We start from the raw sequence: 57,671 nt of genomic DNA, 5'->3' as shown, positions 1-57,671 counted from the left end.
GCACCCGGTGGGTCATCAGCGCGCCCCCGAAGCTCCAGGAGTCGCTGCGCCAGAAGGTCGGCGGCACGTTCGAGGACCTCAACGACCACGACGCCCAGAACTGACGCCCAGAACTAGGGTCTCGCCCTCCGGATCTCGTAGCCGCTGATGACGTACGACTCCTCGTCGTCGACCGCGTCCTTCTCCGGGTCCAGGGTGATGCGTACGGGGTGTCCGTCGGGCGCGTACTCCGCCTCGGCCGTGTCCGCGCCCTCGTCGTGCGCCCGGCCCAGCTGGTCCAGCAGGCCCTTGATGGTGGGCACCTCCTCGGGGGCGCGTTCCACCGCGCCCCGCGCGCTGTCGTCGAGCCCGACCGCCTTGGCCACCTTGCCGTCCTTGACCGTCACCCGGAACGTGCCGATCAGGCTGCGCTCCCCCTCGCTCGACGTCAACGTGTAGACGTACGAGGCGGGTTCCTTCCAGGACTCCGCGAACGACGAGAACGACGAGGAGGGGGTCGGGGAGGACGTGGACGAGCCCTGCCCCGGTTCGGAGGACCCGGAGTCCCCACAGCCGACGGCCGCGCACATCAGCCCCCCGACCAGCACGACGGACGACAGCAATCGGACCGAAGCCATGGTGATCCCCCTGAACAAGTGAACGAGTACCGACTACTGCCAGGGCGTGTCCGTCGGACACGCCCAACCGGTACGACGCGGCTCCGCCGGAAAACGTTCACTCGAGAGCCGGAAGGTCCAGCAACCCCCGAAGCTCTCAGGCCGCGCGGCCCGGGTCGTCGGCGGCCGGGGTCGCCGCCACCACCCCGGCGATTTGCTCGAGGAACGCGTCCACGAGGTCGTACGCCCGCTGCCGTGACTCCTCGAGCCGGGTGCGGGTCTCCGCGAGCAGCCGGTCCGGGTCCTCGCCGTGGGCCCTCGCCTCGCGCCTGCCGCCGGAGTCCAGCCACTGGAGCAGCGTCTTCTCGTCGAGCTCGGGGTGGAACTGGACCCCGAGCGCCCGCCCGGCCCGGAACGCCTGCGGGCCGACCGCGCTGCGGGCGAGCTCGACGGCGCCCGGCGGGACCACGAACCGGTCGAAGTGCCACTGGAACCAGGGCCCGGCTCCGATCAGTTCCGGCACGTCCGACTCGACGGCGCTCCAGCCGATCTCGTGCCGGGGCGCCGCCTCCACGCTCCCCCCGAGAGCGGTGGCGAGGGCCTGCGCCCCGAAGCAGATGCCGAGCACGGGCAGTTCGGCGGCGTGCGCGGTGCGCAGCAGTTCCAGTTCGCCGTCTATCCAGGGCCCGACCGAGGCCCGGTCGTAGACCGACCAGGGCGCGCCGAGCAGCACGATCAGGTCGTAGCCGGCGCCGACCGGGTCGGGGAAGTCGAACTCCACCCCCGGGCGGTCGTACCGCTCGGCCGGTACGACCGTCAACTCGTCGATTTCATAGCCGAGTTGGGCGATCCGGTCGCCGACGGGACCGGACAGCGAGAGATGGTCGTGACGTATGACGAGGGCGCGCACGTGGTTCTCCACTTCTCCGACGAGGCTGGGGTCAGCTTTTGGGGCGGCGGCCGCTGCGGCGCGGGGCGGGGGCGGCGCCGTCAAGGAGTTCCAGCCGGCGGTCCTCCCCATGGGTCTCCACCTGGACGACGATCCTGCGCAGCGCGTCCGCCGTGGCCCGGCACTCCTCGGCGCTCAGCGGCGCGGCGACGAACGCCTCCTCGGCGTTGAAGTCGGGGAACAGCGTCCGCATCAGCGTCTCGCCCTCGTCCGTGAGGCCGAGCAGCACCCGCCGTCCGTCCGAGGGGTGCTCGCTGCGCCGGACCAGACCGCGTGACTCCAGCGTCCGGGCCACCCCGGTGAGCGTCCCCTTGGAGATCCCGGCCTCCTCGGCCACGAGGCGGGTCTCGGTCTCCCCCGAGATCCACACGACCCACAGCACGACGAACCCGGTCCAGGTCAGATCCGCGCCGCGCAGCACGGAGTTCTCCACGTGCTGGCGCACGGCGGAGGCGGCCCGGTGGATGTTCGCGACGACGGCCATCTGGTCGTGCCGGATCGAGATGTCCCCGAGCTTGGCCTTGACCAACTGCTCGGTCTCGGCAATCGGTCGCTGCGTCACCGGTGGTTCTCCCTCCACATGCCTGGTGTCGTTCGGCACCGAATTGTACGGAGGGTGCGGCAGGTACCCCTTCACCCTTCGGAGGCGCGGGGCCCCGTCAGGTCAGGCGGACACCCGCCGCATGACGTCCCGGCAGAACCCGCCGACGCCCGCCGGGTCGTCGATGAACTGGGAGGGTTTCACGCAGAACGTCGTGAACCCCGCCTCCATCTGCTCCGGGATCGTGGCCAGCGCCGCCCCGAGGTCGGCGCAGGACCGGTCGTCGGGGAACACCGCCCGCGTTCCGCCGATCATCTCCAGTTCGGAGAGGTCCCGGCCCGCCTCCTTCATCGCCTCGCCGAGCACCCGCATCTCCTCGGCGGTCGGCCGCCCCAGCGGATTGAAGGCATGCCCGTACCGCACCAGCCGTCGCACCATCGCGGGATGCATTCCGGCCCCGCCGAAACACAGGCGGGGGCCGTCCGCCCGGTACGCCTTGGGCTCGAAGTACACGTCCTCGAACCGGTAGTGCTCGCCCTCGTGGGACACCGGCGACGGCCCCCACAACTTGGCCCAGACCTCGAGGTGTTCGTCCAGCAGCCGGCCGCGTCGGGTGAAGGGCACCCCGAGCGCGTCGTACTCGTCCCGGCTCCAGCTGACGTTGGGCAGGACCATCAGCCGCCCCTCGCTGAGCAGGTCGAGCGTGCCCAACTCCCTTGCCAGCAGCAGGGGATGACGCAGCGGAGCGATCACCGCCGAGGCGGCCAGCCGGACCCGCTCGGTCACCGAGGCGATCGCGGCGAGCAGGATCAGGGAGTTGGGCCAGGGCATGTACGGGTCCTGGTTGCCCGGCAGGGCCCAGTCGCGCGGGTTGCCCATGACGCCGTTCACGCCCGCGTCGGGGCCGAGCACGATGTGCTCGCTGAGCATCACCGAGTCGAATCCGGCGTCCTCGGCCTCCCGGGCCCAGCGCACCAGCAGCGGCAGGTCCACGCGCCCGCCGGTCATGGTCCAGTTCTCACTGAGGACCAGTTGCATACGAGGAGTCGCGGTCATGGTCGTACGCACTCCGTTCTTTTTGTTTGACACCAAACGATAAACGGATCGACGGCGAACGACAAGGGGTCCCGCCGGCACCGGCCGACCCGTCGAACGACTCCGACCTCAACTCCCCCACGCGCACTGTTGGTTGAGTTTTCATCACAGTGACACCCGCCGACGATCGAACCGTCGGGCCGCGGGGCAACGTTGATCCGAGCACGCCAAACCGGACCGTCGCCTTCCGCACGCCCTCATCTCTCCACCCCCCACGCGCACTTCCCCCTTCACCTCACCCCCATGGTCAACAGGAGCCGCAGTGAAGATCACCTCGCGTGTCCGCAGAGCCTCCCTGGTTCTCGGCAGCGCCGTCGCGCTGGTCGTCGCCGTTCCCGGCAGCGCCTTCGCCGCCCCGCCGACCGCGCTGCCCGCCAACGCGGACGACCTCGAGAAGACCTGGCAGCCGGCCTACGACTACGACACCGACGGCTGCTACCCCACTCCGGCCATCGGCCCCGACGGGACCGTCAACGGCGGTCTCAACCCGTCCGGTTCGCTCAGCGGGGAGTGCCACGACACCTCGGACCTCGACAACACCAACGGCTACTCGCGCGAGAAGTGCAACAACGGCTGGTGCGCGATCATGTACGGCCTCTACTTCGAGAAGGACCAGGCCGTCGCGGGCAGCAGCATCGGCGGCCACCGGCACGACTGGGAGCATGTCGTGGTGTGGGTGCAGAACGGCCAGGCGAAGTACGTGTCGACGTCCAACCACGGCGAGTTCACCGTCCACGCGGCCGCCGACGTCCGCTGGGACGGCAACCACCCCAAGATCGTCTACCACAAGGACGGCGTGGCCACGCACGACTTCCGCCTCGCGAACGCGAACGACGAGCCGCCGGAGAACGCCTACGGCACCTGGCGGTACCCGGCTCTGGTCGGCTGGAACGGCTACCCGGCGGGGCTGCGCGACAAGTTGAGCGCGTACGACTTCGGCAGCGCCAACTTCGGCCTCAAGGACGCCAACTTCGCCGCCCACCTCACCAAGGCGCTGCCGTCGGGCATCACGTTCGACCCGAACGCCTGACCGCCCGGGCGGACGCGTGCGGTGACCGTCCCGGGTCCGAGCAGCCAAGGCTCGCAAGGTCTCGCGGGCGGTGACCGTCCCGGGCCCCGGCAGCCGACGCGCTCCGCGTCACGTCCGGGCCCGCGCCACAGCCGACGCCGACGGAACACGTCCTGGCGAGCAGACGCCAACGCCCAGCGCGCCACATCCCGGGCCCGACACAGCCAACGCCCGCAAGGTCGGGTCACATCCGGACCACCGCCCAAGCCCCCCAAGTCACCTCCGGGTCCCCGCCGCCGGCCGCCCAGGCCCGCAAGATCACCTCCGGGTGCCGCCAACGCCCACAAGACCGCCTCACACCCCCGCCACCACCCAGACCCGCAAAGCCACCCCCAGGCCCCAGCCACCAGCCCACAAGGCCGGCTCACACCCCGGCCACCACCCAAACCCGCAAAGCCACCCCCAGGCCCCAGCCGCCGACGCCCGGACGGTCGGGTCACATCCGGGTCGGGCAGCCGCACGACGCCCGGATCACCAGGCGGGACGGGAAGCGCCGGGTGCGGTTCCCGTCCGGCGCCGGTCCGCCCGGGGCGGCCCCGCCGGGTTGCCCGTCGAGCGCGAGGTCGACGGCCGTACGGGCCATGGCCTCGCGGTCGGAGGCGACCGTCGTCAGCGGCGGGTCGGTCATCGCCGCCTCCTTGACGTCGTCGAAGCCCGCCACCGCGAGTTCGCCCGGTACGTCGACGCCCAGTTCACGGGCTGCCCGCAGCAGTCCGATGGCCTGGTCGTCGGTCGAGCAGAAGACGGCGGCGGGACGGTCGGGGGCGGCGAGCATGCGCAGGGCAGCCTCGTAGGAGTCGTAGCGGTTGTACGGGGCGTGGAAGAGGAGCCCCTCGGTCGAGCGGCCGGCGTCCGCCATCGCCTTGCGCCAGCCCTCGACGTGGTCGGCGACGGGATCGCCGGCCAGGAGAGCCGACTCCGGTCCGCCGACACAGGCCACGGCGGTGTGGCCGTGCTGGAGGAGATGCCGGGTGGCGAGCCACGCGCCCTCGATGTCGTCCGTGACCACGGCGAACTTCCGTGGGGAAGCTGACCGTTCGTGCATCAGCACCACCCGGGTGTCCGTGGCGTCGAGTTCGGCGGCGATCCGGTCGCCGAGCCCCAGACTGACCAGGATCAGCGCCGATACCCGCATCCCCAAAAAGGCGTGCAGGTAATGGATTTCGCGCTCCTCCTGGTAATCGGAGTTGCCGACGAGCACCATTTTTCCGCGGTCGGCGGCGGCACGTTCCAACGCGTGGGTGATTTCCCCGAAGAACGGCTGCCGGGCGTCCGGAACGATCAGCCCCAGCAGATCCGTACGGCGGCCGGCCATGGCCTGGGCCACCCGGTCGGGCCGGTATCCGAGTTCGCTGACGGCTTCGAGAACGCGCCTGCGTTTCTCCGCGGAAACAGGCCGGGGGCCGTTGTTGACGACGTAACTGACAACCGCGCTGGAAGTTCCGGCACGCCTGGCGACGTCGTCCCGTGTCACCTTTGTCACCGGGGGAGTCTACGGGCGTCAACTCGCCCTCCGGGAAGGGATGTTGGCTTTCGGCCAGGCCGGACGTCCGTGTCCTGTACGCCGGCGCCGTTCCGGGGACCGCGACCGCGTTCGGCCCGTCGTCGCTCGTTCCGTCCGGCGGACGTGTTACGCGTCGGAAACCTTGACGATCTCTATGGCGGCTGCAACGATTCCGGCGCCGCGATGTTTACGTAAACATCGCCCCCCTCGGACCCCGTCCGGCATGCGAAAGGGCAAGTTGATGCGCAACGTCCTCGGCGGCACCCGCCCCTCCTCCCGGCTGCGCGCCGCCCTCGTGGCGCTCGCGATCGCCGCGACCAGCGGTACGGCGGTCGCCGCCAGCCCCGCCTCCGCCTCCACCCCCGCCCCGGCCCTCGCCCCCACCGCCCACAGCGGGCTGGCAAAGGACACGACCCAGTTCAAGGGGGTCAACTGGGCGGACCCGCGCGACAACTTCGCCGACGACCTGCTTCAGCTGTCGGGTCTGTCGACCTCCGACAACTACCGGCAGACCTACGCCAAGGCGAGCCGGATCATCTCGGCGTTCCGCGCGAACCTCGGCGCCAACACCGTACGGCTGCCGATCAACCCGTACACGGTCAACGGCGCCTACTGGAAGTCGTACCGCGGGGTCATCGACGCGGCGTCCGACAAGGGCTTCAAGGTGATCGTCTCCTACTGGGAGGGCACCGGCGCCCAGAAGGACGGCTTCATCGACGACCAGGCCACCTACTGGCCCATGTGGGACAGGGTCGTCAAGGCCTACAAGAACGACCGGCACGTCTACTTCGAGCCGATGAACGAGCCGCACGGCTACACCGACACCGAGTGGGCCGACATCGCGGCGAAGTGGCTCGCGACGTACAAGTCCGTGGCGCGGGGCCAGGTGTTCGTCAGCGGCGCCGGCTACAACGACCACGTCACGTCCGTCTGCGCCGACCCGCGGCTGAAGGGCACCTACCTGTCGCTGCACCACTACGGCTTCTGGAAGGACTACGCGACCTACGACCAGTGGGTGGCCGACCTGAAGGTGCGCATCGGCGACTGCGCGAGCCGGACCGTCGCGGACGAGTTCGGAGCGTTCATGACCACGGGCCTCGACTACAACAAGAAGACGCCCGACAACAACTTCATCAACTTCATGCAGGCCGTCACCGACACCTTCCGCGAGCTGAAGATGGGCTCCGTGTACTGGCCCGGGCTGCGCACCGACGACATGTACTCGATCCAGAAGCTGACGGGCACCCCCGACCGCCCCTGGCTGGCCACCACCAACCAGTCCGGCGCCGACCGTCTCGCCTGGGGCTGGGGCCGCGGCAAGCCCGTCAAGGGCTGAGCCACCGCCGGCTCGCGTAGGTTCATGACCATGACGAACCTACGGATCGGTGTGATGTATGACCGCGACTGGGCCCCGGAAGGGCTGCCCGGATTCGCACGGCAGGCCGAGGCCCTCGGCGTCGACGACCTGTGGGTGGTCGAGGACCTCGGCTGGAACGGCGGTGTGTCGGCGGCGGCCGTGGCGCTGGGCGCGACGGAACGGCTGCGGGTGGGCATCGGGATCGCCCCGGCTCCCCTGCGCAGCCCGGCACTGCTGGCGATGGAACTGGCCACGCTGGCCCGGGTGTTCCCGGGCCGGCTCGTGGCCGGGATCGGGCACGGGGTGCGCGACTGGATGGTCTCGGTCGGTGTCGCGCCCCGTTCCCCGCTTGCCCTCCTCGAGGAGACGATCACCTCCGTACGCGCCCTGCTGCGTGGGGAGCGGGTCGACCTCGAGGGGCGCGAAGTACGCCTGGACGGCGTCCAGTTGGTGCATCCGCCCACAGAAGTGCCGCCGGTGGTCGCCGGTGTGGTGCGCGCCCGCTCGCTGGAGCTGTCCGGCCGGGTCGCGGACGGCACCCTGATCGCCGAGGGACACGGTCCGCGCGACCTGGAGAACACCCGGGTGCTGACCGCGAAGGGCGGCGCGGGACCCGAACACACCCTGACGGTGTTCGCCTTCGCCTGCGTGGGCGACGACGCCGGCGAGGTCGCACGGACCCTGCACCCGCACACCGAGGGGCACGGCGAGTGGCTGGGCCGCCCGCAGGAGGACGTGTTCACCGTGTCCGGCAGTGCCCCGGAGGCCGCCGAGGACATCGGCGCCCTGTCGGCGGCCGGCGCGGACACGGTCGTACTCCGGATCGTGGGCGCCGAGCCGCTGCGTCAACTCGAGGCCGTGATGGGGGCCTTGGGGCGTCGCTGATCGGTGGGTCAGTGTGCGGCGAACTGGACGCGGGTGGGCTGTGCGACGTCCGGCCGTACCGCGATCCCGTCGATGGTCAGCTGCTCCCCGTAGATGTCGCTGATCCGGATCGCGCCGCCGCACCCGCTGCCCTGCTCGGAGAGGAAGTAGTTGTAGCTGGTGCGTGCCAGGCGGACCCAGCCGCTGTCCGTACGGACTTCCAGGCGGGCCAGCGGGTTGCGGTGGCCGATCACCTGGATTCCGCACCAGTAGCGGGTGGACCCGGTCTTGTAGCGGATCGAGATCGGGTCCGCCGAGGCGGGGCTCAGCAGGCTCCAGGTGATCGGGATGCGACCGGTCACCGGGGCGGCGAGTTTGGCGAACGCCTGGGGACTGAGGTCGAGTTGGCCGGGGAGGCAGTCCCCCGGGCATTCGTTGGTGATCCGGACCGTGACGGTGGCCCCGCTCGCCGCGCGGACGAGGATGTACGCCCCGCACGCCATGGACGTCTCGTAGTCGGCGGTGTTCATCGCGGCGGTCATGACGTCGGAGGTCGGTCCGTACAGACAGGCGCCGTCGCCGTTTCCGGTGTCGTAGAAGGTGGCGACGCCCTGGTAGGTGGTGCCGGGCCGGATCCGCCCCGCCAAGGGCGCCGTGCCGGAGGCGGGCCGGGCGGCGGTGCCACTCCCGCCGCTGCTCCCGCCATTCCCGCCGCCCTCGCCGCCGCTCGCGGCCGTGGGCGTGGACTTGGGCGTCGGTCCGGTTGGCGGTTGCGTGGGCTTGCCCTTCGGCGCCGCCGCGACGGTCGGGGTGGCCGTCGGGGTCGGGGACGGGCTTGCCGAGGGCTTCGCCGGGGAAGGCGTCGGCTCCGGTGAAGTGCTCGGGGCTGTCGTCCGGGCACCGGCGGCGGACGTGGCCACTTCCTGCCCGTCGCCGGTCCGGTGGTCGGGCCGCAGGGCCATGACCAGGGATATGACGAGGGCGACGGCCGCCACGGAGGCAGCCACGAGAACGCCCCGCCGCTGACGGAGCGGGCGGCGGGGAGAACGACGCGGGGAACGGCGCGGGGAACGGGACGCCACGACAGAGGTCCTTACCTGGTCCGAAAACCATGTGCTCGACTGCTCGATACGAAACTCCGGTTGAGGCAGCTTCCGGCCCATAGTCTCCACGGCGCCCCGGAAGGTTGCCGGGGTTTCGCGGATTCCCCGGTTCAGGGCACCGGCCGGGCGGCCCGCGCATCCCGCGTTCATCCCATCGGCATGGCGTTTCCGCAGGTCAAAGGCTTCTTTCCGTCCCGGTATCCCAATTCGCGGCGAGGGGATCTCCCGCTGGACGCCCGCTGCCGGCATGGCCACCGGCCGGGGATCCCCGGTCACTCACCTGTGGCACATGAGGGGGAACACCGGATGGGACGAAGGACGCTTCTGCGGGGTCTGGCCCTCGCCGTGGCAGCGGCCCTGCCCATGTCGGGCCGGCGGCGGTGCGGTCGGCGCAGGCCGCGGTCACCGCGGTCGCGGTCTGCGGGCACACGAGCGCACAGCCCACACTGCAGCGGGGATCGACGGGTGACCCGGCGGTCGTCGAGGCGCAGTGCGAGCTCGATCTGGCGACGAAGCCGAGCCGGTACACGCCGATCGGGGCGAACGGTTCGTTCGGGCCGGCGACGGAGACGCGGGTCGCGGTGTGCCGGGCTGGGCGTCGACGGGGTGCTCGGCCCGCAGACCTGGGCCGCGCTGAACACCTGGGCCGCGGATCCGCACACCTGCGCGAACCAGGGCACGTCGAGCACGGCACAGTCGACCGTGTGCGGGCACACCGACACGCGCCCGACGCTGAAGAAGGGCGCGAAGGGCGCCGAGGTCAAGGAGGTCCAGTGCAGGCTGAACCTGGCCATGGAGCCGTTCCACTACCCGCCGTTGACGATCGACGGCGACTTCGGGGGCGGTACCGAGTCCCGGGTCATCGAGCTCCAGCACTGTGCCAACCTGAGCGCCGACGGCACGGTGGGCCCGAACACCTGGGCGAAGCTGGTGGACTGGTCCAGCCGTAACACGTACTGCACACCACCGCGCCCCGCCGGCTACCCGATCGACGGGCTCGACACGGCCAAGTACCAGCACCCGGGCGGCGCGCCGTGCTGCGCGGCTCGCTCGCCGCCGGCGCCGGTGTCGCGTTCGGTCAGCTGCTGTTCTCCGGTGTCGCACAGGCCTACTCGTGGCCACGCACCATGAACCAGGGTGACAGCGGCGCCGACGTGACCGAGCTGCAGATCAGGGTCGCGGGCTGGGCGGCCGACAGCGCCTCCCACAGCCGGGTGAGCATCGACGGCGACTTCGGACCCGGCACCGCCGCGGCCGTGCGGCGGTTCCAGGCGGCGTACGGTCTCACCGCCGACGGCAGCGCCGGGCCCAACACGCAGGCGAAACTCAACGCGCTGGAGCAGTCGGACGGTTCCACGCTCCACTTCAACTGGAGCGAGTTCGTGGACCAGTCGACCGGCAACTTCAACGGCGGCAAGCTGAGCGCGGCGGCCGTGAAGGAGAACGCCCGCCGCTGCATGTACAAGCTGGAGGCGCTGCGCAAGAAGCTGGGCGACAAGCCGATCACGGTCAACTCCGGGTTCCGCAGCATCGCCCACAACGCCGAGATCGGCGGAGCCACCGACAGCCAGCACCTGTACGGCACCGCGGCCGACCTCGACGTGCCCGGCGTGGCCACCAAGACCGTCTACCAGAAGGCGGAGACCTGCGGCTTCTCCGGGCTGGAGAAGTACACCGTCGACCACCAGCACGTCGACAGCAGGGCCGACCTCGGCAAGGACTGGTGGTGGGAGAGTGGCACGATCTGACGCCGCCACGTGGGAACCGAAGCCCGAGTCCCGGACTCGGGCTTTTCGGCTCCACGGAGAGGGCGGGGCCGGATGTCCCGAATCCGCAAGCGTCCAGGTCCGCCACAGGAAAGACGGCACCGGCGTCCACGGGGTTGACTCCGGGCATCCGCGACGCGACGAGAGAGGCCCCCGCATGCCCGACATGCCCGCCGGAGAGTTCTGGAAGGACCTCAGGCCGATCGAGAACTCCTTCCGACCCGACGCCCTCCCCGAGGTCTACCTCTCCAAGGTCGCCACGGACGACGACCGCTACTACGTGCCGTTCACCGAGACCGTCGGCTCGCGCCCGCTGTGGATCAACGTCAAGGACAACAGCTGGGCCGACATCCTGCGGGCCAAGGAGGCCGGGCTGGTCAACCGGCACTATCACCCGCACGAGGTGTTCGCGTACACGATCTCCGGCAAGTGGGGCTATCTGGAACGTCCTTGGACGGCGACCGCCGGCGACTTCGTCTACGAGGCCCCGGGCGAGGGCCACACGCTGGTCGCCTACGACAGCGACGAGCCGATGAAGGCGTTCTTCATCGTCAAGGGCCCGCTCGTCTGGCTGGACGAGAACGGCGAACCCGACGGCTTCTTCGACGTGCACGACTACATCAAGATGTGCCGCGAGCACTACGAGAAGGTCGGGCTCGGCGCCGACCACGTCAACTCCCTGTTCCGCTGAGGAGGAGCCGTATGAGGGCAGCGGTCTGGTACGGGGCGAAGGACCTGCGCGTCGAGGAGGTGCCGGCGGTGCCGCCCGGGCTCGGCGAGGTGACGATCGAGGTCGCCTACTGCGGGATCTGCGGCAGTGACCTGCACGAGTACGCCGACGGGCCGCACGCCATCCCGGTGGGCGCCCCGCACCCGGAGTCGGGCGTGGCCGCCCCGCTCGTCCTGGGGCACGAGTTCTGCGGCACCGTCACCGAGGTCGGGGGCGGGGTGGACGGTGTCGTGCCGGGTGACCGGGTGGCGGTGGAGCCGCACTACCGGTGCGGCAGCTGCCCGCGATGCCTCGCCGGGGAGTACAACATCTGCCGGCATTTCGGCTTCGCCGGGCTCATGGGACACGGCGGGCTGGCCGAGCGCGCCACCGTGCCCGCGTACATGCTGCACCGGCTGCCCGAGCGGGTCTCCCTGGAACAGGCGGCGGTGTTCGAACCGGCCGCGGTCGCCCTGCACGCCGTACGGCGGGCCCGGATCCGGGCCGGCGAGACCGTCGCCGTCCTCGGCCTGGGCCCGATCGGGCTGCTCGTGACCCAGCTCGCGGCCCGGTACGGCGCGGGCCGCGTCGTGGCCGCCGACCGTTCGGGGGCCCGCCGCGAGCTGGCGCTGCGGCTGGGCGCGGCCGACGCCGGCGCGGATCTCGCCGACGTGGTCGGCGGCGAGGGAGCGGACGTCGTGTTCGAGGCGGTCGGCTCGGAGGACACCCTGCGCGCCTGCCTGGCCGCCACCCGACGCGGCGGGCGTGTGATGTTCCTCGGCCTCACCGGCACGGTCCGCGTGGACGCCTTCGCCCTGGTGAACAACGAGCAGACGATCATGACCAGCGTGGGATACCGCGACGCCTATCCCGAGCTGATCCGCCTGGTGGCGGAGGAGGGCGTGGACCTGACGCGGATCGTCACGTCCACCATTGCCCTGGACGACGTCGTACGCGACGGGTTCGAGGCGCTGCTGCGGCGCGACGAGGAGCAGATCAAGGTGCTGGTACGCCCGGGAGCGGCACCCGGGACCGGCGAACAGGCGGGGGTGGACGGAGGCTGTCGAGCCGTACGACCCGTCACCTAAGCTGAGCGCCCCTGACGTGCGCGAACCCGGGAGGCCATGTGTCCGCCCCCTCCGTGATCTCCCGGGCCACCACCGAGCACATCGCACCCGCCGAGCGCATCCACTACTGGGAGGACTACAACCGCAGGGCGCTGGTGGGCCTGTCCTGCACGTCCTACTCCGAGCAGGGCCTGCTGGCCAGGCAGACCAACATCGAACTGGGTGAACTGCGCCTCGCCGACATCTCCGGCAACGCCCACGCCATCGAGCGCAGCCCGCAGACGGTCAGGTCGGCGCCCAAGGACTCGGTGTTCGCGACTCTTCTGCTCAAGGGCGAAGCGGTGTTCCTGCACGAGAACGGCTGCCTCTCGGCCACCGCGGGCGAGCTGTGCGTCTACGACACGCGACGGCCGTATCTCTTCGGGTTCTCCTCCTCGATGCGCCAGATCCTGGTGGACATGCCGCGCGACCTGTTCACCCAGGCGTGTGTGGGAGGCGAGCTGCCCGGGCCGATGCTGTTCGGACGGGGCACGGCGCGGGAGGGCGCGCTCGTGGCCGCGCTGGGTTCCCGGCTCACGGGGCTGACCGCCCCGCGCGGCGGGCCGCACGACCCGGGCGACGCCGAGGGAGCCGTGCTCGACCTGCTCAGGCAGCTCGCCGAGGAACGTACGGGAGGGAGGCCTGGGCCCGACGCCTACCGGTCGCAGCTCATCGTGGCCGAGGACTACATCGACCGTCACCTGCACGATCCGTGGCTCTCGGCCGCGCAGGTGGCCGGGGTGATGGGCATCTCCGTACGGCACCTCGGCCGGATCTTCGAATCGACCGGCAGGTCCCCGGTCCGGCACATCACGGAGCGGCGCCTGGTCGGGGCGCACCGGGAACTCACCGCTCCAGGGGCGCGGGAGACCAGGATCGCCGATGTCGCGCACCGGTGGGGGTTCTCGAGCCAGGCCCACTTCGCCCGTCTCTTCCGCACGAGGTTCGGCGTCACGCCGAGCGAGGCCCGCGCGGAGGGTTCCTGAAAATTGCCTGTCCGCACGACCGCATGCAATCTTCTCTCTGTGGACGCGATCGATCTGGCAATCATTGCCGAGCTTGAGCAGGACGGACGGCTGACCAACGTCGAACTGGCGCAGCGGGTCGGGCTGACGACCGGGCCGTGTCTGCGGCGCGTTCAGCGACTGGAGGCCGACGGGGTCATCCGCGGTTACCGGGCCGTCATCGACCCCGCCTCCGTGGGCCGTTCCTTCGAGGTGCTCATCGATCTCGGTCTCGAGGCGCAGGACGCGGACACCGTCGAGCTTTTCGAGCAGACCCTCGCGCAGGCCGAGGAGGTCGTCGAACTGCGGCGGATGTTCGGGAACCCGGACTACTTCGTGCGGGTGGCCGTCGCCGACCTGGCCGCCTACGAGGCCTTCCTCAGCCGGCGGGTCATGACCATCCCGCGGATCAAGAACGTGACCTCCCACTTCACGATGAAGACCGTGAAACCGGCGTGAACGCCCGCCGTCATGTCCCCCTCCCCCTGCGCGGCAGCATCCCCGCGAACCGTGCCGAGGGTTCCAGGCCCAGTTCCTCGTTGATCAGCATCCGGAACGTCTCGTAGCGCCGGACGACCTCGACCATGTTGTTCTCGGCCAGATGGACGGCGGCCACCGCGCGATGCGCGCTCTCGCGCAGCGGCTCCACGGTGACGCACATCAGCGCCGCCTCCAGGGCGAGCGCGTACCGCCCGTGCTCGGTCAGGAGGGCGCTCAGCGACTCCAGCGCGTGCAGACGGAGCTGACGCAGTCGCTCCCGCTCGAACAGGACCCATTCCTCGTCCCATCCGCACAGCAGTTCCCCGCCGTCGAGGACGACGGGCAGCGGCAGATCGTCGCCGGGAGCGTGATCGGAGTTCGCGAGGCCCAGGGCGGCCCGGTTGAAGGCGTCGACGTCGACGATCACCCCGTCCGCCAGACAGAGGGTGTCCCCGTGGGTCCCGACGATCGGCTGCCTCCCCCGGCGGAGCCGCCACAGTGCCGTACGCAGGCTGCCGTGCGCGTGTTCCTCCGTGACGTCGGGCCACAGGGCGCCCGCGACGACGGTTCGGGGGGCGCGCTTGTGCAGGCCGAGGAAGGCCAGCAGCCGCTGTGCGTTCGCCGGGACGGTGACGGTTCCGTCAGCGCCCTCCAACTGGAAGGTGCCGAGCAGACGTAACCGGGAATGGGCGCGCCCCGGCCCCGTCCCCGCTCCGGTCCCCGCCCCTGTCCTCGTTGCGCCGTTCGTCCGGGCAGCCGTGGTCGCCTCGTGCTGAGCCATCGTCGTGCACCATTCCCCCCGTGCGACGACCGCCCTGGACGGCGGTCCCCCTGCGCCGGACGCTCGGACCTGGCCGGCGGACAGCCAGAGTGGAGCCGGTGGGAGCCGCCTGTCACGTGCCGTTCCGCTCAGCGGACCGGGATGCCTCCACGGCAGCCCTACGACAGAAGGGCTCCCGCGAGTCATGCCCTCGCGGGAGCCCTCGGTGGTCGGGTCAGGGAGCCAGCAGCAGGCTGTCGCCGCGCTCCTTGGCGGCGGCGTAACGCCGGGCCACGTCCTGCCAGTTGACGACGGCCCACATGGCGTCGATGAAGTCGACCTTCTGGTTCTTGTACTGGAGGTAGAAGGCGTGCTCCCAGGCGTCGAAGACCAGGATCGGGGTCGAGCCCTGACCGACGTTGCCCTGATGGTCGTAGACCTGTTCGACGATCAGCCGCCCGCTGAGCGGCTCGTAGGCGAGGACGCCCCAGCCCGAACCCTGCGTCGTCGCGGACGCCTTGGTCAGCTGCGCCTTGAAGCCGGCGAACGAGCCGAACGACTCGGCGATCGCGTCCGCGAGCTCACCGACACCGTCCTTCTCCAGGGGCTCGCCGCCGCCGTCGCCGGTCATGTTGTGCCAGTAGATGGAGTGCAGGATGTGGCCGGAGAGGTGAAAGGCAAGGTTCTTCTCCAGGCCGTTGATGGAGCCCCACTGCTCCTTGTCGCGTGCCTCCGCGAGCTGCTCCAGGGTGTCGTTGGCGCCCTTGACGTACGCCGCGTGGTGCTTGTCGTGGTGCAGCTCGACGATCTGCGGGTTGATGACCGGTTCGAGCGCCGCGTAGTCGTACGGAAGTTCCGGGAGCGTGTAAACCGCCATGTCCAACGTCCTCCGTTGTTATTGCAAGCAGTGTTATTGCAAGCAGTATGCAGTTGCACGCTAGCAGCAAGAGAAACCTCCTCACACAGCCGGAGGGGTGTTGAGGCGGTGGGTATGCTCGCCGCCGTGTCCCGCCGACCTGGCGGCGGCCCGCACTTCCGACCAGAAGGAGCACGGTGTTCGAGTACGAGAAGGACGGCGCGGCCATCTACCGCCAGTCCTTTGCCACCATCCGCGCCGAGGCCGATCTCGCGGGTCTGCCCGCCGACGTCAGCCAGGTCGCGGTGCGGATGATCCACGCCTGCGGGATGGTCGACCTCGTACGGGACCTGGCCTACACGCCCGCCGTGGTGTCCCGCGCCCGCGAGGCGCTGCGCGCGGGAGCGCCGATCCTCACCGACGTGAGCATGGTCGCCAGCGGTGTGACCCGGAAGCGGCTGCCCGCCGGCAACGACGTGCTCTGCACGCTCTCCGACCCGTCCGTCCCGGACCTGGCGGCGAAGCTGGGCACCACGCGCAGCGCCGCCGCGCTGGAGCTGTGGCGGGACCGTCTCGAGGGCGCGGTGGTGGCGGTCGGCAACGCGCCCACGGCCCTCTTCCGCCTCCTGGAGATGATCGAGGAGGGGGCACCCCGCCCGGCGGCCGTCATCGGCGTCCCGGTCGGCTTCGTAGGCGCCGCGGAGTCCAAGGAGGCCTTGGCCGCACACCCCTCCGGGCTCGAGTACCTGGTCGTACACGGCCGCCGCGGGGGCAGCGCCATCGCCGCCGCCGCGGTCAACGCGATCGCGAGCGAGGTGGAGTAGTAGAGGAGGGGTAGCGGGCGGTCGCCTGCCGAGGAGGACTGTGCGTGGGCTGTCCTAGTCGGCGCCCTGCTCGGCGGGGACGGGACGGGCGAGGCCCGCTGTCCATTTCTCCTCGATTCGGCCGAACCTCCACACCAGCAGGGCAACGGCCCAGGTGGCGAAGAACAGGCCGACGATGACATAGCCGATGATGTTGAGGTCGAGGCCCGAGACCCAGTCCCAGAACGCGCCGTGCAGGTCCGCCTTCTCCGCGACCAGGCCCAGTAGTTCGACCGTACCGATGATGAGCGCGACGGCGACGGACAGGCCCGTGATGGTGAGGTTGTAGTAGACCTTGCGCACCGGCTTGGAGAACGCCCAGCCGTAGGCGAAGTTCATGAACGAACCGTCGATGGTGTCCAGCAGCGACATGCCGGCGGCGAACAGGACCGGCAGGCACAGGATCGCGTACCAGGGCAGCCCGGAGGCCGCGCCCGAGCCGGCCAGGACGAGGAGCGCGACCTCCGTGGCCGTGTCGAACCCGAGGCCGAACAGGACGCCCAGCGGATACATCTGCCACGGCTTGGTGATCGACTTCATCAGGCGGCCGAGGAGGCGGTTCATGAAGCCCCGTTTGTCGAGCTGTTCCTCCAGGGCGGCCTCGTCGAAGTGGCCCGAGCGCATCTGCCGGAAGACCTTCCAGATCCCGGCCAGGATCACGAGGTTGATGCCGGCGATGAGATAGAGGAACGTCCCGGAGACGGTCGTACCGACCCAGCCGGTGATGCTGTGCAGGGTCGAGTCGTCGTTCTGGACCGGGCCCGCCAGCGCCTTGACGCCCAGGGAGAGCAGGAAGGTGAGCCCGAAGACTACGGAGGAGTGGCCGAGGGAGAACCAGAAGCCGACGGACAGGGGCCGCTGGTCCTCGTTCATCAGCTTGCGGGTCGTGTTGTCGATGGCGGCTATGTGGTCGGCATCGAAGGCGTGCCGCATGCCCAGGGTGTAGGCGGTGACGCCGATGCCGATACCGAAGGTCTTGGTGCCCAGGCTGTAGTGCTCGGGCTCGACGATCGCGACGAGGACGAACCAGCCGATGACGTGCAGCACCAGGATGAACGCGGCCATCCCGCCGAGGCTCGCCCACTCATTGCGGGTCATCGACGTACGGATGCGGTGCCATCTCGAATGATTGTTCTCAGCCACCCGCCCAGCTTGCTGCACATTATTTGCAGGTAGTAGCCAGACGCAGCAAAACTGGGGTCAGGATTCAGCCAGCGTCAGGAAAAGTGGGCAGGTGGGGGCGCCGGACCTGCTCCTCGATCCAGTCGGCGGCCTCATCGGGCCCCGCCGCCACCGGTACCCCCTCGGGCACCGGCGGTCGGCGCACCACTACCACGGGCAGCCCGGCCTCGCGGGCCGCGGTCAGTTTCGGGGCGGTGGCCGCTCCTCCGCTGTCCTTCGTCACGACGACGTCGACACGGTGGCGCAGCAGCAGCTCCCGCTCCCCTTCGAGCGTGAAGGGCCCACGGTCGAGCAGGACCTCCATGCGGGCCGGAGCCGGTCCCTCCGCCGCGTCCACGGCCCGTACGAGGAACCACAGGTCGTCGAGGGCGGCGAAGGCCTCCAGGCCCGTCCGGCCGGTGGTGAGGAACACCCGGCGGCCGAGCGAGGGCAGCAGCTCGGCGGCCTCCGCGAGCGAACCGGCGTCGTGCCAGAGGTCCCCCTCGACCGGGGCCCAGCCCGGCCGCCGCAGCGCGAGCAGGGGCACGTGGGCGGTGGTCGCGGCCCGCGCCGCGTGGAAACTGATCGTCGCGGCGAAGGGGTGGGTGGCGTCGACGAGCACGTCCACGGCGTGCTCGCGCAGCCAGGCGGCCAGCCCCTCGGCGCCGCCGAAACCGCCGACGCGTACGGCGCCCAGGGGCAGCCGGGGACTGGCCACCCGCCCGGCCAGGGAGCTCGTCACTCGCAGGCCGGAGGTACCGTGCAGCAGTTCGGCCAGGCGCCGGGCTTCCGTCGTTCCGCCCAGTATCAGTACGTGCATCGCTTGGAGATCCGATCCGTTCATGAGCAGCGAAACGCAGGGCACCCCAGAGGCCGGGGCCGAGGGCGGTCGCGGCGCCCAACTCAAGCACACCGGCCTGCGGCCCGGCTGGACCACCGGCGCCTGCGCGACCGCGGCCACCACCGCCGCGTACACCGCCCTGCTGTCCGGGGAGTTCCCCGACCCGGTGACCATCACGCTGCCCAAGGGACAGACGCCGTCCTTCGCGCTCGCGGCCGAGGAGCTGACCGGCGCATACGCGATGACGGGGATCGTGAAGGACGCCGGCGACGACCCGGACGTCACGCACGGCGCGCTGGTACGGGCCACGGTACGGAGGCTGCCCGCCGGATCCGGGGTGGTCTTCAGGGCGGGGCCCGGTGTCGGCACGGTCACCCGCCCCGGCCTGCCCCTGCCGGTCGGTGAACCGGCCGTCAATCCCGTCCCCCGCCGGATGATGCGCGAGCACGTGGCCCGGGTCGCCGAGCTGCACGGCGGCACCGGTGACGTCGAGATCACCCTCTCCGTCGACCACGGCGAGGAGATCGCCCGCTCGACCTGGAACCCCCGGCTCGGCATCCTCGGCGGGCTGTCCATCCTGGGCACGACGGGGATCGTCGTGCCGTACTCGTGCTCGGCGTGGATCGACTCGATCCGGCGGGGGGTGGACGTGGCCCGGGCGGCGGGTCGTACACATGTCGCCGGGTGCACCGGATCGACGTCGGAGAACACCGTCGTCGCCGAGTACGGGCTTCCGCTGGACGCCCTGCTCGACATGGGCGACTTCGCGGGCGCGGTCCTGAAATACGTCCGCCGCCACCCAGTCGACCGGCTGACGATCTGCGGCGGCTTCGCCAAGCTCTCCAAGCTCGCCGTCGGCCATCTCGACCTGCACTCGGCCCGCTCCCAGGTGGACAAGGGGTTCCTCGCCGAACTGGCCCGGCGCGGCGGCGCGGACGAGACACTGGCGGCCGGTGTCGCCGCCGCCAACACCGGTCTGGCCGCGCTCCAGCTCTGCGAGGCCGCCGGAGTACCCCTCGGCGACCTGGTCGCGACAGCCGCCCGCGACGAGGCACTGACCGTGCTGCGGGGCGCACCGGTCGCCGTCGACGTCATCTGCATCGACCGGGCGGGCCGGGTCGTGGGCCGCAGCGAGGTCCGGTAGGCCCCCGCCGCCCCACCCCTCACGCGGCCACGGCCTCCCGCGCCTCTGTCGGCCCCGCCCTCTCGGGCGCCTCGGCCTCGTCGAGGAGGGCGGCAGTGACGTGGCCACCTGGGCGCAGAGCGACCGGCCCACCGACGCCACGGCCGTCTTCCCGGCCGACCAGGTGCCCTCGTCCAACACGGGCAGCGGAAACCTGGCCTCCGGCGACTACAGCCGTGCCACCGTGCACTACCTCGACGTCAACGGGCGCGAGGTCGACACGGCGGTGCCGGGCGGGCACATCACGACCAGCGAGTACGACACCTCGGGCAACACCGTGCGGGAACTCACCGCGGGCAACCGCGAACTGGCACTGGCCGCGAGCTCCAACAGCGAGCTCAACGCGCTGGGCCTGGCCTCGGCGACCACCGCGCAGCGGGCGACCCAGCTGTCCACCCTGCACGTCTACGACAGCACCGGCCAGCAGGAGAAGGACACCTACGGGCCGCTGCACCAGGTCACGCTGGAGCACGCCCTGGCAGCCTCCGGCACGTCGGCCGCCCTGCCCGCCGGTTCGGTGGTCGCCGCACGGACCCACACCCACAACACCTTCGACGAGAACCGGCCCACGGACGGCTCCGCGAAGGTCTCGGACCAGATCACGACGTCGGTGATCGGAGCGGCCGTCACCGGGTACGCGGCCGACGCGGACACCCGTACCAGCAAGACCTATTACGACTGGACCCTCGGAAAGCCGACCAGGACGGTCACCGACCCCTCAGGTCTGGCCGTCACCACCCTCACCGGCTACAACACGGCCGGCCAGGTCACCAGCAGTTCCCAGCCCGCGTCGAACGGCTCGGACGCGGCCACCACCATCACCACCTACTACACCGCCGGCGGCTCGGCGCCCTGCGGCGGCCACCCCGAGTGGGCCGACATGGTCTGCCGGACCGCCCCCGCGGCCGACATCACCGGCGGCGGCGCCAACCCGGCGCAGCGGGTCACCTCCACGACCACCTACACGGCCTCGGGGCTGCCCCGCCAGGTCACGGACACGGCCAACGGCGTCACCCGCACCACCACGACGACGTACGACAGCGCCGACCGTACGACCCAGACGGCGGTCTCCGGCGGCAGTGGCCAGGCGGTCCAGACCACCACCGTCTCCTACTCGTCCGGCACCGGTCTCGCGGCCGGGGCGTCCACTCCCGACGGGAAGGCCGTCGCCCAGACCTACGACCAGCTCGGCCGTCAGATGTCCTACACCGACGCCGACGGCAACACGGCCACCACCCAGTACGACAGCCTCAACCGGCCCGTCAGGATCAGCGACTCGGCGCCGTCGACGCTGACGTACACCTATGACACCGCGAAGGACCCGCGAGGTGTGGTGACCTCCGAGACCGACTCCAACGCGGGAACGTTCGGCGCCACCTACGACGCGAACGGCACCCTGGCCACCGAGTCGCTGCCCGGCTCGGTCACCCTGACCGCGACCACGGACGAGGCCGGCCAGAGCACCTCACGCACCTACACCGGCGCCTCCGGCAACGTCCTGCTCTCCGACCAGGCGGGCCACTCCGCCGCCGGTCAGGAAGCCGGCCGGGCCCTGTCGACCTCCGGTGGTCTCGGCGTCGACGACACCTACACGTACGACAACGACAGCAGGCTCACCCACACCAACGAAACCGTCATCCAGGGGCAGGCGCAGAGCTGCACCGCCCGTACGTACGCCTTCGACCAGGACACCAACCGCAAGAGCCTGACCACGTCCACCGGCGCCACCACCACCGACGGCACCACCCCCAGCTGCCCGACGAGTGGAGGCACCACCACCAGCCACACCTACGACAGCGCGGACCGTCTGGTCGACAGCGGGTACACCTACGACGCCTTCGGCCGCCTCACCGGTGAGCCCGGCGGCGTCACCACCGCGTACTACGTCGACGACCTCGCCCGTCAGCAGACGAGCGGAAGTCAGCGCACCACCTGGCAGCTGGACCCCGCCGGACGTTTCCACTCCTCCACCACCGAGTCGGACTCCTCCGGCACCTGGACCCAGACCGCCTCCAGGACCAGCCACTTCGACGGACCGTCGGACCGTCCCGCGTGGACGGTCGAGAACACCTCCACCGGCGCCTACACGAGGAATGTGCCCGAGCTCGGCGGGGCACTGGGGGCGACGTACAGCTCGACCAACGGCGATGTCATCCTGCAGCTCACAGACCTGCACGGAGACGTCACGATGACCCTGCCCACCAACGACGCGAACACCGCCGTCGTCGTCACGGCCACGGACGAGTACGGCAATTCCGTGGCCGGCGCCGGCAGTGCCCGCTACCGCTGGCTCGGCGCCAAGGAACGCTCCGGCGAGACACCCACCGGCGACATCATGATGGGCGTCCGCCTGTACAACCCCGTCAACGGCCGCTTCCTCAGCACCGACCCGGTTCCCGGCGGAAGCGCGAACGCCTACGACTACGCCGCCCAGGACCCGGTCAACAAGTTCGACCTCGACGGCAACATGATCGTCTGCGGCGACAACCGCACGGGAAGTCAGTGCAGCAACGCCACCACGCCCTGGTACTACGAGGGCCGCTACACCCACATCACCGGCTGGAAGCCCTCTTTCTACAGCTCGATGCCCGCGCACGTCCGCGCCATCTTCCAGACTCTGGAGGCGTCATTCATGGCGGGCGTCTACGTCGAGGGAGCCTACTGGCGGTACGACTATCACTACAGTTCCTACTGGCGGTACTACCACGGCCGGGTTCAGCACAAGACGGCCCACTGGGAGCTGTATGCCGATCAGCCCCGGTTGAAGGTCTGGATCAATTTCTTCGGTGACTACACCATCACCGGCTACTGGAACGACCACGAGTACGACTGATTCCACCTGGCGGAGGGGAGCGGGCTCATTTCGCCCGCTCCCCTCCGCCCCAAATGTTTTCAAGACAGGGATTCCCATTGACTTACCTGCAGATCACGCTGGCGCTGGCGGAAATACTTTCCGCGGGCGCGGTCGTGTGGCAGCTCCGAGGAACGCGCGATCCCCTGTGGATTCCGTTTCTGATAATCCTGGTCGGGGCGGGAGTACTGGTTCCCATGAACTATCCGATGGGCCACGCCACCGTGGTGTCCCTCGGCCTCCAGGCCGTCGCGGCGGCCGCACTCCTCTGGATCGCCCGGGCGGGCTTCCGGCGGGACTCCGGCGGTTGACGCGGACCGACACCGACATCGTGATCGTTTCCCGGGTGGGCCTAGGCTGTTGTCAGGGCCCGAGAACAGGGGAAACGAAGGATCATGGTGATGGGGGAAAAGCCCATGTCCAGGCCGCCCCGGCCGTCAATGGCGGACGTCGCCCGGCACGCCGGTGTCGCTCCGCAGACGGTGTCGCGCGTGTCGAACGGGCACACCAATGTCGACCCGGCGACCAGGCAGCGGGTCGTCGAGTCGATGCAGGCGCTGGGCTACCGGCCGAACGGAGCGGCACGCGCGCTCAAGAGCGGCCGGTTCAACACCATCGGTGTCATCACCTTCACGCTGAAGACGTTCGGAAACACACGCACACTCGACGCCATCGCCGGGGAGGCCGCCCGCGCCAAGTACGCCGTCACCCTCATCCCCGTGCCCGACCCGACCATGGGCAGGATCTCCGGCGCCTACGACCGGCTCAGTGAGGCCGCCGTCGACGGGGTGATCCTGGTCTTCGAGGCCCATCTCCTGGACGACGCGGAGTTCAGCCTCCCGCCCGGGGTCCCGATGGTGGTCGTCGACTCGGACACCGGCCCCGGCTACACGGTGGTGGACACCGATCAGGCGTTGGGCGCCCGCCAGGCGACGGAACATCTGCTGGAACTCGGCCACCGGCAGGTCTGGCACATCGCCGGCCCCTCGACCTCGTACTCCGCGGCCCACCGGGTGGAGTCCTGGCAGCGCACTCTGCGGGAGGCCGGCATCGTCCCGCCCCCGGTGCTCTACGGCGACTGGACCACGCGGTCCGGGTACCGGCACGGGCTGGCCCTGGGGCGAAGGCCGGAGGTCACGGCGATCTTCGCCGCGAACGACCACATGGCGCTCGGGGTCATGCGCGCCCTGCACGAGCTGGGCCGCCGCATCCCGGAGGACGTCAGCGTGGTGGGGTTCGACGACATGGAGGAGGCCCACGCCTTCTGGCCGCCGCTGACGACCGTACGACAGGACTTCGCGGCGGTCGGCCGGCTCAGCCTGCAGAAGCTGCTGAGCAAGATCGGCCGGACCGGACCCGACCTGATCGACAAGACCCTGGTCCCGACCCGGCTCATTGTGCGCGCCAGCACCGGAACGCCGCCGCCCTCGCCGGAGGGCGAGGAGCGGCGGCGCTGACCCGTACGGTCGGATCAAGGATCAGGGATCAGGAGCAACAGGTGCTGGTGTCAGCTCCGGGTCCACTGCTGGTTGGTGCTGCCGTTGCAGAGCCAGACGTCGACCGACGTGCCGTTGCCGGTGCCGGCTCCGGCCGCGTCCAGGCAGAGCGCCGGGTTCGCGACGCTGGTCACGGAGAGGTCCGCGTTGACGTTCCACTGCTGTGCCGTCGCGCCGGTGCAGTCGGCGATGACCACGGGGTCGCCCGCCGTCGAGCCGGTGCCTCCCACCGTCATGCACTTGTTGCCGTAGACGGTGAGCTGCTCGTCCGCGTCGTAGTTCCAGATCTGGTTGCCGCCGGAGTTGCAGTCCCAGAGGTCGAGCTGGGTTCCGCTCTTCGTGCTGAAGCCGGGCACGTCGACACAGCGGCCCGAGCCCACGCCGCGCAGGACCTCACCGGGAGGCGCCGGCGGCAGGTTGTTGACCGGCGGGGTCTTGCCGAAGCCGTAGCCCCAGCGCAGCAGGGCGACGCCGGTCTCGCTGTTGTCCACGAGGTTGCCGTCGGCGTCCAGCGACTCGATCGAGTAGGCGTCGTCGAACCGCAGGCCCGGCCAGTAGACGAGCCCCATCCCCTTGCTGCGGGCGGTGTTGGCCACGGCGGCGAGGTAGGAGGTGTAGATGTTGCCGTTCCACGCGCCGTAGTTGAGGCCGATGGTCATCGGGGAGCCGGCCTCGTCGATGATGGTCCGGTCCGTGTACTTGCCGAGGCGCGCCTCGAGGTCGGCGGTCCACTCGGCTTGCGTGGTGTAGCTGTTCCAGAAGCCGTAGAAGTGCAGCGACAGCAGCGTGCCGCGCAGTTCGCGGGCCGCGCCGACGCCGGTGACGTTGTCGTTGTAGCCGGTGCCGCTGATCACGACACGGCCGCGCGGAACGTCCTTGTGGCTCGACAGCCAGCCGCTGGTGACGGACACCCACTGGTCGAGGGTGTAGCCGTGCGGCTCGTTCATCGGCTCGAAGTAGACCCGCGGGTTGTGCTTGTACTCCCGCACCACGGTGTTCCACATCTTCTTCCAGGCGGCCGTGTCGTCGACCAGCCCGTCCTTGCTGGTGTTGGCCTCCCAGTAGCTGACGATGACCTTGTCACCGGAGGCCGTGGCCGCGTCGATCGTCGCGCGGTACGACTTCCACCAGGTGGTGCCCACGCTCGCCGGGTTGATCGGCAGGCGCAGCGTGTTGGCGCCCAGGTTCTTCTTGAACCCGCTCACCATCTTCTGCGTGGTGCGGTACACGCTGCGGTAGCTGTCGGTCACCGACAGCCCGCTCGGCACCACGGCGTCAGTGGCGTAGTTGTCCCGCGGGTCTGCCCAGTTGACCCCGCGGAAGTCACTGGTGCCGCCCTTCGCGGGCTTGCCCTGCGCGTACGAGGCGGCCGACGCGTCGCCGGTCGACTGGGTGAGGGCGGGGGCGGGGGCGGCGCCCAGGAACATGAGCGTGGCGCCGAAGCCGGCCATGAGCACACTGGCCAGTCTTCTCGACCTCGTCGGGGTCTTGGTCATCTCGTCTCCAGTGACGGGAGGGCGGAGTGCGGGTTCGTGCGGGTTCGTTCGTCACCTGAGCCGAGGCAATGATGAACCAGAGTCCGAAATAAGCCACTCGGACCCGTTTGAAACCAGCCATGGTTACGCAACCATGGCCGGACACTTGCACGACGCCCGCCCTGATGACAAGACCTCGTGACGTTTCCGAAACACGCCGGACCCTTTCACCGGCCTGTGCCGTCCGGGTGCTCAGGTCCCGGTCGACGGCAGCGCGGCCGGGCCGGCGATCCGCTGGTGCTCCTGATCAGCCATTTCGCACAGGGCGAGAGCACCGCACGCGACAGACAGGGCCTTCGCCCGTTCCACCTGGGCGACCGCTTCGACCCGGCGACCGGAGGCCGCCAGCGCGGTGGCGGCTGTCAGCCGGGCCATGGCCTCGTTGAGGGGCATCCGGGCCGTACGGAACTCGGCGGCGGCCCGGCACGCGGTCGAACCCGCTGCCGGTTCCTGCCGGGCGAGTTGCACCTCGGCGCGGGCCAGCAGCGCGAACCCGCGCCGCCCGGGCGGCCCGTCAGAAGCCGCGGCGGCGGCCGCGCGGTCGGCCCAGCTCTCGGCGGCTGTCACGTCGCCCAGGGCCAGGTTCGCGACCGTCAGCAAGTGGAACCACGTCGGGCGGACCGGTGCTTCGAACCCGAGCAGGTGCGGGCCGCCGCCCGCTTCGAGCACCTTGCTGACACAGCCCTCCGGATCACCGTTGAGCAGCAGCGTATGGCCGAGCATCCCGACGATCGCCGACCGGCGCGCGCCCGGCGCGGGGCCGACCAGGGCGAGGGACTCCTCACAGATCTTCAGTGCCCCGGCGAAGTCTCCCCGCCACATCAGGACCGCCGCGCTCACCACCTCGGCCAACGAGCGTGGCTCGCTGCTGCCGACGAGTGATGCCGCCTCCAGGGCGTCGTCGGCATACGTGGCCGCCTCGTCCAGACGCCCGAGCCACATGAGGGCGTAGGCGGAGGCGGCGAACAGATCGGCGAGCACAAGGCTCTGGCCGGTGCGACGGGACAGCTCCAGGCCGCGGCCGAGATGGCGCAGTGCGCGGTCGTAGCGCTCGTGGAGCAACTCCGTCCAGCCCATCATGACGATGATGTCCAACCGCCCGGCCAGTTGCTCGTCATCGGTGTCGTCGAACGCTTCCACCACCAGGTCCAGATAGTCGGTCGACCGGGCGTCGCCGGCGGAGGTGTGTGCCAGAGCCAGGAGCGCGCGGACCGCGGTGGTCCGCAGCGGGGCGCCGAGACGTTCCACCGAGTGCAACGCGCGTTCGCCCCAGTGGACGGCCGTGGAGAAGTCGTTCCTACGAAGTGCCACCACCGCGACGCCCCACTCCAGGTCGGCGGTCTCGGGACCGGATCGGCCGTCGTGGTCCGCCAACTCCCGGAGCAGCAGCGCCGTGGCCTCTTCGTACCGGCCGAGCGCCCACTCCATGGTGGCTCGGAGGGCGGTCAGCCGGGCCCGCTGGTCCCGTGCCCCGGCGGGCAGCAGGGAGGAGGCCGTCCGCAGGATGTCGCGGCTCTCCAGCAGTCGTCCGGCCATACCCAGCGCGTTGGCCTGCTGGAGCCACAGTTCGGGCCGCTGTCGGCTCCGCTCGCCGAGCAACCGCAGGGCTTCCCGCGTCCAGTGCGCGGCGGTGGCCGGTGCGATCGTCAACACCTGCCGGGCGGCCCCTACCAGTACGTCGACGGCGTGTTCGTCCCCCACGCGCGCCGAACGCTGAACGTGCGAGGCCTGGGCGGTCAGCGGGGCGCCGTGCAGGGCGAGGCCCTCCGCGGCCCGGGTGTGCGCCTCGATCCGCCAGCCGGCGCCCGCCCCCTGGTACACCGCCGCCCGCACCAGCGGATGCCGGAACCGGAACTGGCGGGTGGAGCCGGTCTGGCGGACGAGGTCCCGCTCCGCGATCTCGTCCAGGGCGGCAAGGGCCTGTGCTTCACCGGTCCCGGCGACGACTGCCACCATGTCGGCTTCGAAGGAGTCGCCGAGCACCGCGGCCGCCTGCGTACAGACCCTCACGGTGGCCGACAGACTTCCCAACTCCTCCAGCAGCGCGGCGCGCACCGATTGCGGCAGCTCGCCGGTCAGGGGCCCCGGATCGGCCGGGACAGCCTGCGAGCCCTGTGCGTCGGCGCTCCGGGTCAGCGCCTCCAGGTAGAACGGGTTGCCGCCGCTGGCCTCGTACAGTCGCTTGAAACGCCAGTGCTCCGCTCTGGCCCCGCACAGTTCCGCTCCCTCGGCCGGGGACAGCGGGCCCAGTTCGATTCTGGCCAGCCGCCCCTCCGCTCCGGCCCGTGCCAGCGCCGCGGCCAGTCGTGGCGGGGCCTGCCGGGGCCGGTAGGCGAGGGCGAGCAGCAGCGGTGTCCTCGGCGGGTGCCGCACCAGATGGTCGATCAGCTCGGCCGTGCCTTCGTCCGTCCACTGCAGGTCGTCCAGGCCGACCACGAGACCGCCGTCCGCGCTCACCGCCTCGAGTAACGTCCGTACCGCCCGGTGGAACCAGTACCGTTCGACCGTCACCGGCTCCGGGCCGGCCGGGAAACGCTCACCGAGCGCGGGGAAGACCGTGCTCAGCAGAGCCAGCGCGCCGGCCGGTGCTCCGTCCTTCCGGAGCCGGCCGAAGTCCACGGTGCCGAGGTGGTCGTCCAGGGCGTCCACGAACGCGCCGTACGGAGCCCGGTCGAACTCCACGCTGCGTCCGGCCAGGGACACGAAACCGCGCTGCCTCGCGCGCTCGCCCAGTTCACCGAGCAGCCGGGTCTTCCCGATGCCCGGTTCCCCGACCACCTCGACCACTCCGGCGGCCCCGGCCAGGGCGTCCTCGATCGCACCGTCGAGAAGCGCCAACTCCGCCGCCCGTCCGATCAGCTGACGCCCGGTCCGGGGACGTCTCGATGTCGACGGACCGGGCGGTGCGCCGCCGTCGCGCCTGATGGACTCCGCCGGGGACAGGGGCGCGGGGCGCGGTACGAGGGCGCGTGCGGATCCCGTGGTGCGCGTGGCCCGAGGGTCGGCGGCCTGGACGTTCAGCGCGGGATCGACGGTGAGGATCTGCCGGTGCAGTCGTTGCAGCGGGAGGCTGGGATCACAGCCGAGTTCGTCGGCCAGCAGGAGCCGGGTGCGCTCGTAGTGGCCGAGGGCATCGGCCGGGCGCCCACCCCGGTACAGGGCGAGGATGAACTGGCCGGCCAGTCGTTCGTCCAGTGGGTGTGCCTTCACCCGGGCGGACAACTCGGCCGGCAGTCCGGTGTGGTGACCGCAGCGGAGCCGGACGTCGGTGTGGTCCCGTTCGACTGCGGTGCGTTCCTTGTCCAGGTGGTCGCGGAGGACGTTGAACCAAGGGGTGTCCAGACCCGCGAAGGCGTCTCCCCGCCACAGGCCGAGTGCCTGCCCGAACAGGAGCGCGGCCTGCTCGTCGTCCTCGTTCCGTACGGCCGCGCGGGCTCGACCGGCAAGGTCATGGAACCGGTGCAGATCCACTGCGGTCGCCTCGACGTCGAGGACGTAGCCACCGGAGCGCCGGACGATCCCCACCCCCTCGGCGACGGCCAGCGCCTGCCGCAGCCGGGAGACGTAACCGTAGAGCGTGTTCCGGGCCCGCTGCGGGGGGCGGTCGGCCCAGACACGCTCGAGAAGCCGGTCCACCGAGACCACCCGGTTGGCGTCGACGAGCAGCACCGCGAGCACACATCGCTGCCGGGCGTGACCCAGATCGACGATTCGGCCGTCCACTCGCGCCTCGACGCTGCCGAGCACATCGAACTCAACTGTCACGGCGCTCCCTTGAGTCTCAGGTGCTCACCTTGGCACGGCGCCTTCGACCAGCCAATTCAACGTTCGTACAAGGTTCGCCGACGGTCGGCCGAGCACCTTGGTCCAGGACAGGAAACAGCGCGCCGAAGAACATCATCACCCCAGGAGGACAGCCATGGTCAGGGTCAGTGGCATCACGCTCAAGGGCGTCAAGAAGAAGATCGCGATCGCGGCCGCCGCCGCGGGTCTGGTCATGGCCTTCTCCGGCCAGGCTCAGGCGGCGAGCTACTGGAAGAGCACGTGGGACGGCTGCGCCTCCGTCGACGGCTCGTACAACTACTGGCAGGTCGGATCAGCCGGCGGCTACGGGCTCTACGACACCAACTGGAACTTCACCATTTCGGACAACTGCGCCGACGGCAAGGGCGCGGGGCTCTACACCACGTACCAGAAGTGGGAGAACGGAGGGTGGAACTACCACAGTTACACCAAGCTCGGTTCGGACAGCGACGGCGCCAACGGCAACTCCGCCTACGTCAGCGGCAACGGGCACAACGTCCGCGACGTGAAGCTGTACGTCTGCTTCGTCGGTGACGCCAACTCCTGCGCGGCACTGTTCTAGCGTCCCCGCCCCAGAGCCGGTCTCGGCGATGGACACCACGGCACCCGGAGGAGGGGGCCGGTGCGGTGGTGGCCGCAGGGGGCTGGATGTGCCCGTTCTCCGCTTGGAGGACGGGCACACCGGCATGGACATCAGGCGGATGCTGCACCTGCTGGGTCAGTGCGGTGTCACAGCGCGGACGTGTCGAGCAGGTATGTGGTCACTCGGGTTGTGCAAAACGTTTTGGATCCTTAGCGTCCGTTCTGGTGAGCGACCTGTCGGACGTACTGGTGTCCGACGACAACTTCGCCGCACGCCAGGTGACGCAGGTCGTGGCGTTCGCCGCCCACGGCATCTGAGCCGTCGGCTCCGGGCACGTCGGGCCGGGACGGCGACCACGTGATCGCGGTCGCCGTCCCGCCTACGGTCCGGTCGGCCCGGCCGCGTCAGCGAGGCATCCGGGTCGAGCGGCCCCGGCTGCCCTTGTCGGCCGCGCCCGCCGCGGCGCTGGTCGCGAGCGCGAGCAGCAGGGCGACGATGCCGACGATGATGTTGTTGACCACGGTGCGGGTGGTGTCGACATTCCCGGCCACGACCCACGGCGCGACGATGGTCCAGAGGCCGATCATCGCGGCGGCCCATGCCCTGGCGTGGGTGCGCTCATAGGCGTGGCCGAAGCCGCCCAGCAGCACCGCGAAGGCGATGCCCGTGATCAGGTTGTTCATGGCGAGGGTGTTGAAACCGTTGAAACCCGCGATCCAGGGCGAAGCGGCCAGGTACAGCCCGGTGATGAGGGCCATCGCCTCGACAGCCTGACCCTGCTGGGTCGTCACGGCGCGCTCGGCACGGGCATGGCGCTCCCGCATCTCCATGATGTCCGGGTGCGACTCCATGGTCGTATGAGTTTGGTCGGTCATGATCGTCCTCCAAATGGGAACGCATGGGCGATAAGTCCAGTTCGTCCATCCAAGTACCCCCCGATCGGCAACCCTCCCGCGTGCTCAGCCGGAGCCGGTCCCAGAGGGGTTCGGGGCGGTCGAGGACGACCGGCGTACCCGCAGGACGAACCCGGCGCTGTCGCGGCGGCCGGGGAGGTCGCGGAAGTCCTCCAGGTCCATGCGGGAGCGCAGGAGCGACACCGCTCTGCGGGCGATCGACGCGCGCTGCGGGTCGACAGTGGTCAGGGGCGGTGAGGCGAAGCGGGCCGCCTCGATGTCGTCGAAGCCCGCCAGAGCCACGTCGTCCGGAACGGAGATCCCGCTTCGGGCCAGCACCGACAGCGCGCCGATGGCGACCACGTCGTTGTAGCAGAACAGGGCGTCGAAGCGGACGCGGGTGCGCAGCAGCCGGGCCACCGCGCCCGCGCCGGAGGACCACAGGTCGGCGTTGTCCACGCCGATCACCAGCGAGTCGTCATAGGCGACCCCGGCGTCCTCGAGCGCCCTGCGATAGCCGTGCAGACGTCGGCCGCCGGCGCGCGGCGCCTCCTGCTCGCACAGGGCGGCGATACGACGCCGGCCCTGGGCGAGCAGGTGACCGACGGCCGCGTGCGCGCCCTGCTCGTCGGCGATCTCGACGTAGTCCAGAGGCATCCCGGCGGCCTGGGCGGGGCGCTCGCCGAGGACGACGGTGGGCTGGGTGAGGGGCAGGGGCAGGTACTCCGCGGGTGTGAGGGCCTGCGGTACGTAGATGACCCCGTCCACGAGTTCCTTGTGCGACGTGGACAGGACGGCTCGTTCCCGGTCGGCGTCCCCGCGGGTGGTCTCGACGACCACTTTCAGTCCCTGGGTCTCCGGCGCCCGGATGACCTGTTCGGCCAGCTCCGCGTTGAACGGCTGGTAGACGTTCGGGATGACCAGCGCGATGGTGCCGGTGCGCTGCGAGCGCAGGCCGCGGGCGAAGGGGTTTATCCGGTAGCCGAGTTCCTCGACGGCCACACGGACGCGGTGTTCCGTCTCCGGGCTGAAGGAGCCGGTGCCGTTGATGACGTTGGAGACCGTCTTCGTCGACACCCCCGCCTTCTCGGCCACGGTGCGCATGGTCACGCTCCGCCCCATGCGGCCATCCCTCCCAGAGTCGAATCACGGACGCTCAACTGGTGGTCGGCGACGACCAGTCGCCCGGTATCCCGCTCGACCGTACCGGTCGCCCGGTCGTTCATACGGTCGTTCAGCAGCGCCAGGGCCTCCCGTGCGATCTGGGCCCGGCCGGGGTCGATGGAGGTGAGCGACGGCTGGGCGTACCGGGCGTCGTCGGTGTCGTCGAACCCGGCGACGGCCACCTCGGCCGGGACCCTCACCCCCGCTTCCTGCAGGGTGTGCAGAGCACCCAGCGCGAGCGCGTCCGCGAAGGCGACCACGGCATCGAAGGGAACGCCTGAGTCGATCAACCGGCGCATGCCGGTGGCGCCCTCCTGGCGGTTCCAGTGGGGGGTGCCCACTTCGAGGACCAGGTCGGGGAGGTAGGGCAGGCCGGCGTCGCGCAGTCCCTCCCGGTAGCCCTCCAGGCGCAGCTGGGCGGCGGCCCGCTCGGGCCGGCCGGTGTGGTCGGCGCCCAGAGCGGCGATCCGGGTGTAGCCCAGCGACACCATGTGCCCGACGAGGGCCCGGATGCCCTCCCGGTTGGCCATGGCGACCCGGTCGACGGGCGCCTCGTAGGCACGCTCGGAGACGAACACCGTCGGCACGGTCCGCGCCACGGTCAGGGCCTGGGCGTCCGACAGCCCCACCGGGTACATCAGCAGCCCGCCCAGGTGCGGACCGTGCTCGCGGACCAGGGCGAGTTCGGCCTCGGCGTCTCCCTCGGTGAGTTCGATCAGCACGGTGAGCCCATGGCGTTCCGCCTCGCGCATGATCTCCTCGGCGAGCGAGGAGAAGTAGGGCTGGGACAGGTGGGGCAGAGCGAGTCCGACGAGGTCGATCCGGCCGGTGCGCAGGTTGCGGGCGACGGAGTTGGGCCGGAAGTCCAGCTCGGCTATGGCGGCGTCGACCTTCCGCCGGGTCTGTTCGCTGACGTTGGGCTCGCCGTTGACCACACGGGAGACCGTCTTCAGTGACACCCCGGCCCGCTGGGCCACGTCATGCATCGTGGACATGACCGAACCTTAGGCTCCGGCCGGGACGGGACCGCGCAGCCCCGCGCACTCGGCCTCGGTGAGCGGCAGCACCGAGCCGTGGCGGAGCCCCGGGGGCAGTACGCAGAACTCCGGGTCTGCCACGGGAAGCCACACCGGGCTGTCCAGACGGTCGGCCCGGAAGGGCACGTAGCCGCGGCCGAGGAACTCGTCCAGCAGGAGCAGCCAGCCGCGGCCGTCGGGTGCCGGCAGCACGATCGGCCCCTCGGCGTACGCCAGTCCCGGCAGTTCGTCGGTGCCACGGCCCACGCCCCTCGCGACGGGCTCGTAGTCCGTGGCGTGCAGGTCCCGGGAGCGCTCGACGAAGACGAACTTGGCGTCAGGGGCGTCCGGTGTGCCGGGCAGACGCTCGTCCTTGGTGAACCGGTAGAACCATCCTTCGTGCTCCACCACGGTGGAGTCGATGACGGGGAACCCCTTGTCCACCCACACCCTGGGCTCGCCGAAGGTGCGGAAGTCCTTGGTGGTCGCGTAGTACATGCGCTGGTACGACGGGCTCTCGTGCCCCGGGTCGTCGTCCGGGTAGACGGTGGACGCCCAGAACACCAGGTACTCCTCGCGTTCCGGGTCGTGGACGGCTTCCGGCGCCCAGACGCACCCGGCCCGCTCGGGCATGACCTCGATCCGGTGCGGCCCGTCCCACTCGCGCAGGTCGGCCGAGTGCCACACCAGCAGGTCGCGGCTGCCGTGGGCGACCGCGTATTCCCAGCCCTCGCTGCCGTGGACACGTAGATCGGTGGCGAGCAGATGGAACCCGCTGCCGTCCGCGGCCCGCACCAGGAACGGGTCCCGCGCACCTCCGCCCTCGGGGGCGAGCGGGGGGATGCCGGTAAGCAGCGTCCAACGGTTCATGCGGGGGTCGTCGCTGAGGGCGAACCGAATCCGCTCGCCATCGGGCCGGTGTTCGCCGGTGAAGTGGGCGAAGAGGTAGCCGGCGGGCCGTTCGGGCCCCGCACCGAGGGCCGGCTGAGCCGTACCTGTGGCTTGGTGGTCGCGGTGGGGGCTCTGAGGCACGGGGGCTCTCTCCTCGTCTGCGGGGGTGGGGTGAGGTGAGCTTCGCACCGGAGATTCATCGTTGTCAAAGGACTGGAACTCCGCTGTCACACAGCGGCCTCATGGGAAACCCGCCCAAGGACTGAAGGAAGAGACGAGGAGGACGGCTGTGACCTGCGAAAGTCGCGAACTCGGCGGGGATGCGCAGGGACGCTCTTCGATGTCGGTCTGTAAAAGGAACGACCAAGGAGGGTTGACGACGATGTACTCGGCGGACATCCTGATCCCGCTTCACCCAGCCGTAACACCCGGTTCATCCGGTTCACACGGTTCGCTCGACCTATTCCTCCCGACGAAGCCGGCCCTCGCCGGCAGAAGAAGGTCGTCATGGCCTCCCTTGTCCCCGCCCCGGCGCCCCTGTACGAGGACCCTGTCCACGCGGGCCCGACCGATCCCGTCGTGCAGTACGACGGCCGGCAGTGGTGGATGTTCTACACACAGCGCCGCTCCGACGTGGCCGCGCCCGGCGTCGCCTGGGTGCACGGCACCGCGATCGGCGTCGCGACCAGCGTGGACGGTCGCGACTGGCTCTACCGCGGGGTGCTGGACAGCCTCCCGTTCGAGCCCGGCACCAACACCTTCTGGGCCCCGGAGATCGTGCGGGCGCACGACGGGGTGTTCCACATGTACGTCAGCTACATCCGTGGTGTGCCGGACCGCTGGGAGGGACACGACCGGCGGATCCTGCACTACACCAGCGTCGACCTGTGGCACTGGGTGCAGGCCGGGCCGGTGGCCCTCAGCTCGCGCCAGGTCATCGACGCCTGCGTCCACCCGCTGCCCGGCGGCTCGGGCTGGCGCATGTGGTACAAGGACGAGGCCCACGGTTCGTACACGTGGGCCGCGGACTCGGCCGACCTGTACGACTGGCGGGTACGGGGTCCGGTGCTGGAGCACCGGGCACACGAAGGACCCAACGTCTTCGAGCTGGACGGCCGGTACTGGATGGTCGTCGACTGCTGGGACGGCCAGGACGTGTTCCGCTCCGACGACCTCGACGAGTGGACCCCGGCGGGCCGCATCCTCGACGGATCCGGCACCCGCGCGGACGACCAGGGCGTCGGCCACCACGCCGATGTCGTCGCGGGACCCGACGCGGCCTGGATCTTCTACTTCACCCACCCCGACCGGGACGGCGACGGACCGGCACAGCGCCGCTCCGTGGTGCAACTCGCCCGACTCACAGCCGACGGAGACCGACTCCTGCTCGACCGCGACACGGTCCCGCTCGACACCCTGCCCCGACCTGGGCACCCGTCCCTCGACCCTGATCCCTACGCCGCCCGCCCCTGATACTCCCCGTCGGAGCTGAGCCTTCCGCTCCGCGGACGCCTCGGTTGCGGCCCGTTGGCCCACCCCGACACCTCACCCGGCGTCACGTGACCCTCGCCGGGCGCCACCTCGCCTCACCTGCCCTCACCTCGGCTCCCCTCCCCGGGCGTCACCACGCCCCACCCGGCCTCACCGCGCCACCCCTCCCCCAGCCTCACCGGCCCTCACCCAGCCTCACCACGCCACCCCTCCCCCAGACTCACCGGCCCTCACCGGCCCTCACCCAGCCTCACCGGCCCTCACCCAGCCTTACCGCGACACCCCTCCCCCAGCCTCACCGGCCCTCACCCAGCCTTACCGCGACACCCCTCCCCCAGCCTCACCGGCCCTCACCGCGACACCCCTCCCCCGGCCTCACCACGCCCCACCCGGCCTCACCACGCCACCCCTCCCCCGGCCTCACCACGCCCCACCCGGCCTCACCACGCCACCCCTCCCCCGGCCTCACCGGGCCTCACCTCGCCTCACCAGGCCTCGCCAGCCTTACCTCTGCTTTCCTGCCTCGACTTCCCTCGCTTCCCTAGCCTCACCTCGCCTTACCTGGCCCGTTCACCCCGCCCGGCCCCGCCGGGCCAACCCGCACAGCTCGACCCCGCCGCGCCGCCCCGCCCACCATCTCCACCCCGGCCCAAGCCCCCGCCTCCGGCCCCCCGAACTCCCCCCGCACCGCCCGCGACACATCCACCCCGCCCCCACGCGCACCCCGAGAGGAATCACCATGTCCGTCGACAGCACAAGCAACCGCACCCCCGAGCTCAGCAGACGACGCTTCGTCCAGGGCAGCCTCATGGCTGCCATCCTCGGCGGCACCGCCCTGGGTGCCTCCGCCTGCTCCACCAGCACCGCGGCGAGCGGAGGCAGCGGCGGCAAGGGCGCCGTGTCCTTCTTCTCCTGGGACACGCAGACAGTCATGAAGCCGGTCCTGGACCTGTTCACCAAGAACACCGGCACCGGCGTCTCCTTCTCCTACGCCCCACCGGTCCCGCAGTACGTCTCCACCCTGCAGACCCGCCTCCAGGCGCACACCGGCGCCGACGTCTTCATCCTCACCGCCGAGGACAAGCAGCTGGTCGGCGGCGGCTTCGTGAAGGACCTGACCGGCCAGAAGTTCCTGGACCCCATGAACTCCGCCAACAAGGACTTCATGACGGTCGACGGCAAGGTGTACGGACTGTCGATCTCCTCCTGGGCCGGCGGGATCATGTACAACAAGGAGCTGCTCGCCAAGGTCGGGGCGGACAAGCTCCCGGACAGCTGGGACGGGTTCCTGCAGCTGTGCCGCAAGCTCAAGGACAAGGGGATCACCCCTTACTACGACGCCGCCCACGACGGCAACTTCATGGCGCTGTGGGGCCTGCTCGGCGGCTACTTCGACAGCCAGGGCTCGTTCCCGGACGCGGACATCTTCGCGGGCAGGACCACCTTCGCCGACACCTGGACCGAACCGCTGGTCGCCTACTGCAAGCTGTACACGGACCAGCTCACGCCCAAGGCGATCCTGGGTCTGACCAGCGACCAGGTGGTCAGCGAGTTCGCCAACGGAAGGGTCGCCATGTTCGGCGCCGGGACGTGGAACGTCCCCACGGTCCAGAAGAGCGCCCCGAACCTGTCCTTCCAGACCGAGGCCATCCCCGGCATGACCCAGGGCACCAACTACTGGACCGGTGCCGCCAGCCCGGGCTACGCGATCAACGCCAAGGCCAAGAACCCCGAGGCCGCCCTGAAGTTCCTCGAGTTCCTGGCGAGCCCCGACGCCGTGAAGGCGTACGGCAAGTCCAGTGGGGCGATCACCACCACCAGCGACTACACGCCGAGCTTCGCGCAGAGCGTGACCAACCAGGCCCTGGGTGCCCGCTCCGGCAGGATCTACCTCCCCGTCGTCGCCTGGCCGCGCCACTCCAACGAGCTCATCCAGGAGTTCAACACCCAGATGCAGCAGATGGTCCAGGGGTCGGTCAAGCCCAAGGACATCCCCGCCGCACTGGACAAGAAGCTCAAGCAGCTCGACGCGAAGTAAGCGGGAAGCGACAGCTCTCATGGCCATACAGACCTCCGAACTCCCCACCAGGGCACGCACCGCCGGCACCGCGCCCGGCGGCGCCCGCCCCGGCCGCCGCCGGCTGCGCGAACAGCTGACCACGCAGGCGTTCCTGCTGCCGATCGCCGTCGTGCTGGTGGTGCTGTTCCTGGTGCCGCTCGCCGAGTCGGTGTACTACAGCTTCACCGACTACAGCGGCTCCTCCCCGACCCGGCATCTGGTCGGGCTGCGCAACTACCGGCAGATCTTCACCGACCCCTCGGTGCTGACCGGCCTCGGCTTCACCCTGCTGTACGCGGTGGCGACCACGCTGATCGTGACCGTCGTGGCCATCCCGCTCGCGGTGATCCTCAACCGCCGCTTCCCCGGCCGGAGTCTGGTCCGCGCGGCGTTCTTCTTCCCCGCGGTGCCCAGCATGGCGATCCTCGGCCTGGTGTGGACGTTCGTCCTGTCGCCGCTGTCCTCCGGGGTGATCAACTCCGTGGTGGGCGGCCTCTTCGGAGTCGGCCCGGTGCCGTGGCTGTCGGACAACACCCTGGCCAAGGTCTCGGTGATCGGGGTGGGGGTCTGGGCGCAGGCCGGCTGGCACGCCGTCCTCTACCTCGCCTACCTGCAGTCCGTCCCCCGGGACTACTACGAGGCCGCCACGATTGACGGCGCCACGACGCGGCAGCAGTTCTTCCGCATCACCCTGCCGCTGCTCGCGCCGGCCATGACGGTCAGCCAGTTCCTGCTGCTCATCAACGGCCTCAGGGTGTACGACCTGCCGTTCACCCTCACCAACGGCGGCCCCGGCTACGACACGTACACCATCACCCAGGTACTCGTACAACGCGGTATCGCCCAGGGCGAGTACGGACTCGGCGCGGCGCTGGGCGTGATCTTCCTGATCGCGGTCGCCGCCGTGCTGTCCCTCCAGCTCTCGGTGACCCGCAGGCTGGAAAGGAGGTTCCGGTGACGGCGATCCTCTCCCGGCTGCGTACCCGGGGCTGGCTCACCAGCGCCTACATGCTGCCCGTCTCGGCGGTCATGGCGCTGCCCTTCTACTACGTCCTCGTCAACACCCTCAAGACGCAGGCGCAGACCACCGCTTCACCGCTGGCGCTGCCGACCTCACCGGACTTCTCCACCTACCGCCGGGTCCTGGACCAGGTCCCCGTCGCGGCGGCCTTCGCGAACACCCTGTACGTCACGGTGCTCTCGGTCGGCCTCATGGTGCTGATCGGCGCCATGGCCGCCTACGCCCTGACGATCCGCCCGACCGCGTTCAACCGGCGTTTCGGCAAGCTCCTGCTGCTCGCGTTCGTCGTGCCCACGCAGTCGACCCTGATCCCCGTCTACCAGATCTTCGTCAAGCTGGGCCTGGTCAACAGCCTGAACGGCCTCGTGCTTGTCTACAGCGCGGGATCGATCTTCTGCTGGTTCGTCATCCAGGGCTATATGGCCACCCTGCCGTTCGAGGTCATCGAGGCGGCCCGGCTGGACGGCTGCGGTCCGTGGCAGGTCTTCTGGCGGATCGTACTGCCGCTGATCCGGCCCATCCTGGCCACCGTCGCGGTGTTCCAGACGATGTGGATCTGGAACGACTTCTTCACCCCCAACGTGTACCTGAGCGACCCGGGCAAGAGCACGATCGTGCTGGAGGTCTACACCTCGGTCGGGCAGTTCCAGGTCGACTGGCCGGCCTTCCTGACCCTCAGTGTCATGGCCCTGGTCCCCATGGTGGTGTTCTTCGTCGCGGTCCAGCGGCACATCATGTCCGGCCTGCTCAGCGGCGCCGTCAAGGGCTGAGGCCCGCCCTCGGCCGGCTGACCGCCGCCCCTTCCCCAGATCGACCGCTGCGTTCGGCGTGCCCTCCTCCCCTTCTCCCCGGCACGGCGTGCGCACCGGTCTGCTCCACCCCACTCATCCGCTCCGTTCGAAGAGGAACGCAATGCGAAGATGGCCACGCCGCCTCCTGGCGGCCCTGGGCAGCGCGGCAGCCGCGCTGGGACTGGTGATCGTCCCCAGCACGGCCGCCCATGCGGCGACCTGCACCACGTACTACATCTCGTCGTCGTCCGGCAGCGACAGCAACGACGGATGCAGCACCAGCACCCCCTGGCAGACGCTCACGAACGTCAACGCGACGACGTTCACGGCCGGCAACCAGATCCTGTTCCAGGCAGGCGGTTCCTGGACCGGCGAGCTCCAGCCCCAGGGTTCCGGCGCCGCCGGCAACCAGATCACGATCTCCAGCTACGGCTCCGGTGCCGCTCCCATCCTCAACGGAGGAGGTGCCGCGGCCACCATCTACCTGCACAACCAGCAGTACTGGACGGTGCAGAACCTGGAGATCACCAACCCGGCGTCCAGTGCGGCGCTGCGCAGCGGCGTCCAGCTGGAGAACGACACCACGGGGATCCTCGCCGGGATCCACATCCTGAACAACAACATCCATGACGTGAAGGGCTACTGGGCGAACGTCGCGAACCCCGTGCAGCCGAGCCAGTCCTCCGGCATCGCCTTCGACGTCACGGACAACAACACCACCAGCGGCTGGGACGACGTCCAGATCAGCAACAACACGCTGACGCGTGACGACGCCGGCGGTATCTACATCGGTTCGCTCGTGGGCCTGAACCACAACATCAACACCACCAACGTCGTCATCGACGGCAACACGCTCACCGACATGGGCGGCAACGACATCGTCTGCGTGTTCTGCGCCTCACCGGTGATCCAGAACAACGTGGCCACGGACAACGGCTACCGCTACTCCGGCGCCGGTCTGTGGAACGGGTGGACGACCAACGCGGTGTTCCAGAACAACGAGGTCTCCCGCCAGTACCGCAACTTCGTCGACGGCCAGGCCTTCGACATCGACAACAACAACTCCGGCACGGTCATCCAGTACAACTGGAGCCACGACAACCCGTTCGGTTTCACGGAGTGGTGCTGCCGCAGCGGCTTCGGCGCCAAGTCCTCGGTGATCCGCTACAACATCAGCCAGAACGACGGCGCGTCCAACGCGGTCTTCCCGGGGATGGGCGGCGTCGACAGCAACACCACCACCCAGGTGTACAACAACACGATCTACATGGGCGAGGGCGACAACGGCTGGGTGACCGGCGGCACCCCGAACAGCACGGTCGCCTTCTCGAACAACATCGTCTACAAGCTGGGCACCGGCAACTACGCCACCAACAAGACGACGTGGACCCACAACCTGTTCTACGGCCACCATCCCGCCAGTGAACCGGCCGACTCCGCGAAGATCACCGCGGATCCGCTGTTCGTGAACCCGGGTGCGGGCGGAACGGGCCGGGCATCGGCGGCCGTATACAAACTTCGCAGCGGCTCCCCCGCCCTCGGCGCGGGCGCGGTCGTCTCCTCCAACGGCGGCCTGGACTACTTCGGCAACACGGTCTCCGCCACCGCCGCGCCCAACATCGGCGCGTACAACGGCCCGGCCGTCTCCGGGCCCACGGCCCACGCGGGCGCGTACTGGCCGCTCGAGGAGGGCTCCGGCACCGCCACCGCCGATCTGACCGGCGGTGCAAACAACGGCACCCTCCAGGCCGGCGCCTCCTGGACGACCGGCAAGGTCGGCACGGGCGCGCTCAGCCTGAGCGGGGCGAGCAACTCCTGGCTGGACGTCCCCACCACCGCCCTCGACACCAGCGGCAGCTACACGGTCTCCGCGTGGGTGAAGCCGAACAGCCTCACCGGCAACCAGACCTACGCGAGCATCGACGGCTCGGCCATCAGCCCCTTCTACCTCCAGCTGTCGGGCGGCACCTTCGCCTTCACCGTCCGCAGCTCCGACTCGACCGGCGCCACGTACAAGCAGGTCACCGGCGGCACCCCCGCCACCGGCACCTGGTACCACCTGACCGGCGTGTACGACAACAGCGCCCACACCATCGCGCTGTACGTCAACGGCCAGCTCCAGGGCACCACGGCGTTCTCCTCACCGTGGAAGGCCACCGGCCACACCACGATCGGCCGGGCCAAGTGGAACGGCGCCAACGCCGACTTCGCCAACGGGACCATCGACGACGTACGGATGATCCCCCGAGCCCTCACCGCCCGCGAGGCGTACGCCCTCGGGACCGGCGCCGCCGGCTACTACCAGCTCGACGAGGGCAGCGGCCACACCGTCGCCAACCTGCTCGGCAACACCGACGACGGCTACACCGAGGGCAACACCACCTGGGCGGGCAGCGGCAAGATCGGCAGCAACGCGCTCGGCTTCGACGGCAGCGCCGTCACGATGGCGGTGGTCCCCTCCTCGGTGATCGACACCGGACAGAGCTACACGGTCGGCGCCTGGGTGAAGCTGAACTCCGTCAGCGGCAACAACCAGACCTTCGCCAGTCTCGTCGGCGGCAAGGTCAGCCCCTTCTATCTGCAACTGTCAGGAGGCAAGTTCACCTTCGTCACCCGGGCCTCCGACGCGAACAACTCCGCGGCCACGACGGTGACGGCCGGCTCCGCGGCGACGACGGGCACCTGGTACCACGTCCTCGGCATGTACGACAGCGGCGCCCAGACGATCTCGCTGTACGTCAACGGCACGCTCCAGGGCAGCACGTCCTTCACCTCCCCCTGGACCGTGAACGGCGCGACCCTCATCGGCGCCGGTACGTACAACCAGGGGCCGGTGGACTTCACCAACGGCCAGATCGACGACGTCCACTTCTACAACCGGACGCTCAGCACCACTGAGATCCAGACACTCGCCACCGGCTGACCCGGCGGCGAATCAGGACGGGTGCCCACCCGGGCACCCGTCCCCCTCGGCCGGCAGCACAAGAGAGGAGCCGGCGATGAGCACGTCGACCCACCGCCCCCGGACATCGGCAAAAGGCCGTCCGCGCACCAGCCGCCCAACCGCCCCGGCACGCCGTACGGTCCCGCTCTGGCTGATCACCGTCGCCGCGCTGCTGGCCGCCACCGCCATCGCGGCGGCGGTTCTCCTGTCCGGCACGCGACCGAGCCGTCCCGCCACTCCCCCGGCGCCACCGGCTCCCCCGCTCACGGCCGTGGCGGCCACGATCGACGGCCAGGACATCCCCGTACGGGAACTGGCCCTCTACCTCGTCCAGGAGCGGGCGGCGACCTTCACCCACTTCCGGCAGAAGTACGGCGCCGAGGACGGCCCCGACTTCTGGACCACCGAGCACGACGGCCAAACCCCCGCCGCCTACCTCCGCGAGCGGGCCCTCGCCGACGTCACCCGGACCACCGTCGAGCTGACCCTGGCCCACCGCCAAGGCCTCCTGGCGGATTCCGGCTACGACGCCTTCCTGCGCAACTGGCAGACGGAGAACGCCCGCCGCCTGAAGGCCGTCACCGCCCACCAGGTCATCTACGGGCCGGTGCAGTACACCGAGTCGAACTACTTCACCTACGTCCTGAGCAACCTCGCCGCCGCCCTCCAGAACAAGCTCACCGAGACGCGGGCCATCACGACATCGGACGACGCCCTCAGGACCTACTTCACCGCCCACCCCGGCGACTTCCCGCACCAGTCGTTCACCACGGCCCACGACTCGGTCCACCAGTCGTACGTCCTGGACCGCTACCGGGCGCTGATCGAACGCCTGGCGGGTTCGGCGCAGGTCCGCGTGGACCGGGCGGTGTTCGACGCCGTCCCGGTCGACTGATCCGCCGACGGCACCTCCCCGCGGCACTGTTCGCGTCCGGTTTCCCTGTACTTAGCCGCCGACCGGCCGCGAGCGCCGAGGCGACCATTCACAGCTGACACGATTCAAGGCAGCGGCACGCGGAGTGAATGGGGAAACGACATTCACCGGTATTCCCGGCACCCCGCGCCGCTCGAAGGGGCCGCCCCTCTCAGGCCCCGAAACGCCGAAAGCAGCGTGCGCGCACCCCTGCGCGGGTGCGCCATGTCGCGCTGCGCCCGGCCTCTCCTTGCACATCGGAAAGTTTGAAATCCCATGAATAATCTGGTCGCCACGTTATTGATCGTGGCGGCGGCCCAGTTGGCCGCCATCGTCACGCTCGCGCGACATCCACACCCCACAGCGCGCGAACTGCGTTTCCCGACAACAGTTCACGCCCTGTGCTTCGGCACAGCCCTGCTGGTGAGCGTGGCCTTCGGGGGCTCCCTGAAGTGGGGCCTGCTCACCGCGCTCTCCATGATGGCGCTCAGTTTCCTGGCACTCCGGAGACTGACCGCCTTCCGGCCTGTCGGCAGCCTGTTCGTCGTGACCTGCGTGTTCCTGAGTGTCCTGCCGGTGGTGTGGCTGGTGCCGTTCGCCGCGAAGGCGATCGACTCGGGCGTGAGCACGGTGACCCTCGTGTTCGTCACGATCAGCTCCGTACTGACCATCGTCTGCCTCCCCTCGGACCTGCTCGACGAGGTCACGGGCTCCGAAGTGCTCCTGCGCTCGCGGTGGCGCAGGGCCGGCGCGACCGCGCGCCCTCGTCGGTCCGGCTTCGCACCGATGGTCTCCGTGCAGCTCCCGATCCACGCCGAGCCGCCCGGGGTGGTCATCGAGACGCTCGACGCGCTGAGCCTGCTCGACTACCCCGACTACGAAGTGCTCGTCATCGACAACAACACCACGGACGAAAGCCTCTGGCGGCCCGTGGAGGAGCACTGCGCCCGGCTGGGACCGCGTTTCCGGTTCCTGCACGTGGAGGGGATCACCGGCGCGAAGGCCGGTGCGCTGAACTGGGCACGGCCCCACATCGATCCTCGCGCGGAAGTGGTGGGCGTGGTCGACGCCGACTACATCGTCGAACCGGACTGGCTGACGGACACCGTGGGGTACTTCGAGGATCCCGAGACGGGCTTCGTGCAGTGCCCGCACGCCTACCGCGACTACGAGTCGTCGGCGTTCACGAGGATCGCCAACGCCGAGTACGCCCTCTTCTTCGCCGCCCACATGGTCGCGCTCGACGAGAACGGGGCAGGCCTCACCGTCGGCACGATGTCCACCATCCGCCTGGCCGCCCTCGACAAGGCCGGCGGCTGGGCGGAATGGTGCCTGACCGAGGACTCCGAGCTCGCCATCCGCATCCACGCGAGCGGGTACAAGTCGGTCTACCTCAAACACCCGTACGGCCGGGGGCTCGTCCCGGAGACCTGGAACGGCTACAGGAAGCAGCGGTTCCGCTGGACCTACGGCCCGGTGCAGGAGATCCGCGCCCATGCGCACATGTTCCGCCCGGGTGCCGGGCGTACCGCCTCGCACCTGAATGTCACACAGCGGATCCACCACGCCAACCACGGGCTGATAAACGCCCTGCGTGGCGTCAGGTTCGCCGGGGTGGCGGTGCCCCCGGCCATGCTGCTGTCCATGATCGCGAACGATGACGTGTGGCCGGTGCCGGTGACCTGGTACGTGCCGTTCCTCTTCGTGATGGCGGGCAGGCGGCTGCTGCAGTGGACGGTGTACCGCAAGGTCATGGGCTTCACCGCACGTGAATTCGCCGGAGCCGTCCTGGCCCAGCGCGCTCTCTTCTACGTGATCGGGAAGGCGGCACTGCTCGCGATGCTGAACCGGCCGGCGATCTGGAACCGGACCGACAAGTTCCGCCGACTGCAGTCCAGGATCCAGGTGTTCAACAGCGCCGGTGAGGAGACCGTCCTCGCCGTGCTCTTCCTCCTCTTCGCCGTCCTCTCGGCCACCGCGCTGCCCTTCGGCGTCGTCTCGGTGGCCATGACGCTCACTCTCCTCTACCAGGCGGTGAGTTTCAGCGCGGCACCGGCGCTCTCGTACCTGGCGGAGCGCGAGATACGCAGGGACCGGGCGCCCGCACGCGTTCCCGGGTTGGTGTGATCTGACGGAAAGGACGAGCCCCCGGCCGTAGGACGGTTCCGGGGGCTCGTGCCGTGTCGTGTCAGAGGGCGTCGGTGAGTACGGCGGTGACGAGTTCGGTGCGGGAGCGTTTTCCCGTGCGGGCGAACAGCCGGGACATGCGCCGGGCGGTCGCGTCCTCGGTGAGCCCCAGGACGGTGGCCGTCTGGCGGGTGGTCAGCTGCTCGGCGAGCAGGGTGGCGAGCAGTTGGTCGTTCTCGGCGGTGGCCTGCTTGCGGCCGGGGACGGTGAGTCCGGCCTCGCGCAGCGCGGTCCTGGTGTGGAAGCGCCACAGGGTGGCGCCGGTCGTGCCGAACAGCTCGTAGGCCTCGTGCAGCAGCGCGGCCGGGACCGCGCCCGTGGTGGCGGCGGCCACCAGGGTGGTCGCCGTCTCGAAAGGCAGGCCGCGGGTGCGAGCGAGGTCGACGGCCTCGCTCAGGTTGTGGCGTGCGGTGTCGGGTGCTTCCTGCCGCAGGATGCGGGCCGAGGCGAGCAGGTGCCGAAGGCGGGACCGGTCGGTGCCCGTCCGCCCGGCGATGCCTTCCAGGTGTCGCAGGCAGACCGCCGCCTCGTCGGTCTGCCCGGCCTCGGCCGTCACCTCTGCCAGCAGGGCCCACAACTCGTCCGTGCCGTAGACCTGGTCGTGCGCCTGTGCCGTGGTCAGCGCGTCGCGGAGGGTCCTTTCGGCGCCGCCCAGGTCGCCGAGGGCCATGAGCACCTCTGCTTCCGAAGCGTGCAGCGCGCACTGGGGTGGGCTCCCTTCGGGACCGCGCACGCCCTCGATGATTTGGAGCGCGCTGGTGATGCGCCCCCGGGCGAGGAGGATGGCCGCCGTCCGCGCGGGAAGCGGTGAGCTGTCGGCCACCGGGATCGACTGGACCTCGTCGTTGGCCAGCAGCCGGCGGGCCGATTCCAGTGCCTGGTCCCACCGGCCCGTGAGGTGATCGAAGAGAAACCGGCCGAGCGGCGGCAGCATGGGCACGGTCAGGCCGGCGGTCTCCAGCAGGGCTTTGGCCGCGTTGAGGTCGTAGCCGGTGAGCAGGGTGTCGAACATGCCGCCGGCCAGCGAGTACACCTTGCCAAGGGGTAGGTCCGGGGCGTCGTGCAGGGCCAGTTCGCGCCGGTAGGGCTCCGGTCGGCCCAAGGCCAGACAGGCCATGGCTCGGAACCGGCCGGGCGCCGCACGCGCGCGTGGGCAGGTGTTCCACACCGGCCGGGTCCGGTCGAGCAGTTCCGCTGTCTCCTGCCAGCGCGAGAGGTGACACAGGGCCAAGGCCTGTCCGGTGACCTTCGCGAGGGCGGGTACGGGCAGTCCGTCCCACCAGTGGGCGGTCGCGAGCCGGGACATCGTGGGCCAGTCGCGTTGGTTGGCCGTGACCGCGACGACGAGGCAGGCGGCCTCTTGCAGGTCGAGGTCGCTCAGCGTCGGTCCCGGGTCGCGCAGCAGGGATTCGCCTGCGGTCCGTGCGGTGGGGTAGTCGCAGGCCAGGTAGGCGGCTGTGCCGTACCGCTGGAGGAGGAGATCGCGGACGTCGGCGTGTTCGGTCAGGTCACGGGCGGCCCGCAGCCACCGCAGTACCCGCCCGTCATCGGTACCGGGCCGTATCTGCTGGGCGGCGGCGGTCAGTTCGGCCACCGCGCGTTCCCGGTCGACCAGGCTGCCCGCGTCCGCGATCCGGTCCGCACGGTAGGTCAGGGCGTTCGTCTCGTCGAGAAGGCCCGGCGCCGGGGGGATCGCCGCTTCCGCGTGCCGCGCGTCCGCGTATCTCCAGAGGACCTCGACCGCGGTGGCGGACAGCCGGCTGCGTTCCACCGGGCTCAGCCGCTCCCGGACGGTGTGCTCGGTCAGGGGAATGCGGAAGCTCCAGCCTCGCGGTGTGGTCCGGTACGGGCCGGGTGGTTCGTCGATGACGCCCGCCTCGACCAGGCGGTGGGCACCGTCGGTGACGGCGTCGGTGGACAGGCCCGTCCAGTCCGCGGTCAGTTGAAGGGCCGGCGGGCCGAGGGGTCCCAGGATGCTCAGCGCGGCGGCCACCGCGCGCTCGGGCTCGCCGAGTCGGTCCAGGGCCCGGACGAACCGGTCGTCGTCGGGCAGCACCGGGGCCGTCGCCCGCGCGGGTATGAAGGCGTGGCGGTCGGCGACCCGGATCACGCCTCGGCGCGTCCAGCCGGTGAGCAGGGCCTCGACCGCTCCCGGGACACCGCGCGTCAACTCGCCCACCCGGCGCGCCAGATCGGCGTCCGCTTCAGCCCGCAGCCACCGCGCGACCAGAGAGGTGGTGTCGTGCGTTCCCAGCGGTAGCAGGACGACTGTGCGAGACCCCCTGTCGTCGGCCGGCTCCTCGATCATCCGGGCGACACCCTCGCGGCCTGCGGCCCGGGGCCCTTCGGGCGCGGGGGTGGCTGTTCTCGTATCGCCCGCGCCCGGTGCGGTGTGCCGGGCGACCGACACCACCAGCCGGACACCAGGGGCATCGATCCGCCCGAGCGCGGTCACGGAGTCGGGGTCGGCGTGCTGGGCATCGTCGACCAGGAACGTCACCGGTGCGCAGCGGGTGAGAGCGGCGTGCAGCAGTGTCTCCATCGCGGCCCGGTCGTGCCGGTCCACGGCCGACAGCGCCCGGGCGACCGCCCCCGTGGCCGATCGGGGACCTTCCGGGCCGGACCGGCGTTCCTCCAGCGCCATGACCAGTCGCAACGCCAGCAGCAGTGGCCGGTCACCGTCGCCGGGGACACAGTCCACGACGTACACGGCGATTCCTTGTGTCCGCAGGCGCTCACCGGTGGCGTGCAGGAACGCGCTGCGGCCCACGCCGTGTTCACCTCGCACGAAGACAAGGCCCGGGCCGTCGGGGTCGCCCAGCAGACCATCGATCTGCCGCGACTCCCGCTCGCGGCCGAGCAGGAGGTCGCCGGAGCGGTCCATACGGGCGGGCCTGCCCCAGCGGTCCGGTTCGTCGGTTCCCGGCCTCACAGTCACCGTCCAGTTTCCGAGATGTGCCTTGGGGTTGATGAACACGGCCGAGGCCGGCCGCGTACCCGTGCCCGGAAAGGCGTCAGTGCACTGACCATATGGGCCGCGCCGCCATGCCCCGCACCGCCATCGGTCGCGGAGAACGAACGAGGTGGCACCGTGAGGGAACAGCGGGGAGCGGTCATCGGCAGAGCCGACGAGGTCCACGCACTGGCCGACGCCCTTCGCGCCACCGGTGAGAGGGCGCGCGTCCTGCTGGTCAGCGCGGGGGCGGGGATGGGCAAGACGACCGTCCTGGAGCGGGCACGGCGTGCGGCCACCCAGGACGGCACCGCGGTGCTGCGGCTCGGTTGGGAGGGCGAAGCCGACGACGCCCGGGACACGACCGACACGGCCGGCACGGCCGCCGTCCCCGCCGGACCCGGCCTGGTCCTCACAGACCCCGGCAACTGCCTGGCGGCGCTGCCCGGCACCGAGAGGTCGCGGCTGCGGAGGGCGGCGCGGGCCGCCGGGGCGGAGGAGCTGTCCGCGTTCTCCGAGGCACTGGCGGCGGGGGCCCGCCAGACGTCGCTCGCCCTGGTCGTCGACGGTATCGACCGTATGCCGCGACCGGCTGCCGACGCGTTGGGGCTGCTGCTACGGGTCTTCCGCCCGCGCGGCGTACCCGTGGTGATGGCCGGCCGCCCCGGACCCGCCGGGGATCACTCTCGCGCCCAGTTGGCGGCCGCCGCCGACGACGTCCTCGAACTGCCCCCTCTGCACCCGGCCGACGTCACCAAGCTCGTCGACCTCCACCTCACCCGACGGTTCGGTCACCCGGCCGACCCCGCGGTGGCGGCCACGGTGTCGCGGGCCCTGGGCACGCTGGCGGGCAACCCGCGCGCCACGCTGTCGGTCCTCGACACCCTGGACGGACGGGACCTGCTGGAACTCGACGGCAGGATGTGCCTCACGCGTGCGGAGAAACAGCTGGGACTGGGCACCGAGGAAGCCTTCCTCCTCGGGTTCGGCCGACCCCACGCGCCCCCGTACCCCGGCATGGTCGAGACGGCGATCGTCACCGCCCGCGTTCTCGACCATGCCGATGTGCACGTCGACGACGCGTTCAGGATGACGCCGTCGACCGGCGCCCGGGCCCTCGAACGCGCGCTGGACCGTCTGATCACGGACGGGGTCCTGACCGCGGACCCGCGAGGCCTGCTGTCGTTCGCCGTCCCGGCGCTCGCGGCGACTCTGCGGGCCCTGCCCAGCCGACGCGACGTCCAGGGCAACTCCGCGCGGTACGTCACGAGGTTGACGGACAAGCTCGGTGCCGAGGCCACCGGCCGCGGCTACCCGAGGCTGGCCGACCGCGTCGCGGCCTCCGGCCCTCTCCTGGCCGACTCCCTCGCGGTGCCGCTGTTGCTGGCGGCGGCCCGCGAGGAGGCCAGGAGCAACTGGCCCCGCTCGGCCCGCGCCTACGCGGCCGCGCTCCACCGGCTCACACCCCAGGACCGGCGCACGCGTGGTGTGCTCCACGAGGCGAGCAGCCTGAGTCTGCGATACGGCGACCACGGAGGACTCCTGGCACTGGGCAAGCCGCTGCTCGCCCTGCTGGACACGCCGCACACCGAGCACACCAGTCACACCGAACGTACTGAACGCACCGAACGCACCGAACGCACCGACGACGTCGGGGAACCAGCCGGCCTGTCGTACGTTGCCGCCGCATGGGCGTGGGCGGCGCTGCACGAACACCGCGCCCCCTGCGCCGATGACATGCGCCCCCGCTCCGCCGAGACGGCTGCCCGGTTTACCGCCGCGGCCGGGCTGGCGGCACTCGGCGGGCTGTACGGCATCGGCCCGCTCACACCCCCGGCGGCATCGACGGCCCGCCACGCCCCGGACACCGGGCCCGGGCACCGCCGCACGCCCTTGCCCTCACCCGCCGAACTGCGTCTGGTGGCCGCCGCGATGGGCAGCCACACGGAACTGCGCCGAGCACGGCGCGACCTGCCCCCCGACGCCCTGGACGACCAGACCATGGACCGGCTGCGCCACGCCGCCGCCCACGCGGACCTGGCCGGCGCGTTCGCCGCCGTCCTCGGCGACCGGTACGTGGCGGCTCCCGACGGCATCGCCGTCCAGTACCGGGGCATGGTCCGCGACTACCTGGCGGGGAACTGGGACGCCGCGCTGACAGCCGCCCGCCGCATCGAAGTACGCGGCCGGACCCATCCTGCGGCAGGCGTCCCGCACCTGCCGCGGGCGCTGGCCGCGGAGATCCACTGCAACCGCGGAGACGTCGCACACGCCCGCGCATGGCTCGACCTGGTCCCCGACACCGTCACCCATCCCCTGGCGGCGCGTGCCCGCCTGGCCGTCCGGTACTGGTCCGGCCAGAAGGAGGAGTCGCTGGAGGAAGCCCGGTGCGACGCGCGGCAGGCACGCAAGAACGGCCAACTCGCGGGCGTCGAACGGCTACTGCTGCGCATCCTGTCCCTCGCCGCCCTTCACGACCTGCGACAGAAGGTCCAGCAGGCCCTGGAGGAACTGGAAACCCTGCACGAGGAAGCGGCCACGGCACTGACCCACGAGGCCCTGCTCATCGCGCGAGGCATCGCACATCACGACGCGGACAGCGCGCTGACCGCCCACCGCTCGATCCGACGCCGGGGCGACGTCCACCTGAGCGTCATCGCCGGCATGTGCCTGACGTCCATCACCGACGACCCCCGGCACTGGCTGACCGAGGCCCTACGCGAGGCCCGCCCCCTCGGCCTGGGCCGCCCCTTCCGCACCGCCGTCACCCGTGCCGCACAACAGCGCGGCATCCCCGTACCGAGACTCCGCCGAGCACAACACAGGCTCACCGAGCCCGACATCACGCTCGTACGCATGGTCAGTGACGGCGCGACCAACCAGCAGATCGCCGCGGAACTCACGTGCAGCACCAAAACCGTGGAACAACGCCTGACCCGCCTGTTCCAGCGCACCGGCACCCGCTCCCGCGCGGAACTCACCGCCACCTGGCTCAACGGAAGCCTCACCGGGTAGGTGTCGGCGGCGTCGATCCCGTCGAGCGCTCAGCGGGCCGGGTTCGGCACGGCCGACGGCCGCCACTCCCGCCTGAGCAGGCCGAACACCCATGAGTCGGACACCTCGCCGTTCACGACGCAGTCCTCCCGCAGGGTCCCTTCGCGTACGAAACCGACCTTCTCCAGCACCCGGGCGGATGCCAGGTTGCGCGTATCGGTCTCGGCCTGGACTCGGTTCAGGTCCAGTGTGTCGAAGGCCCACGTCAGCACGGCGTGCGCGGTTTCCGTCGCGTAGCCGTGGCCCCACGCCGCTTCCGTAAAGCAGTAACCCATCGACGCGCTGCGGTAGTCCGGGTTCCATCCGGTCAACCCGCACCAGCCGACGAAGACCCCGTCTGAGACACGGTCGATGGCGACCCGTACCCCGGTGCCTTCGTCCTCCATCTTCCGGCACGCATCGAGGAAGCGGTCGGCTCGAGCCCGTTCGGTCCACGGCGCGGAGTCCCAGTAGCGCAGCACGTGGGCGCTGCTGTGCAGTGCGAAGAGGGGATCCGCGTCGGTGCCGGTGAAGGGGCGCAGTCGCAGGCGAGCGGTGTGCAGTACGGGGGTGGTCAGAGTCATGCGCACCATCCTGGGTCCCCAGGGGGTGGGCGGAACACCGATTAATCGATCCCCGGCTTCATCCGAACCTTGCCTCATCTATCGATTTTCGATAGATTCCCATCGCGATTCGATGGAAGGGTGGGTCATGGGACAGCTGACCGTGCGTGCGCTGCGCGCCGTGCTCGTGGTGGTGCTCGCCGGCACCGTGTTCGTACAGGCAGGGATGGTGTGGGTGCTGGTCAGCGGGAACGACCCGGAGGACGGGTCGCTGCCGCTGACCGCGCTGCGCGTCATCACGATCCTGGGGATGCTGGCGGCGCAGGTCGCCCTGGTCTGCGTATGGCGGCTGGTGACGATGGTGCGACGCGAGACCGTGTTCTCCCACGCCGCCTTCCGGTACGTGGACGGCGTGATCGGCGCGATCGTGGCGGCCGCCCTCCTCTGGTTCACGGTCACGGCCCTCAACGCGCCGGGCCAGCGGGACGACCCGGGCGTCAGCGTCATCATGGCCGGGGTCGGTCTGGCCATCCTGGGGGTCGCGCTCATCGTGCTCGTGCTGCGGATGCTGCTCGCCCAGGCCGTCGCACGCGATGTCGAAGCGTCCCGGATGCAGGCCGAGCTGGACGAGGTGATCTGATGCCGATCGCCGTCGACATCGACGTGATGCTGGCCAGGCGGAAGATGTCCGTGGGCGAGCTCGCGGACCGCGTGGGGATCACTCCGGCCAACCTGGCGGTACTCAAGAACGGCCGCGCCAAGGCGGTGCGCTTCGCGACACTCGCCGCGCTCTGCGAGGTGCTCGAGTGCCAGCCGGGCGACCTGCTGCGCTGGGAGGCCGAGACGCCGGAACAGGCGAATGACGTGCCCGTCCAGGAGGAGATCAGGATCTCTGGTGCGTGACACCGGGTGTCATACTGGCGCCTGGCGCCTGGCGCCTGGCGCCTGACAGGCGGCACAGGGACGGACTGGGTGAGCACGGAGGGGATCTCGGGTGGACGGGGCTGCTGGGCGCACGAACACCCGGAGCATCGCCCGGGCCGCCGTACGCGCGGAACTGGCCCAGGTGGCGTTCGACCTGTTCCTCCGCGACGGGTTCGAGAAGGTCACTCTGGATGACCTGGCCACTGCGGCCGGGGTCTCCCGCAGCACGTTCCTGCGGTATTTCGGCAGCAAGGAGGACGCTGCCCTCAGCGTCTTCGAAGCGCATGGCGAGCAGGTAGCCGACGCCGTACGCGCCCGCCCCTCCGACGAGGACGACTGGACGGCGCTGCGCCGCGGCCTGGACGCCGCGATAGAGCACTACCGTCGGGACCCCGCCAGGGCCCTGAGGACCACCCGGTTCGTCCTCGACACCCCCGCGCTGTGCGCCCGGCAACTGGAGAAGCAGCGCGGGTGGTGGCCCGCCCTGACCCAGGCCCTCGCCGAGCGCGCCGACCCCCCGCAGCCCGTGACGCTGGCCATCTCCGTGAAGGCCGCGGCAGCGCTGGACTGCCTCAACATCGCGCTCGACCACTGGACCGCTTCCGACGGCGACCTCGATCTCGTCGACCTGCTGGACGAGGCCTTCAGCACGCTCACCCCTCGCTGACGAGCCCTCTCCTTCAACTCCTTCACGCCCGAGCCCTTCACGCCCGCCTGCCCTCTTACCACCTTCACGGCACCCGTCTGCCGTCTGCGGTGACCTCCAGTTGCTAAGATGACGCTCAGTTTCAGTTATGGGACCATGTTCCAATCTTCGTCATAACCTCTGTCTGGAGTTGCCATGTCCACGCTTCTGAGCGGCAAGACCGCGCTGATCACCGGCTCCACCAGCGGCATCGGCCGCGCCACAGCCGACCTCCTCGCCGAGCGCGGCGCCCATGTCATCGTGTCCGGACGCAACGCCGAGCGCGGCGCACAAGCCGTCGCCGACATCCGGGAAGCGGGCGGCAAGGCGGACTTCGTACAGGCCGACCTGACCTCGGCGGACAGCGCCCGGACCCTGGCCGAACAGGCCCGGTCGGTCACCGGGCGGATCGACATCCTCGTGAACAACGCGGCCGTGTTCCCCGAGGGCGGCACCACCGACACCCCGGAGGAGGTCTTCGACACCGTCTACGCCACCAACGTCAAGGTGCCGTTCTTCCTCGTCGGCGAACTCGTCCCGGCCATGGCCGAGCGGGGTGCCGGCGCCGTCGTCAACATCAGCTCCTTCGTCGCCGACAAGGCGGCGCCGGACAGGGCCGCCTACTCGTCCAGCAAGGCCGCGCTGAACAACCTCACCAAGGCATGGGCGAAGGAGTACGGCCCGTCGGGCGTACGCGTGAATTCGGTCGCTCCCGGCCCTGTCCTGCCCGAAGAGATCCAGGCCGCTGTCGCCGCCGATCCACGGGCCGCCGCCGTCACGCAGGCGCTTCCCGCCCGCCGGTTCGGCCTGCCGCGCGAGATCGCCGAAGCCGTCGCCTACCTCGCCTCCGACGAGGCCGCCTTCGCCCACGGCGCCTTCCTGAGCGTCGACGGAGGCGCAGGCCTGGCCTGACGGACGCCGGGCGCGCACGGCCGCCGGCACGTCGGTGCGCGAGGTTCGCACGGCCGTCGGCACGTCGGGGCGCGAGGTCGAGCCGAGCAGCTCTGGGCGGCAGCGACCCCGTACCCGCTCAGGTTGGCGTAGGAGACGTTGAAGGTGACGGTGACGCGTGAGCTCGACGTCGACCGGAGCGGTGGCGTCCGCCACACGGTCCACACGGTCAGCATTGCCGGTGCCGACCGCTGCGGTCGCGCCGCCGAACATCCACGCCGCCCTGGGAGACGCCGACTCAACGCGGCTGTCGGGCTGTTGGCCCAATGTGTGCCGCACCGCCCGCATGCGCCGCCGTGCGCTCGGACTGATCGCCGCCACCGGCGCCCGCCTCTTTCGCGGCTGCGCCCGCCCACGGTGCGAAGACCGGCCGCGCCCCCGACAGGCCGGTATCCCCGCCGTTCTTGCTGGGGGGACAAGCTCTACAGACCTTGGTCAGTCTCTGCAACGGCCGCACGGCGGCCGACCGGGCGTCACGATATGACGGCCACCAGGACCTCGCCGACCGCACCGCTCTCCACCACTCGATGCGCGTCTGCGGTGCGGTCGAGCGCCAAAGCGGACCAGCGGCAGGCCGTGCTTCTCGCCGACCGGCAGAGCACCGTCGCGGACTGCGGCGGTGACGTCCTCGACGGCGGCAGTGCGTGCCTCCGGTCCGGCCGTGTAGAGCACCAGGAACTGGAAGCGTGTGTTCAGCAACATGCTCTGCCGCATGTCCAGTTCGACCGCCTTGCCGCCGTCGTTGGCGTAGGTCGACATCGTGCCGCGGGTCCGCAGCACGGCCAGGTCCAGTGCGAGGTTCGCGCCCAGCGCCACCTCGGCGACGATGTCGACGCCGTCCGGGGCGATCCTGCGGATCCGGGCCGCCGGGTCGCCCTCGCGATAGTTGATGACGTGGTGGGCTGCGGCGTCGGTGGCCGGCCGGGCTTTCTCCGGGCCACTGATCGTGCTGATCACGGTGGCCCCGGCCCAACGGGCGAGCTGGATCACCGCGTGCCCGACCGCTCCGGCCCCGCCCGCGGCGAGCACCACTCTGCCGTCGAGCGCCCCGGGCCGCAGCCGGCGTGGCCCGTCCTCGGCGACGGTGAGCGCGCGGTGCGCGGTGAGCGCGGGGACGCCGAGTGAGGCGCCGACGTCGAAGCCGGCCTCGTCGCCCACAGACCCGTGGCCCAGCCGGAGCCGACGGTGGCAAGGGTGCTGCCACCGGGGGCGATCAGGGGTGGTCGCCCCGGCCTGCGTCTGGTCGCCGTTCGCGCGCGCGTACGGCGACCAGGCTCAGTACGTCGTCCAGGGCGATCCGTGGTTCCCGCCCCGGCCCCCGCCCCCGCCCCCGCTCCTTCTCCTTCTCCTGCTCCTGCTCCTGCTCCTGCTCCTGCTCCTGCTCCTGCTCCGAAATGGCGCAGGCCCCGTGCCTGTTCTTCAGGGCCGGGTACGGCAGGTGATGTCGTGGCTGGGCAGGCGGCCTGTGACCAGGTAGGTGTTGACCGCGTTGGTGGCGCAGGCGGGAGTGCCGGGGATGCCGTACACGCCGTGGTCCCGTCCGCCCTCGACCTGGACGAGGCGTGAGCCGCGCAGGGCGCGGTGCATGGCCAGGCCGCTTGCCGCCGGTGTCTGGGAGTCCCACTGGTTCTGCAGGATGAGTGCGCCCACGGTGTTGTTGACGCGCGTGGCCGGTTCGGCGCCGCGCGGCCAGAAGGCGCAGGGTGTGATGTTGGAGGTGAAGTCCCCGTAGAGGGGGAGGCGGGCGCCGTCGCGGATGGCGTCGTGCCGGTAGCGGGCCGGATCGCGGGGCCAGGAGGCGGAGTTGTCGGCGCAGACGATCGCCCAGTGGAGCGCCTGGAAGTTGGCTTCGAGGGTGTCCACGGGTTCGTCGGAGGGCGGATCCGGGCGGGTCGCGCGGGCCTTGCCGAGGCTGACGACATCGCGCGCGGCCTGATAGGGGTCGAAGAAGAACATCGATCGCAGTGAATCGCGGATGTCGGCGCCGGTGACGGCCCGGTCCTCGAAGTCGAGGTCGCTGCCGTTGTACTTGAGCGGTGTGCGGTCGGCGCGGGCGATCAGCCGGAAGAACGTGGCGCGGACCTCCGCGGGAGTGTCACCGAGGTGGTACGTGCGGTCCCGGCGGGCGACCAGACGGGTCCAGTCCCGGAACGCCGGCTCGACGCCCTCGGCCATGGCCTGGTACGTGCCCCGGCCGAAGCGGTTCGGGTCCACCGAGCTGTCGAGGACGACGCGGTCGCTGCGGGCCGGGAACATCTGGGTGTAGACGGCGCCGAGGTAGGTGCCGTAGGACAGGCCCAGGTACGAGATCCGCTTCTCACCCAGGACAGCGCGTATGACGTCCATGTCCCGTGCGGTGTTGCGGGTGGTGAGGTACGGCAGGCGGGCGCGGTCCCGGGCGACGCACTTCGCGGCGAAGCCGCGGGCGGAAGCGGTGTCCTTGCGGAAGGACGCCGGCCGGTACGCGCGCGGCCAGTCCAGTTCCTTGTTGGTGAGGCCGCAGTTCAGGGGGCTGCTGGCGCCTGTACCGCGTGGATCGAAGCCCACGATGTCGTACCGGTCCCGGACGCTCTTGGGCATGACCTCCGTCAGCCCCGAGGGGTCCAGTCCCCCACTTCCCGGCCCTCCCGGGTTGGACAGCAGCACACCACGCCGCTTGCCGGGCACGCTGGTGCGCAGCCGGGAGATCTCCATGCGCAGGGTGGGCCCCGCGGGCCGCTTGTAGTCGAGAGGCACTTTGACGGTCGCGCACCGTAGGTGGGACGCCCCGACGTTGTCGCAACGGTGCCAGGTGGGGTGCTGGTCGTAGTAACGGTCGAGAGCAGGGGCCGGGGAACGGTGGGCTTCGACTGCTGTCGCCTGGGCGGTGGGAACGCACAGGCCGAGGGTCAGTCCGGCCGCGACGAGGGCGGCCTTGCGTGCGGTAGGCATGGCAAGGACTCTGCTTCACCACCCGACCACCCCGCCTCGGCCGAACGGCCAGGAAACGAAGGCGACCGCCGGCAGCCGTCGGCCGAAAGGCGGATGGAGCACCCACGGGCCGTCACCGCTGGTCGTGCCTCGTCTCCCAGGCGCTTCCTCCAGCGTGTCAGCCTCTGAGCTGACGCTACGACATA

47 protein-coding genes (1 of these 47 running past the window's edge) are annotated in these 57,671 nt (G+C 70.5%); 27 read left to right on the top strand and 20 right to left on the bottom strand.

Annotated features, from left to right (window positions below):
- A protein-coding gene (locus tag PV396_RS15815; protein ID WP_319205012.1) for a hypothetical protein crosses the window boundary here: on the top strand, positions 1-104 show its 3' end. It extends 382 nt beyond the left edge of the window; 104 of the gene's 486 nt are visible here — the last part of the coding sequence; its start codon lies beyond the left edge, outside the window; it ends in the stop codon at positions 102-104.
- Positions 105-113: 9 nt separating this feature from the next.
- On the opposite strand, the gene PV396_RS15810 is transcribed toward PV396_RS15815, so the two are convergent.
- From PV396_RS15810 to PV396_RS15795, 4 genes are all read right to left on the bottom strand, one after another.
- Positions 114-617, bottom strand: coding sequence for a DUF6174 domain-containing protein (locus PV396_RS15810; RefSeq protein WP_319205010.1), 504 nt, complete (start codon positions 615-617; stop codon positions 114-116).
- Between the two features lie 136 nt (positions 618-753).
- Positions 754-1,506 carry a type 1 glutamine amidotransferase gene (locus tag PV396_RS15805; RefSeq protein WP_319205008.1) on the bottom strand — a complete coding sequence of 251 codons (753 nt, stop codon included), beginning with the start codon at positions 1,504-1,506 and terminating at the stop codon, positions 754-756.
- Between the two features lie 31 nt (positions 1,507-1,537).
- Positions 1,538-2,107, bottom strand: a complete 570-nt coding sequence (locus PV396_RS15800; protein ID WP_319205006.1) for a MarR family winged helix-turn-helix transcriptional regulator — start codon at positions 2,105-2,107, stop codon at positions 1,538-1,540.
- A gap of 102 nt (positions 2,108-2,209) precedes the next feature.
- Positions 2,210-3,142 carry a TIGR03619 family F420-dependent LLM class oxidoreductase gene (locus PV396_RS15795; RefSeq protein ID WP_319205004.1) on the bottom strand — a complete coding sequence of 311 codons (933 nt, stop codon included), beginning with the start codon at positions 3,140-3,142 and terminating at the stop codon, positions 2,210-2,212.
- Positions 3,143-3,443: 301 nt separating this feature from the next.
- Between PV396_RS15795 and PV396_RS15790 the strand changes: the two genes are divergently transcribed.
- Positions 3,444-4,211, top strand: a complete 768-nt coding sequence (locus tag PV396_RS15790) for an NPP1 family protein (protein WP_319205002.1) — start codon at positions 3,444-3,446, stop codon at positions 4,209-4,211.
- A gap of 475 nt (positions 4,212-4,686) precedes the next feature.
- On the opposite strand, the gene PV396_RS15785 is transcribed toward PV396_RS15790, so the two are convergent.
- The gene (locus tag PV396_RS15785; RefSeq protein WP_319205000.1) at positions 4,687-5,733 is read right to left on the bottom strand and encodes a LacI family DNA-binding transcriptional regulator; all 1,047 of its coding nucleotides are present in this window, start codon (positions 5,731-5,733) and stop codon (positions 4,687-4,689) included.
- Positions 5,734-5,977: 244 nt separating this feature from the next.
- Between PV396_RS15785 and PV396_RS15780 the strand changes: the two genes are divergently transcribed.
- Complete coding sequence (locus tag PV396_RS15780; RefSeq protein WP_319204998.1) at positions 5,978-7,090, top strand: glycoside hydrolase family 5 protein; 1,113 nt, start codon at positions 5,978-5,980, stop codon at positions 7,088-7,090.
- A gap of 30 nt (positions 7,091-7,120) precedes the next feature.
- The gene (locus PV396_RS15775) at positions 7,121-7,996 is read left to right on the top strand and encodes an LLM class flavin-dependent oxidoreductase (protein ID WP_319204996.1); all 876 of its coding nucleotides are present in this window, start codon (positions 7,121-7,123) and stop codon (positions 7,994-7,996) included.
- Between the two features lie 8 nt (positions 7,997-8,004).
- Here PV396_RS15775 and PV396_RS15770 read toward each other — a convergent pair whose 3' ends face one another.
- Positions 8,005-9,057, bottom strand: coding sequence for an expansin EXLX1 family cellulose-binding protein (locus PV396_RS15770; protein ID WP_319204994.1), 1,053 nt, complete (start codon positions 9,055-9,057; stop codon positions 8,005-8,007).
- 627 nt (positions 9,058-9,684) lie between these two features.
- On the opposite strand from PV396_RS15770, the gene PV396_RS15765 reads away from it, so the two are divergent.
- From PV396_RS15765 to PV396_RS15740, 6 genes are all read left to right on the top strand, one after another.
- Positions 9,685-10,209, top strand: coding sequence for a peptidoglycan-binding domain-containing protein (locus tag PV396_RS15765; RefSeq protein ID WP_319204992.1), 525 nt, complete (start codon positions 9,685-9,687; stop codon positions 10,207-10,209).
- Positions 10,206-10,826: a D-Ala-D-Ala carboxypeptidase family metallohydrolase gene (locus tag PV396_RS15760; RefSeq protein WP_319204990.1), complete on the top strand. Its 621-nt coding sequence runs from the start codon at positions 10,206-10,208 to the stop codon at positions 10,824-10,826. The genes PV396_RS15765 and PV396_RS15760 overlap by 4 nt, the downstream gene beginning before the upstream one ends.
- A gap of 175 nt (positions 10,827-11,001) precedes the next feature.
- Entirely contained in the window at positions 11,002-11,535 is a 534-nt protein-coding gene (locus PV396_RS15755; protein ID WP_319204988.1) for a 2,4'-dihydroxyacetophenone dioxygenase family protein, read from the top strand.
- Positions 11,536-11,546: 11 nt separating this feature from the next.
- Positions 11,547-12,641, top strand: a complete 1,095-nt coding sequence (locus tag PV396_RS15750; protein WP_319204985.1) for an alcohol dehydrogenase catalytic domain-containing protein — start codon at positions 11,547-11,549, stop codon at positions 12,639-12,641.
- A gap of 38 nt (positions 12,642-12,679) precedes the next feature.
- A complete protein-coding gene (locus PV396_RS15745) occupies positions 12,680-13,645 on the top strand; it encodes a helix-turn-helix domain-containing protein (RefSeq protein WP_319204983.1) in 966 nt (321 codons plus the stop codon).
- Between the two features lie 39 nt (positions 13,646-13,684).
- Positions 13,685-14,122 carry an Lrp/AsnC family transcriptional regulator gene (locus PV396_RS15740; protein ID WP_319204981.1) on the top strand — a complete coding sequence of 146 codons (438 nt, stop codon included), beginning with the start codon at positions 13,685-13,687 and terminating at the stop codon, positions 14,120-14,122.
- 10 nt (positions 14,123-14,132) lie between these two features.
- Here the strand turns inward: PV396_RS15740 and PV396_RS15735 are convergent, their stop codons facing one another.
- Together PV396_RS15735 and PV396_RS15730 are read right to left on the bottom strand one after the other, a co-directional pair.
- Positions 14,133-14,924 carry an AfsR/SARP family transcriptional regulator gene (locus tag PV396_RS15735; RefSeq protein ID WP_319204979.1) on the bottom strand — a complete coding sequence of 264 codons (792 nt, stop codon included), beginning with the start codon at positions 14,922-14,924 and terminating at the stop codon, positions 14,133-14,135.
- A gap of 214 nt (positions 14,925-15,138) precedes the next feature.
- Positions 15,139-15,780 carry a superoxide dismutase gene (locus tag PV396_RS15730; protein ID WP_319204977.1) on the bottom strand — a complete coding sequence of 214 codons (642 nt, stop codon included), beginning with the start codon at positions 15,778-15,780 and terminating at the stop codon, positions 15,139-15,141.
- A gap of 176 nt (positions 15,781-15,956) precedes the next feature.
- On the opposite strand from PV396_RS15730, the gene PV396_RS15725 reads away from it, so the two are divergent.
- Positions 15,957-16,583 (top strand): precorrin-8X methylmutase, encoded by a 627-nt coding sequence (locus PV396_RS15725; protein WP_319204975.1) that lies wholly within the window; start codon positions 15,957-15,959, stop codon positions 16,581-16,583.
- 54 nt (positions 16,584-16,637) lie between these two features.
- Here PV396_RS15725 and PV396_RS15720 read toward each other — a convergent pair whose 3' ends face one another.
- A complete protein-coding gene (locus tag PV396_RS15720) occupies positions 16,638-17,720 on the bottom strand; it encodes a HoxN/HupN/NixA family nickel/cobalt transporter (RefSeq protein ID WP_319204973.1) in 1,083 nt (360 codons plus the stop codon).
- A gap of 109 nt (positions 17,721-17,829) precedes the next feature.
- The gene (locus PV396_RS15715) at positions 17,830-18,603 is read right to left on the bottom strand and encodes a cobalt-precorrin-6A reductase (protein WP_319204971.1); all 774 of its coding nucleotides are present in this window, start codon (positions 18,601-18,603) and stop codon (positions 17,830-17,832) included.
- Positions 18,604-18,625: 22 nt separating this feature from the next.
- On the opposite strand from PV396_RS15715, the gene PV396_RS15710 reads away from it, so the two are divergent.
- The 3 genes from PV396_RS15710 to PV396_RS15700 all read left to right on the top strand — a co-directional run bounded on the left by PV396_RS15710 (position 18,626) and on the right by PV396_RS15700 (position 24,115).
- Positions 18,626-19,768, top strand: a complete 1,143-nt coding sequence (locus PV396_RS15710; RefSeq protein WP_319204969.1) for a cobalt-precorrin-5B (C(1))-methyltransferase — start codon at positions 18,626-18,628, stop codon at positions 19,766-19,768.
- 100 nt (positions 19,769-19,868) lie between these two features.
- On the top strand, positions 19,869-22,640 hold the full coding sequence (locus PV396_RS15705) for an RHS repeat-associated core domain-containing protein (protein ID WP_319204967.1): 2,772 nt from the start codon (positions 19,869-19,871) through the stop codon (positions 22,638-22,640).
- Positions 22,641-23,074: 434 nt separating this feature from the next.
- On the top strand, positions 23,075-24,115 hold the full coding sequence (locus tag PV396_RS15700) for a LacI family DNA-binding transcriptional regulator (RefSeq protein WP_319204965.1): 1,041 nt from the start codon (positions 23,075-23,077) through the stop codon (positions 24,113-24,115).
- A 50-nt stretch (positions 24,116-24,165) separates the two neighbouring features.
- Here PV396_RS15700 and PV396_RS15695 read toward each other — a convergent pair whose 3' ends face one another.
- Positions 24,166-25,650 carry a ricin-type beta-trefoil lectin domain protein gene (locus PV396_RS15695; RefSeq protein ID WP_319204963.1) on the bottom strand — a complete coding sequence of 495 codons (1,485 nt, stop codon included), beginning with the start codon at positions 25,648-25,650 and terminating at the stop codon, positions 24,166-24,168.
- 231 nt (positions 25,651-25,881) lie between these two features.
- Positions 25,882-29,454, bottom strand: coding sequence for a BTAD domain-containing putative transcriptional regulator (locus PV396_RS15690; protein WP_319204961.1), 3,573 nt, complete (start codon positions 29,452-29,454; stop codon positions 25,882-25,884).
- Positions 29,455-29,608: 154 nt separating this feature from the next.
- Between PV396_RS15690 and PV396_RS15685 the strand changes: the two genes are divergently transcribed.
- The gene (locus tag PV396_RS15685) at positions 29,609-30,055 is read left to right on the top strand and encodes a Tat pathway signal protein (protein ID WP_319204959.1); all 447 of its coding nucleotides are present in this window, start codon (positions 29,609-29,611) and stop codon (positions 30,053-30,055) included.
- Positions 30,056-30,480: 425 nt separating this feature from the next.
- Here the strand turns inward: PV396_RS15685 and PV396_RS15680 are convergent, their stop codons facing one another.
- From PV396_RS15680 to PV396_RS15665, 4 genes are all read right to left on the bottom strand, one after another.
- Complete coding sequence (locus tag PV396_RS15680; protein WP_319204957.1) at positions 30,481-30,951, bottom strand: SPW repeat protein; 471 nt, start codon at positions 30,949-30,951, stop codon at positions 30,481-30,483.
- Positions 30,952-31,035: 84 nt separating this feature from the next.
- The gene (locus tag PV396_RS15675) at positions 31,036-32,073 is read right to left on the bottom strand and encodes a LacI family DNA-binding transcriptional regulator (protein ID WP_319205549.1); all 1,038 of its coding nucleotides are present in this window, start codon (positions 32,071-32,073) and stop codon (positions 31,036-31,038) included.
- Between the two features lie 2 nt (positions 32,074-32,075).
- Positions 32,076-33,128, bottom strand: coding sequence for a LacI family DNA-binding transcriptional regulator (locus PV396_RS15670; protein WP_319204955.1), 1,053 nt, complete (start codon positions 33,126-33,128; stop codon positions 32,076-32,078).
- A gap of 9 nt (positions 33,129-33,137) precedes the next feature.
- Positions 33,138-34,181 (bottom strand): glycoside hydrolase family 43 protein, encoded by a 1,044-nt coding sequence (locus PV396_RS15665; protein WP_319204953.1) that lies wholly within the window; start codon positions 34,179-34,181, stop codon positions 33,138-33,140.
- Positions 34,182-34,547: 366 nt separating this feature from the next.
- Here PV396_RS15665 and PV396_RS15660 point away from each other — a divergent pair, with 366 nt between their 5' ends.
- The 7 genes from PV396_RS15660 (at position 34,548) to PV396_RS15630 (ending at position 45,386) form a co-directional block, all read left to right on the top strand.
- Positions 34,548-35,513, top strand: coding sequence for a family 43 glycosylhydrolase (locus PV396_RS15660; RefSeq protein ID WP_319204951.1), 966 nt, complete (start codon positions 34,548-34,550; stop codon positions 35,511-35,513).
- 757 nt (positions 35,514-36,270) lie between these two features.
- A complete protein-coding gene (locus PV396_RS15655) occupies positions 36,271-37,569 on the top strand; it encodes an ABC transporter substrate-binding protein (RefSeq protein WP_319204949.1) in 1,299 nt (432 codons plus the stop codon).
- A 19-nt stretch (positions 37,570-37,588) separates the two neighbouring features.
- A complete protein-coding gene (locus tag PV396_RS15650) occupies positions 37,589-38,548 on the top strand; it encodes a sugar ABC transporter permease (protein ID WP_319204947.1) in 960 nt (319 codons plus the stop codon).
- Positions 38,545-39,381, top strand: coding sequence for a carbohydrate ABC transporter permease (locus tag PV396_RS15645; protein ID WP_319204945.1), 837 nt, complete (start codon positions 38,545-38,547; stop codon positions 39,379-39,381). Before PV396_RS15650 ends, PV396_RS15645 begins: the two co-directional genes overlap by 4 nt.
- Before the next feature lie 142 nt (positions 39,382-39,523).
- Positions 39,524-42,325, top strand: a complete 2,802-nt coding sequence (locus PV396_RS15640; protein WP_319204943.1) for a LamG-like jellyroll fold domain-containing protein — start codon at positions 39,524-39,526, stop codon at positions 42,323-42,325.
- A 76-nt stretch (positions 42,326-42,401) separates the two neighbouring features.
- Complete coding sequence (locus tag PV396_RS15635) at positions 42,402-43,241, top strand: hypothetical protein (RefSeq protein ID WP_319204941.1); 840 nt, start codon at positions 42,402-42,404, stop codon at positions 43,239-43,241.
- 294 nt (positions 43,242-43,535) lie between these two features.
- Positions 43,536-45,386: a glycosyltransferase gene (locus tag PV396_RS15630; RefSeq protein ID WP_319204939.1), complete on the top strand. Its 1,851-nt coding sequence runs from the start codon at positions 43,536-43,538 to the stop codon at positions 45,384-45,386.
- A gap of 61 nt (positions 45,387-45,447) precedes the next feature.
- Here the strand turns inward: PV396_RS15630 and PV396_RS15625 are convergent, their stop codons facing one another.
- Complete coding sequence (locus PV396_RS15625) at positions 45,448-48,384, bottom strand: AAA family ATPase (RefSeq protein ID WP_319204937.1); 2,937 nt, start codon at positions 48,382-48,384, stop codon at positions 45,448-45,450.
- Positions 48,385-48,537: 153 nt separating this feature from the next.
- On the opposite strand from PV396_RS15625, the gene PV396_RS15620 reads away from it, so the two are divergent.
- Positions 48,538-51,414 carry a LuxR family transcriptional regulator gene (locus PV396_RS15620; RefSeq protein WP_319204935.1) on the top strand — a complete coding sequence of 959 codons (2,877 nt, stop codon included), beginning with the start codon at positions 48,538-48,540 and terminating at the stop codon, positions 51,412-51,414.
- Between the two features lie 29 nt (positions 51,415-51,443).
- On the opposite strand, the gene PV396_RS15615 is transcribed toward PV396_RS15620, so the two are convergent.
- Positions 51,444-52,016, bottom strand: coding sequence for a GNAT family protein (locus PV396_RS15615; protein ID WP_319204933.1), 573 nt, complete (start codon positions 52,014-52,016; stop codon positions 51,444-51,446).
- A 127-nt stretch (positions 52,017-52,143) separates the two neighbouring features.
- Here PV396_RS15615 and PV396_RS15610 point away from each other — a divergent pair, with 127 nt between their 5' ends.
- From PV396_RS15610 to PV396_RS15595, 4 genes are all read left to right on the top strand, one after another.
- On the top strand, positions 52,144-52,635 hold the full coding sequence (locus tag PV396_RS15610; protein WP_319204931.1) for a DUF2975 domain-containing protein: 492 nt from the start codon (positions 52,144-52,146) through the stop codon (positions 52,633-52,635).
- Positions 52,635-52,898 carry a helix-turn-helix transcriptional regulator gene (locus PV396_RS15605; protein WP_319204929.1) on the top strand — a complete coding sequence of 88 codons (264 nt, stop codon included), beginning with the start codon at positions 52,635-52,637 and terminating at the stop codon, positions 52,896-52,898. Before PV396_RS15610 ends, PV396_RS15605 begins: the two co-directional genes overlap by 1 nt.
- A gap of 91 nt (positions 52,899-52,989) precedes the next feature.
- Complete coding sequence (locus PV396_RS15600; RefSeq protein ID WP_319204927.1) at positions 52,990-53,586, top strand: TetR/AcrR family transcriptional regulator; 597 nt, start codon at positions 52,990-52,992, stop codon at positions 53,584-53,586.
- A 174-nt stretch (positions 53,587-53,760) separates the two neighbouring features.
- Positions 53,761-54,516: an SDR family oxidoreductase gene (locus tag PV396_RS15595; protein WP_319204925.1), complete on the top strand. Its 756-nt coding sequence runs from the start codon at positions 53,761-53,763 to the stop codon at positions 54,514-54,516.
- Positions 54,517-54,990: 474 nt separating this feature from the next.
- Here the strand turns inward: PV396_RS15595 and PV396_RS15590 are convergent, their stop codons facing one another.
- Together PV396_RS15590 and PV396_RS15585 are read right to left on the bottom strand one after the other, a co-directional pair.
- Complete coding sequence (locus PV396_RS15590) at positions 54,991-55,713, bottom strand: zinc-binding dehydrogenase (RefSeq protein WP_319204922.1); 723 nt, start codon at positions 55,711-55,713, stop codon at positions 54,991-54,993.
- A 261-nt stretch (positions 55,714-55,974) separates the two neighbouring features.
- Entirely contained in the window at positions 55,975-57,486 is a 1,512-nt protein-coding gene (locus PV396_RS15585) for an alpha/beta hydrolase (RefSeq protein WP_319204920.1), read from the bottom strand.
- Between the last annotated feature and the right edge of the window lie 185 nt (positions 57,487-57,671).

The organism is Streptomyces sp. ME02-8801-2C, assembly GCF_033793965.1.
In the GTDB taxonomy this organism is placed as follows: domain Bacteria; phylum Actinomycetota; class Actinomycetes; order Streptomycetales; family Streptomycetaceae; genus Streptomyces.
This window is presented reverse-complemented; position numbering and strand designations above follow the sequence as displayed.

Coding starts and splice junctions, on each gene's coding strand:
- PV396_RS15810 (WP_319205010.1), bottom strand. CDS start 617: ATGGCTTCGGTCCGATTGCTGTCGTCCGTCGTGCTGGTCGGGGGGCTG.
- PV396_RS15720 (WP_319204973.1), bottom strand. CDS start 17,720: ATGACCCGCAATGAGTGGGCGAGCCTCGGCGGGATGGCCGCGTTCATC.
- PV396_RS15615 (WP_319204933.1), bottom strand. CDS start 52,016: ATGACTCTGACCACCCCCGTACTGCACACCGCTCGCCTGCGACTGCGC.
- PV396_RS15695 (WP_319204963.1), bottom strand. CDS start 25,650: ATGACCAAGACCCCGACGAGGTCGAGAAGACTGGCCAGTGTGCTCATG.
- PV396_RS15755 (WP_319204988.1), top strand. CDS start 11,002: ATGCCCGACATGCCCGCCGGAGAGTTCTGGAAGGACCTCAGGCCGATC.
- PV396_RS15595 (WP_319204925.1), top strand. CDS start 53,761: ATGTCCACGCTTCTGAGCGGCAAGACCGCGCTGATCACCGGCTCCACC.
- PV396_RS15750 (WP_319204985.1), top strand. CDS start 11,547: ATGAGGGCAGCGGTCTGGTACGGGGCGAAGGACCTGCGCGTCGAGGAG.
- PV396_RS15730 (WP_319204977.1), bottom strand. CDS start 15,780: ATGGCGGTTTACACGCTCCCGGAACTTCCGTACGACTACGCGGCGCTC.
- PV396_RS15775 (WP_319204996.1), top strand. CDS start 7,121: ATGACGAACCTACGGATCGGTGTGATGTATGACCGCGACTGGGCCCCG.
- PV396_RS15650 (WP_319204947.1), top strand. CDS start 37,589: ATGGCCATACAGACCTCCGAACTCCCCACCAGGGCACGCACCGCCGGC.
- PV396_RS15700 (WP_319204965.1), top strand. CDS start 23,075: ATGTCCAGGCCGCCCCGGCCGTCAATGGCGGACGTCGCCCGGCACGCC.
- PV396_RS15630 (WP_319204939.1), top strand. CDS start 43,536: ATGAATAATCTGGTCGCCACGTTATTGATCGTGGCGGCGGCCCAGTTG.
- PV396_RS15715 (WP_319204971.1), bottom strand. CDS start 18,603: ATGCACGTACTGATACTGGGCGGAACGACGGAAGCCCGGCGCCTGGCC.
- PV396_RS15640 (WP_319204943.1), top strand. CDS start 39,524: ATGCGAAGATGGCCACGCCGCCTCCTGGCGGCCCTGGGCAGCGCGGCA.
- PV396_RS15610 (WP_319204931.1), top strand. CDS start 52,144: ATGGGACAGCTGACCGTGCGTGCGCTGCGCGCCGTGCTCGTGGTGGTG.
- PV396_RS15760 (WP_319204990.1), top strand. CDS start 10,206: ATGAACCAGGGTGACAGCGGCGCCGACGTGACCGAGCTGCAGATCAGG.
- PV396_RS15585 (WP_319204920.1), bottom strand. CDS start 57,486: ATGCCTACCGCACGCAAGGCCGCCCTCGTCGCGGCCGGACTGACCCTC.
- PV396_RS15735 (WP_319204979.1), bottom strand. CDS start 14,924: ATGGCTCAGCACGAGGCGACCACGGCTGCCCGGACGAACGGCGCAACG.
- PV396_RS15685 (WP_319204959.1), top strand. CDS start 29,609: ATGGTCAGGGTCAGTGGCATCACGCTCAAGGGCGTCAAGAAGAAGATC.
- PV396_RS15710 (WP_319204969.1), top strand. CDS start 18,626: ATGAGCAGCGAAACGCAGGGCACCCCAGAGGCCGGGGCCGAGGGCGGT.
- PV396_RS15660 (WP_319204951.1), top strand. CDS start 34,548: ATGGCCTCCCTTGTCCCCGCCCCGGCGCCCCTGTACGAGGACCCTGTC.
- PV396_RS15670 (WP_319204955.1), bottom strand. CDS start 33,128: ATGTCCACGATGCATGACGTGGCCCAGCGGGCCGGGGTGTCACTGAAG.
- PV396_RS15655 (WP_319204949.1), top strand. CDS start 36,271: ATGTCCGTCGACAGCACAAGCAACCGCACCCCCGAGCTCAGCAGACGA.
- PV396_RS15680 (WP_319204957.1), bottom strand. CDS start 30,951: ATGACCGACCAAACTCATACGACCATGGAGTCGCACCCGGACATCATG.
- PV396_RS15605 (WP_319204929.1), top strand. CDS start 52,635: ATGCCGATCGCCGTCGACATCGACGTGATGCTGGCCAGGCGGAAGATG.
- PV396_RS15635 (WP_319204941.1), top strand. CDS start 42,402: ATGAGCACGTCGACCCACCGCCCCCGGACATCGGCAAAAGGCCGTCCG.
- PV396_RS15780 (WP_319204998.1), top strand. CDS start 5,978: ATGCGAAAGGGCAAGTTGATGCGCAACGTCCTCGGCGGCACCCGCCCC.
- PV396_RS15795 (WP_319205004.1), bottom strand. CDS start 3,142: ATGACCGCGACTCCTCGTATGCAACTGGTCCTCAGTGAGAACTGGACC.
- PV396_RS15675 (WP_319205549.1), bottom strand. CDS start 32,073: ATGCGCACCGTGGCCGAGAAGGCGGGGGTGTCGACGAAGACGGTCTCC.